Annotated in this window: 57 protein-coding genes and 1 riboswitch (2 of these 58 cut by a window edge); of the genes, 25 read left to right on the forward strand and 32 right to left on the reverse strand. The window is 71.9% G+C overall.

Annotated features, from left to right (window positions below; genetic code table 11):
* The 5 genes in view from resB to TR42_RS04150 are tightly spaced (at most 19 nt apart) and all read right to left on the reverse strand, a layout consistent with a single transcriptional unit that may run on beyond the window.
* Positions 1-756, reverse strand: partial view of a cytochrome c biogenesis protein ResB gene (gene resB, locus TR42_RS04130; RefSeq protein WP_042213306.1) — the 5' portion only. 855 nt of this gene lie to the left of the window's left edge; the window shows 756 of its 1,611 coding nt (coding positions 1-756); the start codon lies at positions 754-756; the stop codon falls past the left edge of the window.
* Positions 756-1,520 carry a cytochrome c biogenesis CcdA family protein gene (locus tag TR42_RS04135; RefSeq protein WP_042213308.1) on the reverse strand — a complete coding sequence of 255 codons (765 nt, stop codon included), beginning with the start codon at positions 1,518-1,520 and terminating at the stop codon, positions 756-758. Before TR42_RS04135 ends, resB begins: the two co-directional genes overlap by 1 nt.
* Positions 1,517-2,077, reverse strand: coding sequence for a TlpA family protein disulfide reductase (locus TR42_RS04140; protein WP_042213311.1), 561 nt, complete (start codon positions 2,075-2,077; stop codon positions 1,517-1,519). The genes TR42_RS04135 and TR42_RS04140 overlap by 4 nt, the downstream gene beginning before the upstream one ends.
* The gene (locus TR42_RS04145; RefSeq protein ID WP_042213312.1) at positions 2,074-2,691 is read right to left on the reverse strand and encodes a histidine phosphatase family protein; all 618 of its coding nucleotides are present in this window, start codon (positions 2,689-2,691) and stop codon (positions 2,074-2,076) included. Before TR42_RS04145 ends, TR42_RS04140 begins: the two co-directional genes overlap by 4 nt.
* 19 nt (positions 2,692-2,710) lie before the next feature.
* The gene (locus tag TR42_RS04150) at positions 2,711-2,947 is read right to left on the reverse strand and encodes a glutaredoxin family protein (protein ID WP_042213314.1); all 237 of its coding nucleotides are present in this window, start codon (positions 2,945-2,947) and stop codon (positions 2,711-2,713) included.
* 72 nt (positions 2,948-3,019) lie between these two features.
* On the opposite strand from TR42_RS04150, the gene TR42_RS04155 reads away from it, so the two are divergent.
* On the forward strand, positions 3,020-3,883 hold the full coding sequence (locus TR42_RS04155) for an HAD family hydrolase (RefSeq protein WP_042213316.1): 864 nt from the start codon (positions 3,020-3,022) through the stop codon (positions 3,881-3,883).
* Positions 3,884-3,967: 84 nt separating this feature from the next.
* Here TR42_RS04155 and TR42_RS14535 read toward each other — a convergent pair whose 3' ends face one another.
* Positions 3,968-4,066 (reverse strand): 30S ribosomal protein bS22, encoded by a 99-nt coding sequence (locus tag TR42_RS14535; RefSeq protein WP_074789180.1) that lies wholly within the window; start codon positions 4,064-4,066, stop codon positions 3,968-3,970.
* A gap of 86 nt (positions 4,067-4,152) precedes the next feature.
* Entirely contained in the window at positions 4,153-4,386 is a 234-nt protein-coding gene (locus tag TR42_RS04160) for a helix-turn-helix domain-containing protein (RefSeq protein WP_042213317.1), read from the reverse strand.
* 173 nt (positions 4,387-4,559) lie between these two features.
* Here TR42_RS04160 and TR42_RS04165 point away from each other — a divergent pair, with 173 nt between their 5' ends.
* Complete coding sequence (locus tag TR42_RS04165; protein WP_042213319.1) at positions 4,560-5,933, forward strand: TrkH family potassium uptake protein; 1,374 nt, start codon at positions 4,560-4,562, stop codon at positions 5,931-5,933.
* Complete coding sequence (locus TR42_RS04170; RefSeq protein ID WP_042213321.1) at positions 5,926-6,591, forward strand: potassium channel family protein; 666 nt, start codon at positions 5,926-5,928, stop codon at positions 6,589-6,591. Before TR42_RS04165 ends, TR42_RS04170 begins: the two co-directional genes overlap by 8 nt.
* A gap of 78 nt (positions 6,592-6,669) precedes the next feature.
* On the opposite strand, the gene TR42_RS04175 is transcribed toward TR42_RS04170, so the two are convergent.
* The 6 genes from TR42_RS04175 to TR42_RS14100 all read right to left on the reverse strand — a co-directional run bounded on the left by TR42_RS04175 (position 6,670) and on the right by TR42_RS14100 (position 12,619).
* Positions 6,670-8,202, reverse strand: coding sequence for an alkaline phosphatase (locus TR42_RS04175; RefSeq protein ID WP_042213324.1), 1,533 nt, complete (start codon positions 8,200-8,202; stop codon positions 6,670-6,672).
* Between the two features lie 132 nt (positions 8,203-8,334).
* On the reverse strand, positions 8,335-9,078 hold the full coding sequence (locus tag TR42_RS04180) for an anti-sigma factor (RefSeq protein WP_042213325.1): 744 nt from the start codon (positions 9,076-9,078) through the stop codon (positions 8,335-8,337).
* The gene (locus tag TR42_RS04185; RefSeq protein ID WP_236623340.1) at positions 9,065-9,661 is read right to left on the reverse strand and encodes an RNA polymerase sigma factor; all 597 of its coding nucleotides are present in this window, start codon (positions 9,659-9,661) and stop codon (positions 9,065-9,067) included. Before TR42_RS04185 ends, TR42_RS04180 begins: the two co-directional genes overlap by 14 nt.
* Positions 9,658-10,353 carry a class F sortase gene (locus TR42_RS04190; protein WP_042213326.1) on the reverse strand — a complete coding sequence of 232 codons (696 nt, stop codon included), beginning with the start codon at positions 10,351-10,353 and terminating at the stop codon, positions 9,658-9,660. Before TR42_RS04190 ends, TR42_RS04185 begins: the two co-directional genes overlap by 4 nt.
* A gap of 72 nt (positions 10,354-10,425) precedes the next feature.
* Positions 10,426-11,238, reverse strand: a complete 813-nt coding sequence (locus TR42_RS04195; RefSeq protein ID WP_042213328.1) for a DUF4397 domain-containing protein — start codon at positions 11,236-11,238, stop codon at positions 10,426-10,428.
* Positions 11,239-11,428: 190 nt separating this feature from the next.
* On the reverse strand, positions 11,429-12,619 hold the full coding sequence (locus tag TR42_RS14100) for an anti-sigma factor domain-containing protein (protein WP_052405570.1): 1,191 nt from the start codon (positions 12,617-12,619) through the stop codon (positions 11,429-11,431).
* 221 nt (positions 12,620-12,840) lie between these two features.
* Between TR42_RS14100 and TR42_RS04205 the strand changes: the two genes are divergently transcribed.
* Positions 12,841-13,824, forward strand: a complete 984-nt coding sequence (locus TR42_RS04205; protein WP_052405571.1) for a DUF4349 domain-containing protein — start codon at positions 12,841-12,843, stop codon at positions 13,822-13,824.
* 47 nt (positions 13,825-13,871) lie between these two features.
* On the opposite strand, the gene TR42_RS04210 is transcribed toward TR42_RS04205, so the two are convergent.
* Together TR42_RS04210 and TR42_RS04215 are read right to left on the reverse strand one after the other, a co-directional pair.
* Positions 13,872-16,295 (reverse strand): glycoside hydrolase family 94 protein, encoded by a 2,424-nt coding sequence (locus TR42_RS04210; RefSeq protein ID WP_042213330.1) that lies wholly within the window; start codon positions 16,293-16,295, stop codon positions 13,872-13,874.
* Between the two features lie 175 nt (positions 16,296-16,470).
* Entirely contained in the window at positions 16,471-16,671 is a 201-nt protein-coding gene (locus TR42_RS04215; RefSeq protein ID WP_042213331.1) for a hypothetical protein, read from the reverse strand.
* Positions 16,672-16,968: 297 nt separating this feature from the next.
* On the opposite strand from TR42_RS04215, the gene TR42_RS04220 reads away from it, so the two are divergent.
* The 9 genes from TR42_RS04220 to TR42_RS04260 all read left to right on the forward strand — a co-directional run bounded on the left by TR42_RS04220 (position 16,969) and on the right by TR42_RS04260 (position 26,024).
* Positions 16,969-17,496, forward strand: a complete 528-nt coding sequence (locus tag TR42_RS04220; RefSeq protein ID WP_042213333.1) for an NfeD C-terminal domain-containing protein — start codon at positions 16,969-16,971, stop codon at positions 17,494-17,496.
* 30 nt (positions 17,497-17,526) lie between these two features.
* Positions 17,527-19,122: an SPFH domain-containing protein gene (locus tag TR42_RS04225; protein WP_052405572.1), complete on the forward strand. Its 1,596-nt coding sequence runs from the start codon at positions 17,527-17,529 to the stop codon at positions 19,120-19,122.
* A gap of 123 nt (positions 19,123-19,245) precedes the next feature.
* Positions 19,246-19,818, forward strand: coding sequence for a dCTP deaminase (gene dcd / locus TR42_RS04230; RefSeq protein WP_042213335.1), 573 nt, complete (start codon positions 19,246-19,248; stop codon positions 19,816-19,818).
* 119 nt (positions 19,819-19,937) lie between these two features.
* Entirely contained in the window at positions 19,938-20,735 is a 798-nt protein-coding gene (locus TR42_RS04235) for a hypothetical protein (RefSeq protein ID WP_042213337.1), read from the forward strand.
* Between the two features lie 19 nt (positions 20,736-20,754).
* Positions 20,755-20,877: riboswitch (TPP riboswitch) on the forward strand.
* Between the two features lie 25 nt (positions 20,878-20,902).
* Positions 20,903-21,997 carry a thiamine ABC transporter substrate-binding protein gene (locus tag TR42_RS04240; RefSeq protein WP_236623341.1) on the forward strand — a complete coding sequence of 365 codons (1,095 nt, stop codon included), beginning with the start codon at positions 20,903-20,905 and terminating at the stop codon, positions 21,995-21,997.
* A 10-nt stretch (positions 21,998-22,007) separates the two neighbouring features.
* A complete protein-coding gene (locus TR42_RS04245; RefSeq protein WP_042213340.1) occupies positions 22,008-23,648 on the forward strand; it encodes an ABC transporter permease in 1,641 nt (546 codons plus the stop codon).
* Positions 23,645-24,295: an ABC transporter ATP-binding protein gene (locus TR42_RS04250; RefSeq protein WP_042213476.1), complete on the forward strand. Its 651-nt coding sequence runs from the start codon at positions 23,645-23,647 to the stop codon at positions 24,293-24,295. The genes TR42_RS04245 and TR42_RS04250 overlap by 4 nt, the downstream gene beginning before the upstream one ends.
* 92 nt (positions 24,296-24,387) lie before the next feature.
* On the forward strand, positions 24,388-25,101 hold the full coding sequence (locus TR42_RS04255) for an SDR family oxidoreductase (protein WP_042213342.1): 714 nt from the start codon (positions 24,388-24,390) through the stop codon (positions 25,099-25,101).
* Between the two features lie 104 nt (positions 25,102-25,205).
* Positions 25,206-26,024: an isocitrate lyase/PEP mutase family protein gene (locus TR42_RS04260; protein WP_042213478.1), complete on the forward strand. Its 819-nt coding sequence runs from the start codon at positions 25,206-25,208 to the stop codon at positions 26,022-26,024.
* A gap of 85 nt (positions 26,025-26,109) precedes the next feature.
* Here the strand turns inward: TR42_RS04260 and TR42_RS04265 are convergent, their stop codons facing one another.
* The 7 genes from TR42_RS04265 to TR42_RS04295 are packed head-to-tail and all read right to left on the reverse strand — an operon-like array spanning position 26,110 to position 33,143.
* Positions 26,110-27,303, reverse strand: coding sequence for an ABC transporter substrate-binding protein (locus TR42_RS04265; protein WP_042213343.1), 1,194 nt, complete (start codon positions 27,301-27,303; stop codon positions 26,110-26,112).
* A 59-nt stretch (positions 27,304-27,362) separates the two neighbouring features.
* Positions 27,363-28,130: an ABC transporter permease gene (locus TR42_RS04270; RefSeq protein ID WP_042213344.1), complete on the reverse strand. Its 768-nt coding sequence runs from the start codon at positions 28,128-28,130 to the stop codon at positions 27,363-27,365.
* Positions 28,127-28,936, reverse strand: coding sequence for an ABC transporter ATP-binding protein (locus TR42_RS04275; protein WP_042213346.1), 810 nt, complete (start codon positions 28,934-28,936; stop codon positions 28,127-28,129). Before TR42_RS04275 ends, TR42_RS04270 begins: the two co-directional genes overlap by 4 nt.
* Positions 28,933-29,808, reverse strand: coding sequence for an ABC transporter permease (locus tag TR42_RS04280; protein ID WP_042213348.1), 876 nt, complete (start codon positions 29,806-29,808; stop codon positions 28,933-28,935). The genes TR42_RS04275 and TR42_RS04280 overlap by 4 nt, the downstream gene beginning before the upstream one ends.
* An 8-nt stretch (positions 29,809-29,816) precedes the next feature.
* Positions 29,817-30,833, reverse strand: a complete 1,017-nt coding sequence (locus TR42_RS04285) for a TIGR03842 family LLM class F420-dependent oxidoreductase (RefSeq protein WP_042213350.1) — start codon at positions 30,831-30,833, stop codon at positions 29,817-29,819.
* Positions 30,834-30,844: 11 nt separating this feature from the next.
* Entirely contained in the window at positions 30,845-32,281 is a 1,437-nt protein-coding gene (gene hydA, locus TR42_RS04290) for a dihydropyrimidinase (protein ID WP_042213352.1), read from the reverse strand.
* A 13-nt stretch (positions 32,282-32,294) separates the two neighbouring features.
* Positions 32,295-33,143: a nitrilase-related carbon-nitrogen hydrolase gene (locus TR42_RS04295; protein WP_042213353.1), complete on the reverse strand. Its 849-nt coding sequence runs from the start codon at positions 33,141-33,143 to the stop codon at positions 32,295-32,297.
* Positions 33,144-33,270: 127 nt separating this feature from the next.
* Here TR42_RS04295 and TR42_RS04300 point away from each other — a divergent pair, with 127 nt between their 5' ends.
* The 5 genes from TR42_RS04300 (at position 33,271) to cofD (ending at position 38,570) form a co-directional block, all read left to right on the forward strand.
* Positions 33,271-34,668, forward strand: a complete 1,398-nt coding sequence (locus TR42_RS04300; RefSeq protein ID WP_052405573.1) for an aminotransferase class I/II-fold pyridoxal phosphate-dependent enzyme — start codon at positions 33,271-33,273, stop codon at positions 34,666-34,668.
* A gap of 101 nt (positions 34,669-34,769) precedes the next feature.
* Positions 34,770-35,756: a putative F420-0 ABC transporter substrate-binding protein gene (locus TR42_RS04305; protein ID WP_042213355.1), complete on the forward strand. Its 987-nt coding sequence runs from the start codon at positions 34,770-34,772 to the stop codon at positions 35,754-35,756.
* On the forward strand, positions 35,753-36,790 hold the full coding sequence (locus TR42_RS04310) for an iron chelate uptake ABC transporter family permease subunit (RefSeq protein ID WP_042213356.1): 1,038 nt from the start codon (positions 35,753-35,755) through the stop codon (positions 36,788-36,790). The genes TR42_RS04305 and TR42_RS04310 overlap by 4 nt, the downstream gene beginning before the upstream one ends.
* Positions 36,781-37,599: an ABC transporter ATP-binding protein gene (locus TR42_RS04315; RefSeq protein ID WP_042213359.1), complete on the forward strand. Its 819-nt coding sequence runs from the start codon at positions 36,781-36,783 to the stop codon at positions 37,597-37,599. Before TR42_RS04310 ends, TR42_RS04315 begins: the two co-directional genes overlap by 10 nt.
* Positions 37,596-38,570 carry a 2-phospho-L-lactate transferase gene (gene cofD, locus TR42_RS04320; RefSeq protein ID WP_236623342.1) on the forward strand — a complete coding sequence of 325 codons (975 nt, stop codon included), beginning with the start codon at positions 37,596-37,598 and terminating at the stop codon, positions 38,568-38,570. The genes TR42_RS04315 and cofD overlap by 4 nt, the downstream gene beginning before the upstream one ends.
* Here cofD and cofC read toward each other — a convergent pair.
* Genes cofC through TR42_RS04335 form a run of 3 tightly spaced genes read right to left on the reverse strand, consistent with a single transcriptional unit; the run spans position 38,557 to position 40,961 of the window.
* On the reverse strand, positions 38,557-39,186 hold the full coding sequence (gene cofC / locus TR42_RS04325) for a 2-phospho-L-lactate guanylyltransferase (protein WP_042213360.1): 630 nt from the start codon (positions 39,184-39,186) through the stop codon (positions 38,557-38,559). The two genes, cofD and cofC, sit on opposite strands and share 14 nt — an antisense overlap.
* Positions 39,183-39,977 carry a coenzyme F420-0:L-glutamate ligase gene (locus TR42_RS04330; protein ID WP_052405574.1) on the reverse strand — a complete coding sequence of 265 codons (795 nt, stop codon included), beginning with the start codon at positions 39,975-39,977 and terminating at the stop codon, positions 39,183-39,185. The genes cofC and TR42_RS04330 overlap by 4 nt, the downstream gene beginning before the upstream one ends.
* A gap of 15 nt (positions 39,978-39,992) precedes the next feature.
* Entirely contained in the window at positions 39,993-40,961 is a 969-nt protein-coding gene (locus TR42_RS04335; protein ID WP_042213483.1) for a TIGR03557 family F420-dependent LLM class oxidoreductase, read from the reverse strand.
* A 198-nt stretch (positions 40,962-41,159) separates the two neighbouring features.
* On the opposite strand from TR42_RS04335, the gene TR42_RS04340 reads away from it, so the two are divergent.
* Positions 41,160-41,870 (forward strand): GNAT family N-acetyltransferase, encoded by a 711-nt coding sequence (locus tag TR42_RS04340; protein WP_201770771.1) that lies wholly within the window; start codon positions 41,160-41,162, stop codon positions 41,868-41,870.
* 67 nt (positions 41,871-41,937) lie between these two features.
* Here TR42_RS04340 and TR42_RS04345 read toward each other — a convergent pair whose 3' ends face one another.
* Entirely contained in the window at positions 41,938-42,432 is a 495-nt protein-coding gene (locus TR42_RS04345; RefSeq protein WP_042213364.1) for a rhodanese-like domain-containing protein, read from the reverse strand.
* Positions 42,433-42,528: 96 nt separating this feature from the next.
* Here TR42_RS04345 and TR42_RS04350 point away from each other — a divergent pair, with 96 nt between their 5' ends.
* From TR42_RS04350 to TR42_RS04370, 5 genes are all read left to right on the forward strand, one after another.
* Positions 42,529-42,933, forward strand: a complete 405-nt coding sequence (locus TR42_RS04350; protein WP_042213365.1) for a nuclear transport factor 2 family protein — start codon at positions 42,529-42,531, stop codon at positions 42,931-42,933.
* A 207-nt stretch (positions 42,934-43,140) separates the two neighbouring features.
* Entirely contained in the window at positions 43,141-45,009 is a 1,869-nt protein-coding gene (gene dnaK / locus TR42_RS04355) for a molecular chaperone DnaK (RefSeq protein ID WP_042213367.1), read from the forward strand.
* A gap of 70 nt (positions 45,010-45,079) precedes the next feature.
* Positions 45,080-45,661, forward strand: a complete 582-nt coding sequence (locus tag TR42_RS04360) for a nucleotide exchange factor GrpE (protein ID WP_042213369.1) — start codon at positions 45,080-45,082, stop codon at positions 45,659-45,661.
* A 16-nt stretch (positions 45,662-45,677) separates the two neighbouring features.
* Positions 45,678-46,646, forward strand: coding sequence for a DnaJ C-terminal domain-containing protein (locus TR42_RS04365; protein ID WP_042213370.1), 969 nt, complete (start codon positions 45,678-45,680; stop codon positions 46,644-46,646).
* A 55-nt stretch (positions 46,647-46,701) separates the two neighbouring features.
* Positions 46,702-47,115: a heat shock protein transcriptional repressor HspR gene (locus tag TR42_RS04370; protein ID WP_042213372.1), complete on the forward strand. Its 414-nt coding sequence runs from the start codon at positions 46,702-46,704 to the stop codon at positions 47,113-47,115.
* 24 nt (positions 47,116-47,139) lie between these two features.
* On the opposite strand, the gene TR42_RS14105 is transcribed toward TR42_RS04370, so the two are convergent.
* Both TR42_RS14105 and TR42_RS04380 read right to left on the reverse strand, forming a co-directional pair.
* Entirely contained in the window at positions 47,140-47,745 is a 606-nt protein-coding gene (locus TR42_RS14105; protein ID WP_052405575.1) for a TetR/AcrR family transcriptional regulator, read from the reverse strand.
* A gap of 158 nt (positions 47,746-47,903) precedes the next feature.
* A complete protein-coding gene (locus tag TR42_RS04380; protein WP_143058900.1) occupies positions 47,904-48,665 on the reverse strand; it encodes a hypothetical protein in 762 nt (253 codons plus the stop codon).
* 172 nt (positions 48,666-48,837) lie between these two features.
* Here TR42_RS04380 and TR42_RS14110 point away from each other — a divergent pair, with 172 nt between their 5' ends.
* On the forward strand, positions 48,838-52,017 hold the full coding sequence (locus TR42_RS14110) for a sigma-70 family RNA polymerase sigma factor (RefSeq protein ID WP_052405576.1): 3,180 nt from the start codon (positions 48,838-48,840) through the stop codon (positions 52,015-52,017).
* Between the two features lie 31 nt (positions 52,018-52,048).
* On the opposite strand, the gene TR42_RS04395 is transcribed toward TR42_RS14110, so the two are convergent.
* From TR42_RS04395 to TR42_RS04410, 4 genes are all read right to left on the reverse strand, one after another.
* The gene (locus tag TR42_RS04395; RefSeq protein ID WP_042213374.1) at positions 52,049-52,657 is read right to left on the reverse strand and encodes a DJ-1/PfpI family protein; all 609 of its coding nucleotides are present in this window, start codon (positions 52,655-52,657) and stop codon (positions 52,049-52,051) included.
* Positions 52,658-52,722: 65 nt separating this feature from the next.
* Positions 52,723-53,919: a multidrug effflux MFS transporter gene (locus tag TR42_RS04400; protein WP_042213491.1), complete on the reverse strand. Its 1,197-nt coding sequence runs from the start codon at positions 53,917-53,919 to the stop codon at positions 52,723-52,725.
* A gap of 233 nt (positions 53,920-54,152) precedes the next feature.
* Complete coding sequence (locus TR42_RS04405; RefSeq protein ID WP_042213376.1) at positions 54,153-55,139, reverse strand: ribonucleotide-diphosphate reductase subunit beta; 987 nt, start codon at positions 55,137-55,139, stop codon at positions 54,153-54,155.
* A gap of 28 nt (positions 55,140-55,167) precedes the next feature.
* Positions 55,168-55,643, reverse strand: the end of a protein-coding gene (locus TR42_RS04410; protein WP_236623343.1) for a ribonucleoside-diphosphate reductase subunit alpha. The gene runs 2,458 nt beyond the window's last position; only the last 476 of its 2,934 coding nucleotides appear in the window; the start codon falls outside the window, past its right edge — the gene reads right to left on this strand; its stop codon occupies positions 55,168-55,170.

Raw genomic sequence — 55,643 nt, forward strand, 5'->3', positions numbered from 1 at the left:
CGTGAACGGGTCGAGGTCGGACGGGTCGAACAGCGCGCCGGAGGAGAAGGTGTCGTACGCGACGACAGCGTTGGTGAAGGACCTGCCCTCGACCACGATCGCCTGGCCGCGGTACGTGAAGAGCGTCCCGTAGGCGACGGCGACGAGCACCAGCACCAGCGAGGCGTGGAACACGAGGTTGCCGAGCTCGCGCACATGCCCGGTCTCCGCCGCGAGCGCGAGCGAGCCGTCCTCGCGCCGGTCGACCCGCACGCGGTAGCCGGTGAGCGCACCGAGGCGGCCCGCGCGGGGGCGCAGGGCGGCGCGGGCCGCCGCGAGCGCCTCGTCCGGGGTGGACGATGCGGTCTCGGGCCCGGCGCCGTCGTAGCGCGCGAGCGTGCGGGGCGTCGCGGCGATGGGGCGGCGCAGCTCGCGCCAGTGGTGGACCGCGCGGGGCGCGATGCAGCCGATGAGCGAGGCGAAGAGCAGCACGTAGATCGCGGTGAACCACGCGGAGCCGAAGACGTCGAGGAAGCCGGTCGCATCGAGGACCGGCCCCCAGAAGGGGTACTCCGCGAGAAAGGCGCGGGTCGCGGCGGCGTCCTGCGGCCACTGCGGCAGCACCGAGCCGGGGATCGAGGCGAGCGCGAGGAGCAGCAGGAGGATGAGCGCGACGCGCATCGACGTGACCTGGCGCCAGATCCATCGCAGCCATCCGCGCGCGCCCAGGCGGGGCGCGTCGGGGACGACGTAGTTGTCGAGCTTGACGCGCGCCATCAGACCGCCGTCCAGAAGCCGTCGATCCAGCCCTGGAGCTCGAGCGCGAGGCGGTCCCACAGCCCCGTCACCAGCATCACGCCGAGCACGATGAGCAGCGCGCCGCCGATCCGCATGAGCGCGACGCGGTGGCGTCGCAGCCAGCGGAGCACCCGGCCGGAGCGCTCGAACAGCGCGGCGAGCAGCACGAAGGGCAGGCCCAGGCCGACGCAGTACGCGACCGCGAGCGCGACGCCGCGGCCCTGGGTCGCCTCGGACAGGCTCAGCGCGTAGACCGCCCCGAGCGTGGGGCCGATGCATGGGGTCCAGCCGAGGCCGAACGCGACGCCGAGCACGGGCGCACCCGCGAGGCCCGCGGTCGGGCTGACGTGGAGCCGACGCTCGGTCTGGAGGAACGGCATCGCCCCCATGAACGCGAAGCCGAGAAGGATGATCACCACGCCGAGCAGGCGCGTGATGAGCGTGAGGTACGGCGCGAGGGTCGCGCCGAGCGAGGACGCGAGGAAGCCGAACGTGATGAAGACGGCGGAGAAGCCCGCGACGAACAGCAGCGCGCCGAGGATCAGCTTGGGCTTGGAGGCCTTGCCCGTCCCGCCCGTGCCGGCCATGCCGGAGACGTAGCCCAGGTAGCCGGGCACCAGCGGCACCACGCAGGGCGAGGCGAAGCTCACCAGTCCGGCGAGGACCGCCACCGGGATCGCGAGCAGCATCGAGCCCGACAGCGCGATGCCGGCGAAGGAGGCGTCCGCCGCGAGGGCGGTCACGCGGCGGCCCCTGCCGCCTCGTCCACGAGGGTGCGCAGCGTCGACGGGTCGACGGTGCCGATGACGCGCGCGTGCAGGCGTCCCTCGGTGTCGATCACGAGCGTGGTAGGCACGGCGTTCATGGCGACGATGCCCTGGAGGGCGGCGGTGGCCGCGCCGTCGGAGTCGTCGATGCTCGGGTACGCGATCCCGAAGGTGCGCTCGAAGGCCTCCGCGGTGGCGGCATCGTCCCTGCCGTTGACGCCGACGATCTGGACGTCGTCGCGCGCGTCGATCTCCGCGAGGTCGGGCGCCTCGGCGCGGCACGGCGGGCACGAGGCGTACCAGGTGTTGATGAGCACCACCTGTCCGCGGTATTCGGCGACGTCCACCGCGTCGCCCGCGAAGGACGTCCCCGCGAGCGCGACCTCGGCGCCCTCGTCGAAGACCGTGACCGTGCCGTCGCCCGAGACGTAGCCGGGCGACTCCACGGGGTCGCCGGGGGCGCACGCCGCGAGCGTGAGCACGAGGGCGAGGACCACCGCGATGAGGATCGCGAGGCGCGCGGCTGGCCTCACCTGGGCACCTCGATGTGGCCGGCCGGGGTGGCGTACCCGGCGAACGCGATCGCGTCGCCGTCGACGTCGAAGGCCGTGAGCGAGGCGAGCGCGCACTCGCGCGAGCGGGGATCGTGGACGTACGAGCGACCCTCGGCGGAGCAGCGCGCGACCCAGATGGGGAGCTGGTGGCTCACGATCACGGTGGTGGAGTCCGGGTTGGCCGCGGCCGCGTCGATGATCGCGGCGCGCATGCGCGCGGCCTGCTCGACGTACGGCTCCCCCCACGACGGCGTGCGCGGGTTGCGGATGCGCCAGAGGTTCCTCGGCTTGAGGAAGTCCATGGGCCGCGGGGTGCGCTCGCCGGCGAAGATGTTGTCGGCCTCGATGACGCGGTCCTCGGTCGCGATGTCGAGGGAGAAGGCCGCGGCGATGGGTGCTGCGGTCTGCTGCGCCCGCAGCAGCGGGGACGCCACGACCCGGCCGACGTGCTCGCCGGACGCGACCAGGTGGTCGGCGACCGCCTGCGCCATCGCCTGCCCCGTCTCGGACAGGCGGAACTCCGGGAGGCGGCCGTAGAGGATGCCGTCGGGGTTGTGGACATGGCCGTGGCGAAGGACGAGCACGCGGGACATGGGTCCTATTGTCACCCGTCTACGAGAGCGCTCGGTGCAGCCTGTCGGCGTCGATGCGCCAGAAGCCGACCGTCTCGCCGTCGACCTTCACCACCGGGATCTCGTCCCCGTAGCGTGCCTTGAGGTCCGCATCGGTGTCGATGTCGACCTCCTCCCACGCCTCCCCACGCTCGCCGCACACCGCCTCGACCACGGCGCGGGCGTCGTCGCACAGATGGCAGCCGGCGCGGCCGAGGAGCAGGACACGAGCGGGCATGCGACCAGGATACGGGCGTGATCTGCACCACCGGGCTCTGGTCGCCGCCCGGGGCGTCGGTACAGTTGACGCGTGACCCCCGCCGACGCACGACCCGCGACTCGCGTGGCGGCGTTCTTCGACGTCGACAACACGGTCATCCGGGGCGCGAGCTCCTTCCACATCGCCCGCGGGCTGTGGCAGCGCGACTACTTCCGCCTCCGCGACATCATCAAGCTCGGCTACGAGCAGGCCACCTACGTGCTGTTCGGCGAGTCCAAGGACCAGATGGACCGCGTGCGCGAGCACGGCCTGGGCATCATCAACGGGTGGTCCGTCGCGGAGATGACCGCGGTGGCCGAGGAGGTCTACGACGAGCTGCTCGCGAGCCGCGTCTACCCCGGCACCAAGGCGATCATCGACGAGCATCTCGAGCGCGGCCACGAGGTGTGGTTCGTCACGGCGTCCCCCGCGGAGATCGGGCGGCTCATCGCGCGTCGCGTGGGCGCGACGGGCGCGCTCGGCACCATCGGCGAGCACGTCGACGGCCACTACACGGGCCGGCTGGTCGGCGAGTTCCTCCACGGGCCGCACAAGGCCGACGCCGTGCGCGAGCTCGCCGCGGAGCGCGGGATCGCCCTCGAGGACAGCTACGCGTACGGCGACTCGGTCAACGACGCCTCGATGCTCGAGACCGTGGGCCACCCGTGCGCGATCAACCCCGACCCGCGCATGCGCCGCCTCGCCACGCAGCGCGGCTGGACGATGCGCGAGTTCCGCAAGCGCCGCAAGAGCGGGCGCCGCGGCATCGTGAAGTCCTCGGTCACCGGTGCGGCGTGGATCACCATCCAGGTGACGCGCGGGGTCAAGGGCGCGTGCCGCGGCATCGTCGGGCTGCCCCGCCGGGCCTCCTCGGCCGCGGGCCGCACCCACAGCGACGAGGCCCGCGAGCTCTAGCCTGCTCGCCGCGCATCGCCGCGCGGGGCATGCGAAACGCCCGCCCCGCCGGGTGGCGGGACGGGCGTCCGGAAGCGCTTGCGCTTACTTCTTGTTGCGACGCTGGTGGCGCGTCTTCCGAAGCAGCTTGCGGTGCTTCTTCTTCGACATGCGCTTGCGACGCTTCTTGATGATGGAACCCACGGGACCTACCTCATTCGTTGACGAACGTGCGGAGCGTGCTCACGCACGCCGGCGTCCAGGCCGCGCTGGACGCGACAGACGATCCCCTAGCCTACCGTGCCCGTGGCCCTGCCGTCATCTTCGGTCGGGTACCCTCCCGCGAGCGCGGCCTGCTCCATGAACTGCTCGACCGCCTGCTCCGGCACGCGGAACGAGCGCCCGAAGCGCACGGCGGGGAGCTCCCCGTTGTGGATCCAGCGGTAAACCGTCATGCGCGAGACCCGGACCATATCCGCGACCTCGGCGACGGTGAGGAAGGTGGTACGCGGTGTCTCGGCCATGTCGTCTCGTCCCTCTCGAAGCGTCTGGCGCGTCTATCGGCCGGATGCACTCTCAACTGTAGGGGCTGATGTGACAGTTGTGAAGTGTGGGAGACGCGCCGATGATGGGGGTGGGGCTAGGCTCACGCGCGGGGCCGCAAGCAGGGCGGACGCGCCCCGAGGTGAGGAGACCGATGGCAGGCCTGCGGGAGGCGCGCGAGGCGTTCGGCGAGTGGGTCGACCGTGTCGCGCTCGAGTCGCCGGCCCGGCTCACCCTCGGCGCCTTCGCCCTCACCATCCTGCTGTTCACCGGGCTGCTGTCCCTTCCCTTCGCGACCACGACCGGGCATCGTGCCCCGTTCATCGACGCGCTCTTCACCTCGACCTCCGCGGTCTGCGTCACCGGCCTCGTGACGGTCGACACCGGCACGTTCTGGTCCCCGTGGGGCCTCGCGATCATCGGCCTCGCGATCAAGGTGGGCGGGCTCGGGATCATGACCCTGGCGTCGCTCGCCGGCCTCGCGGTCTCGCGCCGCCTGGGCCTCACGCAGCGCATCCTCGCGGCAGGCGAGTCGCGCGCGTCCGGGCTGGGCGACCTCGCGTCGCTGCTCCGCACGGTCATCATCGTCTCGACGAGCGTCGAGCTGCTCATCGCGGCCTTCCTCATCCCCCGCTTCCTCACCCTCGACTACGGCCTCGCGAAGTCCTTCGGGTACTCGCTGTTCTACGGCGTCTCGGCGTTCAACAACGCGGGCTTCACCCCCGACCCGGTGGGGCTGTACCCGTACGCCGGAGACGCGTGGATCCTCGTCCCCATCGGCCTGGGCGTGTTCATCGGCGGGCTCGGCTACCCGGTGTACCTCAACCTCATCCGGCAGTGGCGCAACCCGCGACGCTGGTCGCTCCACACCAAGCTCACGCTCGTCACGGTCACGGTGCTCGCCTTCATCTCCGCGGCCTTCCTCGCGGTCTTCGAGTGGACCAACCCGGACACGCTCGGCGATCACAGCTCGGGCAAGACGATCGGCAACATCTTCTTCCAGTCGATCAACCAGCGCTCCGGCGGCTTCGCGTCGTTCGACATCGGCCTCGCGCGCGAGCAGACCTGGCTGCTCGAGGACGTCCTCATGTTCGTCGGCGGCGGCTCGGGGTCGACCGCGGGCGGCATCCGCGTCACCACGCTCGCGGTGCTGGTGCTCGCCGCGTGGGCCGAGGCGCGCGGCCGCCGCGACATCGAGGCCTTCGGCAAGCGCATCGGCACCGAGGTGCTGCGCGTCGCGGTGTCCATCACGCTCATGGGCCTCTTCGTCGTCATCGTCACCACCGGCATCTTCATGTGGCAGACCGACATCGCCCTCGACCGGGCGCTGTACGAGGTGGTCTCGGCCTACGCCACCTGCGGCCTCTCGACCGGCATCACCGGCTCGCTCGACTCCGATGCGAAGATGACCTTGATCATCACCATGTACCTGGGACGCGTGGGCTCGCTCACGCTCGCCTCGGCGCTCATGCTCAACCGGCAGCGCCGGGTGATCCGCTACCCGTCAGAAAGGCCGATCATTGGCTAGCAACGACTCGACAGCCGCGGGCGTCCTCGTCTTCGGCCTGGGCCGCTTCGGCTCCGCGATCGCGGACACGCTCGACAACATGGACGTCGAGGTGCTCGGCGTGGAGCGCGACCCGGGCGTGGTCGAGCGCTGGTCCAAGCGCATCCCCTGCGTCGAGGCCGACGGCACCGACCCGCGTGCCCTCGAGCAGATCGGCGCGGCGGACTTCGCCGCGGCGGTGGTCGGCGTCGGCACCTCGCTCGAGGCGTCGGTGCTCATCACCGGCAACCTGGTCGACATCGGCGTGCCCGAGATCTGGGCGAAGGCGACGTCGACCGAGCACAAGCGCATCCTCGAGCGCATCGGCGCCCACCACGTGGTCCTGCCCGAGGCCGAGGCGGGCGCGCGCATCGCGCACTCCGTCGGCGGCAACATGCTCGACTACATCGAGGTCGAGGACGGCTTCACCATCGTCAAGATGAGCGCCCCCAAGGAGACCCACCACTTCACGCTCGACAAGCTCGACCTCCAGGGCACGTACGGCGTGCACGTCATCGGCGTGAAGCGCGCGGGCGAGGAGTTCGAGTACGCGACCCCGGACACCCTGGTCGGGCCCGAGGACCTGCTGGTGGTCGCCGGCGAGGGCGAGCTCCTCGAGAGGTTCGCGCAGCGCCCGTAGGGACGGTGCACAGCGGGTCCGGAGCCGTGAAGGCTCCGGACCCGCCGCTTCTCGCGTCAGCGTGGGTTCACCGCGCGGTCAGTGCCGTCCGCGGCTGCCGGACCACGACTTCGACTTCGACCGGACGTTCGTCTTCACCGAGTCGAGACCGAGGGACTCGATGATCGACACACCGATGTAGTTCTGCTCCTGGACGCCGTTGAACAGCTGAGCCTTCGCGCCGACCGAGTAGATCGCCACGTCCTCGCCCGAGTGCGTCTCGGCTCCCTGACCCGTGTTGACGAGCACCTGCTGGTGGTAGTCGGGGTCCGAGGTGTCGCTCTCGCTCGGGTCGAGACGGACCACCTCACCGTCGACGATGCCGTACGCGACCTCGCCTCCGTTCGCGTACGTGAGCGTGGTGTACGGGACGCCATCGCTGTCCTCGCCGCCCACGCCCAGGATGTCGTTGCCGCGCTCCGGGTAGCCGGCGATGGTGAACACGTGGCTGTGGTCGGCCGTGACGACGATCATCGTCTCGGACAGGTCGACCATCTCGACGGCCTTGGCGACCGCGTTCGAGAGCTCGATGGTCTCGGTCAACGCGCGGTACGCGTTGCCCTCGTGGTGCGCGTGGTCGATGCGACCCGACTCGACCATGAGCGCGAAACCGTCCTTGTCGTCCTGGAGCTGCTCGAGCGCGACCTCGGTCATCTCCGTCAGCGACGGCTCGTCCGCCCCCTCCTCGACGCGGTCGTGCTCGTAGGACATGTGGCTGCTGGCGAAGAGGCCCAGGAGGTGGTCGGTCGCGCCGAGATCGACACCGTCGAGGGCCGAGGCGGTGTCGACGTAGGCCCAGCCGTCGCCGCGGTCCGCCCACTCGGCGGTGAGATCGCGCCCGTCCTCACGGTTGCCGCCCTCGTCCTGCGTGAGGAAGTGGCGACGCCCGCCGCCGAGCGCGACCTCGAAGCCGTCGCCGTACCGCTCGAACGACAGCAGCTGCGACGCGATGTCGCCGTACTCGTAGTCCTCGCAGCCCTCCGGGAGGTCGCCGTCGTCCTCCCAGTCGCGATCCGCCGAGATGGCGTAGGTGCCGCCGGGCGTGGCATGGGTCAGGCGCGCGGTGGAGACGACGCCCGTCGCCTTCCCGGCGGACTCGGCCAGCATCATCCAGCTGGTGAGCTCGGTGCCCGCGACCGAGTCGCAGTCGCCTCGGACCACGCCCTCGTCGACACCGAGGACGCCGATGTCAGTCTTCACGCCGGTCATCATCGCGGTCATGGTGCCCGCGGAGTCGGGGACCTGCGAGTCGACGTTGTAGACCTTCGACAGCGCGACGTTGGGGAACTCCTCGAAGCTGAGGGCGTTCTCCTCGCCGGTCGCGCCCTCGAGCTGGCCCTCGAGGATGCGAGCGGCGGTGACGGTCGAGATGCCCATGCCGTCGCCGACGAAGAGGATGACGTTCTTGGGCTTGGCGTTCGACGCCTTCGTCGAGGCGACTGCGGCGTACGACGCATCGGCGCCCTGGTACCAGGGGTTGGAGGTCTGGGATGAGGCGAGCACGGTGCCCGCGGTGGCGACTCCGGCGCCGGTGGTGAGGGCGGTGACAGCAATGACTGCAGCAGTGCGCATCGCACGGCTCCTTCCGGGGTGGGGACCTTCCCCACGCGCGACGTTAGGAGCGCCAGGTGACGACCAGGAGCCGGTGCAGCGAACAGAAGATGTCCGTTTTGCTACGGTTCGACCAACGCGTGCCGGGGAGTCTCAGCCGAGCACGCCGCGCGTGACCGAGTCGCCCGAATGGGTGGGGTCGCCGTCGGACGGCTCGACGGAGACGTCGACGATCGGGAAGTCCGCCACGTCGTAGCCGGCCGGGATCTCGAACTCCTGGTGGTCACCGGTGAGGAAGCCGAGGGACACCATGCCGACGACGTCGGTGTCGATCAACCACACCTCGAGGTTGGCGTCGCCCGCCGCCGGGACCGGGGTGTCGAGCACGAGCACCTCGGTACCGTCGTCGCGGCGCTCCACACGCGCGGAGCCTGCCGGAGCATCCGTCGCGAGGTCCGCGAGCGGGGCCTGGGCGACCAGGGTCCCGCCGCCATCGTCCCCGCCGGACACCACCAGACCGACCGCGACCCCGCCGATGATCGCGCCCGCCGCGGCCGCCGCGATCCCGACGACCCACGGGCTGCGGCGCTCGCGGCGCCGTGCGAGCTCGTCCTCGGGCTCCACGGCCGGGCCCTCGTCGACCCCGTCACCCTCGTCGACTTTGACGGCCGAGGACCGCGGGTCAGCCGCGATCTCCGCCTCGATCGCCGTCCACACGCGGGCGGGCGGGGCCACCAGCTCGACGCCGGCCGCCCCCTGCACGCGTCCTGCGACGGCGCGGAGATCCTCGACCTCCGTCGCACACCGCTCGCACCCCGCCGCATGCGCGGCAGCGGCCGCGTCGATCGGGTCGCCGAGCGCGAGCGCGGCGAGCTCCTCCTCGTCACAGTGACGCATCGGCGGCCTCCAATCCGTGTCGCAGCGCCAGCAGGGACCGGCGCAGGTGGCTCTTGACGGTGCCGAGCGGCATGCTGAGCCGGTCGGCGATCTGCTCATGAGTGTGGCCCTCGAAGAATGCGAGCGCCACGATCGTGGACCTCGGCGGGCCGAGGCTCTCGACCTCGCCGCGCACCATGATCCGCTCCGCCTCGGTCGCCAGCGGATCGGGATCGCGCGCGACAGGCTGGTCCGCGACCGCCTCGAGGCGTCGACGCTCCCTGGCCCGGGCGTCGAGCGCATCGGCGATCCGGCGCCTGGCGATCCCGACCACCCAGCCGCGCGCGGACCCGCGCTCGGGACGGTAGCCGTCGCGACCGCGCCACGCGGCCACGAACGTCTGCTGCGTGACGTCCTCCGCCTCGGCGGCGTCCCCCAGAGACCGCAGCGCGAGCGTGTGCACCAGCGGCGCCGCGGACGCGTACAGCCTCTCGAGGGAACCCTCCGCACCGGCGGCGAAGTCGCGGTCGAGCTCGCGGTCCTCGGGGCGGTCGGCCCGCACCGCAGTCTCCGCCGCCATCGCCGTCCCCACCGCGATCCTCACGCATCCTCCGGATACGCCCAGACCAGCACGTTGTCCTCGTAATGTCGCACATCGGCATCCCACCGTCCACCACAGGTGACCAGGACCAGCGCTCCCTCGGGCGCGCCGAACACCCGGTCCAGGTCCACCTCCCGCTTGGAGGTCTGCTCGACCCGGTCCACGACGTAGACCGCCGAACCGCCATCCTCGAGGCCGACAACCACACGGTCGCCGGCGCGGGCCTCGCGCAGCGCCGCGAACGGACCGGTACCGATCTCGCTGTCGTCGACATGAGCCGCCAGCACCACGTTGAGGTCGCCACGCGGCCCGCCCGCGGGGTTGCCGCCGAGCCGGAACCAGCCCGCGACGGCCGCGCTGTCGGGCAGCTCCATGCCGCCCTCCGCATCGAGCCCGACCGGCGCGACGCGCATGTCGACCCCGAGGCGCGCGAGCCGCACCCCCGAGGGGTCGGGAGGCGTCGCGAGCGTGTCGATCGAGGCGGAAGCGACGGGCACGTCTGGCACGACCCGGGGCACCGACATGGCGCGCGGCTCCGCAGCCGCGCCGCCCGCGGCGGCCACCTCGCGCTGCACCGATGCGCCCGAGGGAGCGGACGCGGGATCGTTCGCGGTCGGCGCCTCGGTCACGGGCGCGCACGAGGCGACAGCCATGACCGCGAGAGCGGCCACGGCGGCGGCGAGAGGGCGGTTCATCGGGGCCTCCTCAGGGACGGACGATGGGCGGGAGCGGGGCGCCGCGTGACGGTCGGCGCCCCGCTCCACGGTTCAGCGACGGATCAGCACCGCGCGGACGCCGAGGCCGGCCGCGACGGCCATCGCCGCGCCGACCACGATCACGCCCGCAGGGACGGAGGACCCCTCGGCGGCGAGACCCTGGGTGCCCGCGCTCACCGCGTTGGGCATGCCGGTGTGGGTCGCGACGGACTGGACCGCGACGTCCAGGGTGGAGTCCTCGGCGGAGCCCCACGCGTACACGATCGTGTTCATGCCCTCCTCGACGGGGACGTCCGTGGGCCCGAGGACCGGGTCGGTCTCACCCGAGACCGACACCGCTGCCTCGTAGGTCGCGGCCGGCAGGTCGGCCATGGCCTCGTCCGGGTTCGCGAGGCTCTCGAACGCGACCTCGCCGTCCGCCCACACGTCGACGGCCGGTGCCGCTGCGGTGTGGCGGACGGTCAGCCGCCCCTCGCCGGAGGCGGTCTCCGAGATGTCGTTGGTGAAGAGGGTCGCGGTCGCCTCGCCGCCCTCGTCGAGGTGAGCCACCGCGGTGTAGCTCATGTCCGCCTCCAGCGGCAGGTCGACGGGTCCGAGCACGGGATCGGAGTCGTCCTCCGCGTCGGAGGCCGTGATCGCGACGGCGTACGTGCCGGGGTCGAGCGACAGCGGGCCCGCGAGGTCGCCGGGACCGAAGTCGTCGAGCGTCAGCTCCCCGTCGACATAGACGTCGACGGTGAGATCGGGGATGCCGTGCAGCACGGAGAGCTCGGCCATCCCCTCGTCGACGGCGAGGGCGGGTCCGGCGGCTCCGGCCGCGAGCAGGGTGCCGGCGGCGGCGCCGGCGAGGATCGAGGTACGCATGTCCTTCTCCTTCCACTGAGGCCGTCGCCGGGGTGCGACGCGCCTTCACCCCGTACTTCCGACGAGGCATCGCGGATGGATGCAGGGCGGCGCGGATTATGCCCAGAGCGAACAGGAGCGCCCGCGACGAGGCGCTCGGGTGCGGCGACACGGACGCGAGCCCTGCGCCGTCAACGGGAGGGCTGCGGGATCAGCCGAAGGTGCCGCGCGCGATGACGTCGCCGGTCTGGGCGGCATCGCCGTCCCACGGCTCGCGGCTGACCTCGAGGGTCGCGCCCCTCGCGCTCGCGATCTCGGGCGGCAGCGCGACCGAGTAGCGCGCCGTGGAGATCTGCCCCAGCGACACCGGCTCGCCGTCCCCGGTACGGAGCCACAGCTCGAGATAGGCGTCGGGGTACTCGGCATAGACGCCCTCGACCACCACGACCTCGGTGCCGTCCGCGTCGACGTGGATCGAGGCCTGGCCCACGTCGCCGGCGCCCGATCGCGGGTCCTCCAGCACCGCGGACGCGATCGCGGCGCCCTCGCCGTCGGCGGCCAGCTGCGCGACGAGCACCGCGAGCGCGACGAACACGCTCGCCGCGACGACGGCCACCCCCATGAGCATCGTCCGGCGACGCTGCGCCGCCGTCGCCTGCGCGCGCGCCTCCGTACGCCAGTCCGACTCGGGAGCGGGCGCCCCGGCGTCGACCGCGTCGACGGCCTCGCGCACCTCCTCCCACAGGCTCTCGCGGGGCGCCACCGTCGGCGCCTGCGTTCCGGTGCGCGCGATGGTGCCTACGAGGTTGTTGAGCGAGCGCCAGGCGTCGCGGCACTCGCGGCATTCGGCGATATGCGCGCGGCCGCCGTCGGCCACGCGGATGCCGAGGGCGCGCGCGGCGAGGCCGTCGAGCGAGGCGTGCCCCTCGGGAGGGGCCTGCCCCGGCCAGATGGCGACCAGCGCGTCCCTCAACCGCTCCTCGAGGTCCTCCTCCGACATCCCGAGATCGCGTGCGAGCTCGAACCTCGGGACGCCGTCGACGATCGCACGCTCGAGCGCCGCCCGCTCCGCGGCGTCGACGCGGTCGAGCGCGGCCGCCACGAGGATCCGGTCGGCCTCGGCGAGCACCTCGGACGCGTCCGTGACGCCGTCGGCCCCGAGCGGCATCTCGTCGAGGGTCGTGAGCCGGGCCCGCACCCTGCGCTCGAGGTCGCCCGTGATCCGGTCCGCCGCATCGTGCAGCAGGTCGCGGCTCTCGAGCGAGCCGCCGGCGGCCGCGGAGGCGAAGACGCGGCGCACGATGTCCTCGGCCTCCTCGACCGAGCCGAGCGAGCGCAACGCGAGAGCGTGGACGAGCGCGCCGGACTCCCGGTACGCGTCCTCGACCTCGGGCTCACACATGCCGCTCCCCTCGTACCTCGGCAGTTTGCCACGCCTCACCCGGGACCCGACACCCCCTGCCGGAACATGCGCGCGGATGCCGGGGCGGGCATGCAGGCGGGCCGTCGGGCGGCACGGCGGCGCGGGCCCGGCGCGGGCGAACATCACGCCTGGTCACAGCATGGTCACGGGTCGATCACCAACACTTCCGCACCGCCGGGCGTCTCTCTAGCATGAGCGCCATGAGCACACGCGTCGACGCGAACAGTCGCCCTCTCCGCCGAGGCGCGGTCGTCGCCTCGATCCTCGCCCTCGCCTGGGCGCTGGCCGGCTGCAGCTCGAGCGCCGAGGACTCCGGCGGCGAGGCGGACTCGATGGGGTACGCCGGCCGCGAGGAGGCTGCGGTGGCGGGCGACGCGATGGCGGACGAGGCGGCGGAGACCGAGGACCTCGGCGGCGACGGCGCGGCGGACTCCGACCGCGCGATCATCGTCACCGGCTCCATGTACATGACGGTCGAGGACCCGATCGCCGCCGCGGACCGTGCCGCGAGCCTCGTCGAGGGCGCCGGCGGGCGCGTCGACGCCCGCAGCGAGACCGCCGCGACCGAGTACGACGGCGGAGCGGCGTGGCTCACGCTGCGGATCCCCGCGAACGGGCTCGACTCGATGGTCGACCGCCTGCGCGGGCTCGGCACGGTGGACGAGTTCTCGACGGACTCCGCGGACGTCACCCAGCAGGTGACAGACCTCGAGGCGCAGATCTCCACCCTTCGGGCCTCGACCGCGCGGATCGAGGGCCTGCTGGCGGAGGCGTCGAGCATCCGGGACATCATCACGCTCGAGGACGAGCTCGACAGCCGCCAGTCGCAGCTCGAGAGCCTCGAGGCGCGACAGCGCGGGCTCGACGACCAGGTGTCGATGTCGACCATCGATCTGTCGCTCACCACCGAGCCGGTCGTGATCGTCGACGACTCGCCGCACACCTTCGGGACCGGGCTCGCCTCCGGCTGGAACGGGCTCGTGGCCTTCCTCGGGGGCGCGCTGGTCATCGCCGGCGTGCTGCTGCCCTGGCTCGTCACGGCGGGCATCGTCGCGACCGTGGTGCTCCTCGCGGTCCGCGCGTCGAAGGACCGCAAGCGGCGGGCGGCAGCTGCCACGACCGCGGAGCAGGCTCCCCCGGAGGAGGCGGTGCCGGCGGGCGGCCCGTCCGGCCGCGACGACTGAGCGCCCCGGCCGCGATCCTCGGGACCGCGGCCGGACGCCGTGCCGCGTCAGACGGTCGCGGTGACCTCCACGACCGAGCCCGGCGCCGCGTAGGGAACGAGCGACCCCTCAACGGCCTCCCCGTTCACCGTGAGCGTCGCGCCCTTGCCACCCGAGTTGGTGACGGTGATGACGTAGGTCGCGCCGCGGATCACGCGGCGCACGGTGTACTCGGAGACCTCGGCGCCGATGCACGGGTCGACCACCAGGCCGTCGTAGTCCGCGCGGACGCCCAGCAGGTACTGCGAGACGGTGACGAAGTTCCACGACGCGGTGCCGGTGAGCCACGAGTTCTTGGCCTCGCCGTGGCGGACGGCGTCCTTGCCCGCGATCATCTGGGCGTACACGTACGGCTCGAGGCGGTGCACCTCGGAGATCTCCTCGCGGTACGCGGGGGTGATGCGCTTGTAGTGGTCCCACGCCTGCTCGGAGCGGCCCACCACGGTCTCCGCGATGATGACCCACGGGTTGTTGTGGCAGAAGATGCCCGCGTTCTCCTTGTAGCCCGGCGGGTAGGACGTCACCTCGCCCAGCTCGACGTGGTACTCCGTGTAGGCCGGGTTGAGGAGCACGATGCCGTGGTCGGTGCCCAGGCGCTCCTCCACCGCGTCGAGCGCCTTCTCCGCGAGGCCCTCCTCGACGCCGATGCCGCCCATGATGCAGAAGCCCTGCGGCTCGATCCAGATCTGACCCTCGGGGTTCTCGGCGGAGCCGACCTTGTTGCCGAAGTAGTCGTAGGCGCGCAGGAACCACTCGCCGTCCCAGCCGTGCTCGATGACGGCGGCCTTCATCTCCTCGATGGCGGCCTCCGCACGCTCGGCCTCCGCATCGTCCCCACGCCGGCGCGCGAGCGCCGCATAGTCGGGCCCGATGGCGGCGAACATGCCGGCGATGAAGATCGACTCCGCGACGCCGCCGGTGCGGTTGCCGGTGGTCTGGAAGGACTCGCCGGGCTCGGTGGAGAAGCAGTTGAGGTTGAGGCAGTCGTTCCAGTCGGCGCGGCCGATGAGCGGCAGGCCGTGGGGGCCCCGGTTGTTGAGCGGGTGGTCGAACGAGCGCTTGAGGTGCTCCATGAGGGAGGCGGCCTTCGAGTCGTCGTTGTCGAACGGCACCATCTCGTCGAGGATCGCGAAGTCGCCGGTCTCCTTGACGTAGGCCGCGACGCCGAGGATCAGCCACAGCGGGTCGTCGTTGAACCCCGAGCCCAGGGTGTGGTTCCCGCGCTTGGTGAGCGGCTGGTACTGGTGGTACGCGCTGCCGTCCTCGAACTGGGTCGACGCGATGTCGATGATGCGCTCACGGGCGCGCTCGGGGACCAGGTGCACGAAGCCGAGGAGGTCCTGCGACGAGTCGCGGAAGCCCATGCCACGGCCCATGCCGGTCTCGAAGAACGAGGCCGAGCGCGACATGTTGTAGGTCACCATGCACTGGTACTGGTTCCAGATGTTGACCATGCGGTCGAGCTTCTCGTGGCCCGACTCAACGGTGTAGGAGCCCAGCAGGCCGTCCCAGTAGGCGTTGAGCTTCTCGAACTCGGCGAGGGTCTGCTCGTCGGTGGCGAACTTCGCGAGCAGCTCGCGCGCGCCGTCCTTGCGGATGACGCCGGGCGCCTCCCACTTGTCGTCGCGCGGGTTCTCGAGGTAGCCGAGCACGAACGTGAAGGCCTTGGACTCACCGGGCTCGAGGGTGACCTCGAGCTGGTGCGAGGCGATGGGGTACCAGCCGGACGCGATCGAGTCGCCGGCCTTGCCCGCGTGCGGGACGGCGGCCTCGTCGAAGCCGTTGCCGAAGCCGAGGAACGTGTCGCGGTCGGTGTCGAAGCCCGCGATCTCGGCGTTCACGCCATAGACCGCGTAGTGGTCGCGACGCTCGCGGTACTCGGTCTTGTGATAGATCGCGCCGTCGACCACCTCGACCTCGCCGATGGAGAGGTTGCGCTGGTAGTTGGTCTGGTCGTCCTCGGCGTTCCAGAGGTTGAACTCGAGGAAGCTGAAGAGCGAGAAGCTCTTGGGTGCGTCGGAGGTGTTGGTCAGCTCGACGCGGTGGATCTCGGCGTTGACGTCGACCGGGACGAAGAGCAGGACGCTCGCCTCGAGGCCGTTCCGCGAACCGGTGATGCGCGTGTAGCCCATGCCGTGGCGGGTCTCGAACGAGTCGAGCTCCGTCTTGTAGGGACGGAAGCCGGGGCTCCACACGTCGCCGCCGTCGTTGATGGAGAAGTAGCGGCCGCCGTCGTCGACGGGCACGTTGTTGTAGCGGTAGCGCGTGAGGCGGCGCAGCTTCGCGTCGCGGTAGAAGCTGTATCCGCCGCCGGTGTGGGACACGAGCCCGAAGAAGTCCTGTGCACCGAGGTAGTTGATCCACGGGTACGGAGTGTGAGGCGTCGTGATGACGTACTCGCGCGCTTCGTCGTCGAAGTGGCCGAACTGCATGGGTGGTGCCTTCCGTCTGGCTGCGTTGCCGTGAGAGCGCTCTCTCGGGCGTGTTGCCCCCACTGTAATCGAAACGATTCGTGCGATGCGACCCCTGAAAGTCCCGGGTGGACGACGCCCGGGCCGGGCTTCTTGTCCGACTTGCCCGACGCTGCGGCGATTGGTCGCCGTCAGGTCACTCGCCGCCGTCACGACGGCGGAGCCACGGAAGCCACGTCCGCGGCGGAGGCGCCTCGCCGATGAGCATCGCCGAGACGAAGCACAGCGGCAGCTTGACCCAGAGCGGCATCCACCCGGGGTCGGACAAGACGGCCACGATGATGACGACCAGACCGACCGCTCCCCCGGCGAGACGCAGCGCATCCTTCCGCGACATCGTGCCCCCTTTCGAACGCGCCACCGCGGCATCCACCGCCCTCGGCGGGGCCCGCTCACGAACTGCGCCATGTCTACCAGCGCCACCCTCGCGCGGTCGACAACCTCGCCGTGCTCACGGGCGCCGAGAAGGGCGCGTCATCCCTGGTGCGCGCCGCCCCCGACCGCTAGATTCTGGCCATGCCCTGCCCGTCGACGCCGCGCCCGAGGTGCGGCCGCGCGGACGGCCCAGCGCATCGTCCCCACGCCATCGAGGGCGCGAACGCGCCCGCCACCCATGAGAGAGGCGAGTGACGCGATGTTCGAGACCGTGACCGTCGGATACCTGCTGCTGGGGCTCGGAGGCCTCGCGCTGATCTTCGCGATCATCTCCGCGGTGGTCGGCGACATCTTCGACATCGCGCTCGACGTCCTCCCGGACGGAGCCCTGAGCTCGACCACCACCGCGGCGACAGTCGCGGGCTTCGGTTTCGCCGGCGCCGCCGCGAGCTTCGGCATGGACGACCCGAGCCTGGGCACGGTCATCGCGATCGGCCTCGCGGGGGCGGTCGCCGGCTGGCTCCTGGCCTTCGGCGCGCACCGCGTGTTCATGAGCCAGCAGCAGGAGGACGGCGCGACGGACCTGAACGCGATGGTCGGGCGCATCGTCACGGTGACCGAGGCGCCGGTGGCGCCGGGCGGGCTGGGTACCGTCCTCGTCCCGTTCCTGGGCCAGAACCGCCGCATGAGCTTCCGCTCCGACGAGCCGCTGAAGGCGGGCGACGACGTGGTCGTCGACGCCGTGCTCGCGAGCAACCAGATCAAGGTCTCCCGGCACTCCGCCTAGAGGCTTCGCACACAACTGAGGGGGCAGTACATGTTCGGACTCACCGGAGCCGCGATCAGCCTGGTGGCGATCGCGGCGAGCGTGGTCGCCGCGATCGTGGTGGTGTGGGCCATCGCGTCGCGCTACAAGGTCTCGGACCCGGACGAGGCGTTCGTAGTCTCGGGCTCGAAGTCGAAGACCCAGGTGCCCATCCGCAAGGCCGACGGCACGGTCGCCTACGAGACGCGCCCCGTGCCGTCGAAGGTGGTCCTGGGCGGCGGCGGCGTGTTCGTGGTGCCGTTCACGCAGCGCTACAACAAGGTGTCGCTCGAGACGCGCCAGATCGCCTGGCGCGTCCAGGACTCGCCCTCGAACCAGAACATCCTGGTCAACCTCGAGGGCGTCGCGAACGTGAAGATCGGCGGCGACGAGGCCTCGGTCCGCGCCGCGATCGAGCGCTTCAACGTCAACCCGCTCAACATCGAGGCCTTCGTCCAGCAGAACATCGAGGGCGACATGCGCGCCATCGTCGGCACGATGTCCGTCGAGGACATCAACTCCGACCGCGAGACCCTCAAGGACCGCGTCATGCGCGTCACCGGCGAGGCCTGCTCCGAGTGGGGCCTGGTGCTCGAGGGGCTCAACATCCAGTCGGTCACCACGCCGTCCGGCTACATCCAGGACCTGGGCCGCAGCCAGGCCGCCATCGCGCGCCGCGACGCCGAGATCGCGGAGGCCGAGGCCCGCCGCGAGTCCGAGCAGAAGCGCGCCGAGGCGGAGCAGCAGATCGCCGAGGCGAACCGGACGCTCGCGCTGCGCATGGCGGAGATCCAGCAGGACACCGACACCGCCGAGGCGAACGCCAAGGCCGCCGGCCCGATCGCCGAGGCGCAGCGCAACGTCGAGATCTACGAGCAGGAGCGCCTGGCCGAGGCCAAGCGCGCCGAGGTCACCGAGATGCGTCTCGAGTCCGAGGTTCGCAAGCCCGCCGACGCCGGCGCGTACGCGATGAAGATCGAGGCGGAGGCTGCACGCGAGGCCGCGATCTCCAAGGCCAAGGGTGCCGCCGAGGCGACCCGCCAGGCCGGTGAGTCCGAGGCCGCCGCGAACCAGGCGCGCGGTCTGTCCGACGCCGCGGTGTTCGAGGCGCGAGGCAAGGCCGAGGCTGCGGCCGACGAGGCGCGGGGTTCCGCCGCGGCCCGCGTGGTCGAGGCCCAGGGTCTGGCGGAGGCCTCCTCCGTCAAGGCGAAGGGTGAGGCCGAGGCCACCGCGATCGCCGCGAAGGGCAAGGCCGAGGCCGAGGGCATCGAGGCGAAGAAGGCGGCCTACGAGGACATGCCGCAGGTGGGTGTGCTCGAGATCGCGCTCGACGGCATGCCCGCGATCGTGGGCGAGATGGGACGCGCGATGGCGTCGATCGACTCGCTCACCGTCGTGTCGACCGAGGGCGCCTCGGCGGTCACCCGCCAGGCGGCCAACCTCTTCACCGAGACGGAGGAGGTCATGACCTCCGTCACCGGCTTCGGCATCAGCGACCTCATCAAGGGCGCCGTGGGCGGCGCGGCCGCCGGCCGGGCCGCGGTCGAGGCGCACGATACGTCGCGCGGCGCGGTGGACCCCGACCTCCCGGGCGTCACGCACGCCTGACGCAGGTCCGCAACGTCAACTGGGCGGCTGGCGGGTGAGATTCCGAGAGATTCCACCCGCCGGTCGCCCAGTTGCGTGCCACCCCGGTGCGAGCCACGGTGAACGGGCACTAGGTTGGGCCTCATGCTGCTCTCGGACCGCGACATCCGCGCTGAGATCGCCTCGGGCAGGGTCGCCCTCGACCCGTGGGACCCGGAGATGATCCAGCCCTCCTCCATCGACGTGCGCCTCGACCGCTTCTTCCGCGTGTTCGACAACCACAAGTACGCCGCGATCGACCCCGCGGCGGAGCAGCCCGAGCTCACGCGGCTGGTGGACATCGCGGACGGACCGTTCGTGCTGCACCCGGGCGAGTTCGTGCTCGGCTCGACCTACGAGTCCGTGACGCTGCCCGACGACATCGCCGCGCGCCTCGAGGGCAAGTCGAGCCTCGGCCGTCTGGGCCTGCTCACCCACTCGACCGCCGGCTTCATCGACCCGGGCTTCGAGGGCAACGTCACGCTCGAGCTGTCCAACACCGCGACCCTGCCCATCAACCTGTGGCCCGGCATGAAGATCGGCCAGCTGTGCTTCTTCCGGCTGTCCTCCCCCGCGGAGCACCCCTACGGCTCCGAGAAGTACGGCTCGCGCTACCGCGGCCAGCGCGGCCCGACCGCCTCGCTCAGCTGGAAGAGCTTCCACCGCATCGACGTCTGACGCTCTACCAGGTCACGATGCGGTCACGAAACACCTGATAGTCGCCGCGTTCCGCGTCATCCGCCCGCGCCTGAAGCCTCTCATCGCATGAGCGCGCCCCACGCGCTCACGGGGGGATCATGAGCAGCGAGCAGTGGCCGGAGGCACCGTCGGCGGGGTGGCACCCGGATCCCAACGCCGTGCCAAGGTTCGCGGAGCCTGACGCTCCGCGGCGCCGGCGCGCATGGCCGTGGGTCCTCGCCGGCGGCGGCGCGCTCGTGGGCGTCGGCGCGGCGGTCGCGACCGTCCTCGGCGCAGCAGGCGATCCCGACGCGACCCCGAGGGCCGACGGCCCGTCCGCCCTCGCACCGGCCGACACACGGGAGCCCGAGGCGGGCGACCCCGAAGCCGTCGCGCCGTCGAGCGCGACCCCGGTCGCGGCCGTCGATGCGGGTCCGGACGTCGCCGACCGGACCACCGTGACCTCCCCCACCGGCAGGGTCGTGTTCGAGGTCGATCCGGCATGGGAGACGGTCACCACCGGCGAGGAGCAACCGCCCGTGGAGACCGCCGACGGCGCCGTCACCGAGTCCGCAGGGTTCTGGCTCGCGGACGAGCACGGCACCGGCACCGGCGTCGCGATCACCGTCGTCGCCGAGCACGGCGCGGACCGCGGGACCTCCGCGGAGGAGGAGGCGCTCGGGCTCGCGACGTGGCTCACCGAGGCGACGCCCACCCACGAGACCTTCACGACCGCCGCCGGGTACGAGGCGGCAGTGGCCGTCGCGGAGGCCGGGGTCGAGGCACCGTACGAGACCTGCTACGCCGTGATCGACGGCGGCGGCTCGCGCGTGATCGTCAACGGGATCACGGGCGCGCTCACGCGCGGCTGCGCGGACCGCATCCTCCCGATCGCCGACAGCGTTCGGATCGGCTGAATCCTCGCGCTATCCTGGCCGGACACGACAGGGGAGCGCTTCCCGGGGATACCCGGGGCCAGGGCGCTGAGAGTGCGGAACGCCGCAGACCCTCGAACCTGATCCGGCTCGCACCGGCGTAGGGAGTCGAGTCTCGTCCCCTCCTATTCCGGGAGGAATCCATGCGCATGACGCGCACCGCGGCCGTCACGGCCGCCGCCATGTCCACCGTCCTGCTCGCCGCGTGCTCGAGCGCGAGCGAGCCCGAGGCCTCCGCGACCGAGGAGCCGACGGCCGCCGCCGCATCGTCCCCCGAGGCGACCGCCGCCGCCGAGGTGGGCGGCACCGTCCGCCTGGTCACGCATGACAGCTTCGCGGTGCCGGACGAGGTGCTGGCCGCCTTCGAGGCCGAGTCCGGCATCGACGTCGAGCTGGTCCAGCCGGGCGACGCGGGCACGCTCGTCAACCAGCTGGTGCTGACCAAGGACGCGCCGCTGGGCGACGCGGTCTACGGCATCGACAACACGTTCGCGTCGCGCGCGGTCGAGGGCGGCGTGCTCGCGCCGTACGCCTCGGCCGGGACCGCGGCGGGCGATGCGGCGGCGTACGCCGTCGACGGCGCCGAGGACCTCCTCACCGCGGTCGACTACTCGGACGTGTGCCTCAACTACGACCTCGCGGTGTTCCCCGACGCCGCGCCCGCGCTCGACGACCTCTCGGACCCGGCGTTCTCGGGTCAGCTCTCCGTCACCAACCCGGCGACCTCCTCCCCCGGTCTCGCCTTCATGCTCGCCACCATCGCCAAGTACGGCGAGGACGGCTGGCTCGACTGGTGGACCGCGATGCGCGAGAACGAGGTGCGGGTCACCGCGTCCTGGTCGGACACCTACTTCACCGACTTCTCGGCGCCCAACTACGGCGGCGACCGACCCATCGTGCTGAGCTACGCCTCGTCGCCGCCGTACGAGGTGATCGACGGCGAGCCCACCACCGCCGCGATGCTCGACACGTGCTTCCGCCAGGTCGAGTACGCGGGCGTCCTCGAGGGTGCCGAGAACCCGGCGGGCGCGCAAGCCGTGGTCGACTGGCTGCTGTCCGACGAGTTCCAGGCGACCCTGCCCGAGAACATGTACGTCTACCCCGTGTCGACCTCGGTCGAGGTGCCCGCCGAGTGGGCGGAGTTCGCGCCGCTCGCCGAGGACCCCTTCACGCTCGACCCCACCGAGATCGACGCGCACCGCGACGAGTGGATCGACGCCTGGACCGCCACGGTCCTCGACTGACGGCCCCCTCATGAAGCCCTGGCCCGCGAGCGCCCGCCTCTGGTGGGCGCTCGCGGCGCTGCCCGTGGGCTTCCTCGGGCTGTTCTTCCTGTGGCCCGCGGGCACCGTCGTGGTGCGCGGGCTGCTCGGTGAGGACGGCTGGGGCGGCGGCGACCTCGCGGGCGCGTTCGAGGTGCTCACCCGCTCGCGGACGCTCGACGCGATCACGACCACGGTCGGCCTCGCGGCGCTCGGCACCCTCGGGTCGCTGCTGCTGGGCCTGCCGGCCGCGTGGGCGCTGTCGCGGTTCTCGTGGCGAGGAGCCCGGACGATGCGCGCGCTGGTGACCGTGCCGTTCGTGCTGCCGACCATCGTGGTCGCCGCCGCGTTCCAGGCCCTGCTGGGACGCTCGGGGCTGCTCGGGGGGCTCGGCCTGGATCAGAGCGCGGGCGCCATCGTCCTGGCGCTCGTGTTCTTCAACATCTCCGTGGTGGTGCGCATCGTCGGCGGCGCGTGGGAGTCGCTGTCGCCCCGCCTGGCCGATGCGGCACGCACGCTCGGCGCCTCGCGCGCCCGGGCCTTCCTCCGGGTGACGATGCCCGCGCTGAGGCCCGCGATCTCCTCCGCCGCGGCGGTGGTGATGCTGTTCTGCTCGACGTCCTTCGCGCTGGTGCTGGTGCTCGGCGGGTCCCGGATCCGGACCGTCGAGACCGAGATCTACCTCCAGGTCAACCAGTTCCTCGATCTGCGCGCGGCCGCGGTGCTGGCGCTGGTGCAGGTGGTGTTCGTCGGGATCGCGCTGTGGGTGAGCGCGCGGGCGAGGGCCCCGCGTCCGCCGGCCGCGGTGGAGCCCGCACGGCCGCCGCGCCGCCTCGAGCGGCTCGGCATCGCGGCGGCCCTGAGCCCGACGCTGCTGCTGCTCACGCTGCCCGGGATCGCGCTGGTCGAGCGGTCGCTGCGCACGTCCGACGGCTACGGCCTCGACCACTACGCGGCGCTGTTCGGCGAGCCGCCCGCGCGGTCGACCCTGAGCGCCCCCGTGTGGCAGGCGGCCGTGACGTCGCTGCTCACCGCGCTCGTGGCGACCGCGATGGCCGGAGCGGTCGGCATCGTCACGGCGATGCTGGTCTCCCGCCGGGCGCGACGCGCCTCGGCGCTCGAGGCCCTGGTGATGCTGCCGCTCGGGGTGTCGGCAGTGGTGGTGGGCCTCGGCGTGCTGCTCACGCTCAACCGCTCGGTGCTCGGGGTGGACCTGCGCGGCTCGTGGTGGCTGGTGCCCATCGCGCAGGCGGTAGTCGCGCTTCCGCTCATGGTGCGCGCGCTGGTCCCGGCCGCGCGGGCGATCGATCCGCGGCTGCGCGCCGCCGCCGCGACCCTGGGCGCCTCGCCGTGGCGGGTGCTGTGGCGGGTCGACGCGCCGCTGCTGCGCTCCGCGACGGCCGCCTCGATCGCCTTCGCCTTCGCGATCTCCATGGGCGAGTTCGGCGCGACGGCCTTCGTCGCGCGGCCCGACCGACCGACGCTCCCGACCGCGATCTCCCGGCTCCTGGGGCGCCCCGGCATCGAGAATGTGGGCATGGCCTTCGCCGCATCCGTCCTCCTCGCCGCCCTCACGGCCTCCGTCATGCTCGCCTCCGAGCGGCTCCGCACCACCGTCGGGGCCGAGCTGTGAGCGGGCTCTCCGTCGCGGACCTCCGCGTCACGTATGCCGGCCGGCCGCCGGTGGAGGCCGTCCGAGGGGTCTCGCTGTCGATCGCTCAGGGGGAGACGGTCGCGCTGCTGGGCCCCTCGGGCTGCGGCAAGTCCTCGCTGCTGTCCGCCGTGGTGGGCATCGTCGAGCCGTCCGCCGGCGCCGTCGCGTGGGACGGCGAGGACCTCACCCGCGTCCCGGTGCACAAGCGCGGCTTCGGGCTCGTCTTCCAGGACGGGCAGCTGTTCCCGCATCTCACCGTCGGCGCGAACATCGCCTTCGGCCTCGAGATGGCCGGGATGGCGCGCGCGGCCCGGGCCGCGCGGGTCGAGGAGCTGCTCTCGCTCGTAGGCCTCGCTGGCCTCAGCGGGCGCGGGGTGACCGAGCTGAGCGGCGGTCAGCGGCAGCGCGTGGCCCTCGCGCGCTCGCTGGCGCCGGGGCCGCGGCTGCTCGCGCTCGACGAGCCGCTGTCCTCGCTCGACGCCGACCTCCGGGGTCGGCTGGCCGTCGAGGTGCGCGACATCCTGCGCTCCTCGGGCACCACGGGGCTGCTGGTGACGCACGACCCGGCCGAGGCGGAGGTCATGGCGGACCGGGTGCTGCGGATGGACGAGGGCCTGCTCGTCTGACGCCCCCGCGCCCCGCGAAAGGGTAGATGGTGGTCGCTTCTGAGCGATCGACGCCTCCCACTGGTAGATCACGGTCGTCTACGCTGGCAGACATGCCCCTGTCCGGCACGCGGGTCCTCGTCGTCGGCGGCGCGCGGAACATCGGCCGCGCGATCGCCGAGCACGCCGCCCGCGCGGGCGCGACCCCGATCATCGCGTCGCGGAGCCTCGAGCGAGCCGGGGCGGCGGCCGCCGAGGTCCCGGGCGCGGAGGCCGTGGAGATCGACGTCACCGACGAGGCGAGCATCGTCGCGGGCCTCGACGGCGCAGGCGAGATCGACCATGTCGTGGTGCTCTCCGTCGCCCACCACAACGTTCCGGTCGAGGAGCTCGACCACGACCTCACGATGGCCGCATTCGAGGCCCGCATCGTGGGCCCGCTCATGCTGGCCAAGCACGCGGCCTCGCGCCTTCGGCCCGGCGGTTCGCTCGTGCTCTTCTCCGGGGTCGCGGGCTGGATTCCGTTCCCCGGCAGCGTGAACATGGGCGTCACCAGCGGCGCGGCCGCATTCATGGCGACGCATCTCGCGAAGGAGCTCGCACCCGTGCGCGTCAACGCGATCGCGCCCGGCGTCATCGACTCGGGGGTCTGGGAGGATCACCTGGACGCGGACGCGAAGCGCGACTTCCTCGACTCCTGCGCGGCGGGCACGCTGGTGGGCCGCGTCGGCACGAACGAGGACATCGCGGAGGCGGTGCTGTGGCTGCTCGGCGCGACCTTCGTCACCGGGGAGACGATCCACGTCGACGGCGGCGCCCGCCACTGAGGGCGTCTGCGAGACCGCGTAACCGGACCGGGGCCTCTCGCGACGGACGGCCCTGTCCGATCCCCGCGCGCGTCGACCCCGCAGCCTCTGCTGAGATGGGCCGCATGACCGTGAACACCGCCGACCTGTTCCGCGCCCTGCACCGCGCCGACGCGCCCCTCGCCCTGCCCAACGCCTGGGACGCCGCGAGCGCCGCGTTGATGGAGGAGGCGGGAGCGCCCGCCATCGCGACGACGAGCGCGGGCATCGCCTGGTCCCTCGGGCTCCCCGACGGCGACACCCTCTCCCGCGAGGAAGCCGTCGCCGCGCTCGGGCGCATCGTCGCCGCGGTCGCGGTGCCCGTCACCGCGGACATCGAGGGCGGGTACGGCGAGACACCGGCCGAGGTCGCGGACACCGCCACGGCGGTGATCGACACCGGCGCCGTCGGGATCAACATCGAGGACGGCCAGCGCTCCCCTGAGGATCTCGCGGCCCGCATCGGCGCCGCGAGGCGCGCGGCCGACCGCGCAGGTGTGGCGCTGTTCATCAACGCCCGCACCGACGTGTACCTGCGAGGGCTGGCGCCCGAGGCGGACTGCACGGCCGAGACGATCGCGCGAGCACGCGTCTACCTCGATGCCGGCGCGGACGGCGTCTTCGTCCCTGGCCCCACGGAGCCCGAGGCGATCCGCGCGCTCGCCGCCGGGATCGATGCGCCGCTCAACGTCATGGCGGGGCCGGGAGCCCCGAGCGTCGCGGAGCTGGGCGCGCTGGGAGCCGCCCGGGTGAGCCTGGGCGTCGGGATCGCCGAGGCGGCCTACGCGGTCGCGCGCAGGGCGGCCGGGGAGCTCCTCGCGACCGGCACCTACGGGTCGCTCACCGGCGGCGTCGACTACGCCGCCATGAACACGCTCCTGGCCGTGCGCGCCAGCGGGACATGAGTGCCGGATCCGGCTCGGATCCTGCACCCATGTCCCGCCAGCGCGCGGCGGTACCCACCGCCTCGGTGGGTACCGCGGCTGCGGCTTACTCGCCGCCGGGGTTGAGCGTCACCTCGATGGGCTCGAAGCCCTCACCCATGGTGTCGACACCCTCGTCGGCCAGCTCCGCGAGCGCGGCGTCCACGTACTCGTTCGAGTACGCGGTCTCCGGCGGGTCGGCCGTGATGATGGTCGCACCCTCGGGGTTGACCGTCTCGAGGGCGAGGCCCACGGTCTGCTCCCACTGGTCCTCGTTGATGTGGCCCACGCCCGAGGTCGACGGGAAGATCAGCTTGTTGACCTCGTTGGCCATCCACAGCTGGTGCGAGGTGCCCAGGGTCGAGCCGGCCGCGGTGACGATATCGGCCGCCGCCTGCGGGTCGTCCTTGGCGAACACGCAGCCCTTGATGGTGCCCTTGATGAACGCCGTGGTGGTCTCCGCGTAGGCCTCGTCGGACGCGAGACGCTCGGAGTCCGCCCAGATGGCGTCCTGGAGCATCGCAGTGCCCTCGTCGTTCCAGTCGATGACCACCAGGTCGTCGGCCGTGTAGAGCTCGCCGGTCTCCGGGTTCTCGGTCTCGAGGACCTGCGCGTACTCGTTGTACGTCATGGCCTGCGCCGCGTCGATGTCGCCCGCGATGAAGGCGTTCATGTCGAAGGCCTGCTGGACGGTCGAGCCGCCGTCGAGGTCCCCGAGCGTGACGCCGCTGGCCTGCATGCCTGCGATGAGCTCCCACTCGTTGCCGTAGCCCCACGAGCCGACGGACTTGCCCGCGAGGTCCGCCGCCGACTCGATGCCCGAGTCAGCGAACGCGACCTGCATGGTGCCCGAGCGCTCGAAGATCTGCGCCACGTTGGTGACGGCCGCGCCCTGCTCGATCGCACCGAGCACCTTGGGCACCCAGGAGATCGCGAAGTCCGCGCCGCCCGACGTCAGCACGTCGATCGGGACGATGTCGACCGCACCGGGCAGGATCTCGACCTCGAGGCCCTCCTCCTCGTAGAAGCCCTGGTCGGCGGCCGCGTAGTAGCACGCGAACTGCGCCTGCGTGAGCCACTGCAGCTGAACCGAGACCGGCGTGAGCTCCGCAGGAGCCTCCGTGGCGGTGTCCGAGCCCGAGTCCGAGCCGGACGCCGCCGGCTCAGCGCTGTCCGAGGAGCAGCCGGCGAGCGTCAGCGCGCCGAGCGCCGCCCCCGTCAGCACGGTCGCGCCGCGACCGCGTCGTGCGATGAATCCCATCTGAGTTCCCTTCCCCATGCTTTCCTTCACCAGGTGATCGACCGCCCCGCGGCGGACGCTTATGACCCTCCACGACGGCGCGCGGACCAGGCCTCGATGCCTGCCGTCACGCCGTAGAACAGCGCGCCGAGCAGCACCGCACCGAGGACGTACGCCCACGCCCCGGTGTAGTTGCTGCCCGCCGCGGAGGAGGTGATCGCGATGCCGAGCCCCTTCGTCGGACCTCCGAAGTACTCGGCGATGAGCGCGGAGATGACGGCGAGGGACGAGCCGATCTTGAGACCGTTGAGGACGTACGGGACGGCTCCCGGGATGAGCAGGACGCGGTTGGCCTGCTCGGCGGTCGCCGCGTACGCCCTCATGAGGTCGCGGTGCACGGGCTCCACCTGACGGAGCCCGTTGAGGGTGTTGAGGTACATGGGGACGAAGACGGCGACGGCGGCCACGAGCTGGCGGCCCGTCTCGGCGGCCGCGCCGAACATCGCGTAGAACACCGGCGCGAGCGCGACGATGGGGACCACCGCGAGCGCCGCGACCAGCGGCACCAGCATGCGGTCGAGGAAGCGCAGCGCGTTGGCGAACAGCGCGAGCGCCATCCCGGCGACGGCCCCGAGCGCGAGGCCGATGAGCGCGTTCAGCCCCGTCGCGAGGCTCGCGTCGAGGATCGAGGAGAAGGAGGTGGTGAACGCCTCGGCGATGCCCGCCGGCGACGGCACCAGGAACGGCTTGATCTCGAAGGCGACCACCCACGCCTGCCACAGCGCGAGCACCACCACCGCGAGCGCGACGGGCGCGAGCACGGTGCGGGCGGTGGCGGCGGTCCTCATCGGTTCTCGACCCCCCGCGGGCCGGCGCCGGCCTCGGCGCCGTGGAGCATCGTGCGCACCGCGGTGACGCCCTCGTAGAAGGCCGCGTCCTCGCGGAGGTCCTCGTCGCGCGCGGCGAAGGAGAGGTCGACGATGCCGGTGATCCGGCCGGGGCGCGGGGACATCACGACGACGCGGTCGGAGAGGAACACGGCCTCAGGGATCGAGTGCGTGACGAAGACGACGGCGGCGCCGGTCTCCTCGCACAGGGCCACCAGCTCGTTCTGCATGTGCTCGCGCGTCATCTCGTCGAGCGCACCGAAGGGCTCGTCCATGAGCAGCAGCCGCGGCCTCTCGGCCATCGCCCGCGCGATCGCGACGCGCTGCTTCATGCCGCCGGAGAGCTGGTCGGGGTGGTGGTCCGCGAAGTCCTCGAGGCCGATGAGCGCGAGCAGCTCGTCCGAGCGCTCCTTGCGCCCCCGCGCGTCGACGCCGTGGATCTCGAGCGGCAGCTCGATGTTCGCGCGGACGGTGCGCCACGGCAGGAGGCCTGCCTGCTGGAACGCGATGCCGTAGTCCTGGTCCTTGCGCGCCTGCTCCGGGCTCTTGCCGAACACCTCGATCTCGCCTCCGGAGACGCCGTCGAGGTCCGCGATGAGGCGCATGAGGGTGCTCTTGCCGCAGCCCGACGGGCCGATGAGCGAGACGAACTCGCCGGGGGCGACGTCGAGGCTCACGTCTGACAGCGCGTGGACCTCGCCTCCCTTGCGGGTGCGGAAGACCTTGTCGACGGCCTTCACGCTGACGGCGACGGGGGTGCCGGTCATGCCGGGGCCTCTCCTCTCCTGAAGCGACCGAGGCCGAGACCGATGAGCGACACCAGGCCCGCGGACACGAGCCCGATGAGCATGGCGCCGAAGATCGGGGCCCAGGTCTTGGCGGGGTCGCCGCTCGCGGTGGCGGCGAACTCGATGATCATGCGGCCGACGCCGCCGCCCAGGCCGATGCTGACCTCGGCGACGATGGTGCCGACCACGGCGTTCGCAGCGGCGAGCCGCAGCGCGGGCAGCAGGTACGGCACGGCGGACGGCAGCCGCAGGCGGACGATGCCGGTCCACCAGCCCGCGGCGTAGGCGCGGAAGAGGTCCACGTCGGCGGCGTGCGGCGACTTGAGCCCGCGCAGCGCGCTCACGGCGACCGGGAAGAACGCGAGGTAGGACGCGATGACCGCGACCGACATCCAGTTCTCCCACTCGAAGGATCCGATGTGGATCGCGGTGCCCCAGCGCTTCACCAGCGGGGCGATCGCGATGAGCGGCACCGTCTGGCTCAGCACCACCCACGGCAGCACCGCGCTCTCGGCGGTGAGCCAGCGCTGCATCAGCAGCGCGAGGACCATGCCCGAGACCACGCCGATGAGCCAGCCGAGCGCCGCGATCCCGAGCGAGAACGCCGCGGCCTGCAGCACGGCCCACCACAGCACGTCGGCGCCCGCGGCCCGGGTCACCGGGTCGAAGAGGCGCGCGACCATGTCCCAGATGTGGGGCATCGCGATGTCGGTGGTGCGGGGCAGCACGGTGAGCTCGCCGATGACGATGCCGTCGGCGGGTGCGAGCGCCTTGTAGCCCTCCCACAGCGCCATCGCGGCGAGCACGCCGGCGAGCCCCCAGAGGACTCCCCTGATCCTGTCGCCGCGCATCGTCCCCCTCAGACCTTCGCCGTGATGGGGTCGGTGAGCGCGGGGATGACGGCCTCGCCGTAGACGCGGAGGGTCTCCTCCTTGTTGTCGTGCTGGAGGTAGCCCGCGAACTGCGTCATGCCCGCCTCGCGGAGCTGCTCGAGCTTCGCGATGTGGTCCTCGGCGGTGCCGAGCACGCAGAAGCGGTCGACGATCTCGTCGGGCACGAACTCGGTGTGCGAGTTCCCCGCGCGCCCGTGCTCGTTGTAGTCGTAGCCCTCGCGGCCCTTGATGTAGTCGGACAGCGCGGTCGGGATCGCGCCCGAGTCGCCGTAGCGGCCCACGATGTCCGCGACGTGGTTGCCGACCATCCCGCCGAACCAGCGGCACTGCTCGCGCATGTGCTCCCAGTCGTCGCCGATGTACATGGGCGCCGAGACGCAGAAGGTGAGGCTCTCGGGGTCGCGGCCGACGTTCTCCGCGGCCTTCTTCACCTCGGCGATCATCCAGCGCGCGATGTCGACGTCCGCGAGCTGGAGGATGAAGCCGTCGCCCACCTCGCCCGCGGCCTTGAGCGCGAGCGGCCCGTAGGCGGCGACCCACACCTCGAGCGACGAGGTCCGCGCCCACGGGAACTGCAGCATCGCGCCCTTGTACTCGACGGGCCGGCAGTTCGCGAGCTCGCGGATCACGTGCACGGACTCGCGCATCTCGCGCACCGTGACGGGCTTGCCGTTGGTGACGCGCACCGCGGAGTCGCCGCGGCCCATGCCGCACACCGTGCGGTTGCCGTACATCTCGTTGAGCGTCGCGAACACCGATGCGGTCACGGTCCAGTCGCGCGTCGCCGGGTTGGTGACGAAGGGACCGACCTTGATGCGGTCGGTCTGCGCGAGGATCGCGCTGTAGATGACGTACGGCTCCTGCCACAGCAGGTGCGAGTCGAAGGTCCACGCGTAGCCGAACCCGTGCTCCTCGGCCAGCTTGGCGAGCGCGATGGTGCGCTGAGCGGGCGGGTTGGTCTGAAGAACGACCCCGAAGTCCATGTCGAGCCTCCTCAGATCAGGTACTGCGACAGGCCGCGCTTGAGGAACTGCCCATGGCCCTTGACGCCGTGGAACGTGTCGTCCTCCACGAGCACGCGGCCGCGGGAGATGACCGTGTCGACCTTGCCGTCGATCTCGTAGCCCTCCCAGGCGGAGTGGTCCATGTTCATGTGGTGCTTCCCGTCGATGCCGATCGACGTGTGGCCGTTCGGGTCGTAGACGACGATGTCGGCGTCTGCTCCGGGCTGGATCACGCCCTTCTTGCCGTACATGCCGAACATGCGCGCGGGCGTGGTCGAGGTGAGCTCGACCCAGCGCTCGAGGGTGATCTGGCCGGTCACGACGCCCTGGTACATGAGGTCCATGCGGTGCTCGACGGAGCCGATGCCGTTGGGGATCTTGCGGAAGTCGCCCAGGCCGAGCTCCTTCTGGTCCTTCATGCAGAAGGGGCAGTGGTCCGTGGAGACCATCTGGAGGTCATTGGTGCGCAGCGCCTGCCACATGTGGTCCTGGTGCCCCTCGGCGCGCGAGCGCACCGGGGTCGAGCACACGTACTTGGCACCCTCGAACTCGCCCCACTCCTCGCTGGTCGCGCCGAGCTGCTCCTCGAGCGACATGTAGAGGTACTGCGGGCAGGTCTCGCCGAAGACGTTCTTGCCGTTGTCACGCGCCGTCGCGAGCTGCGCGACGGCCTGCTTGGCGGAGACGTGCACCACGTAGAGCGGGGCGCCGGTGATGTCGGAGAGCATGATCGCGCGGTGCGTCGCCTCCTCCTCGGCCTGCCAGACGCGGGCGACACCGTGGTAGTACGGCGAGGTCTTGCCCTGCTTCACCAGCTGCTCGGCGATCACGTCGATGACGGGGCCGTTCTCCGCGTGCATCATCGTGAGCAGGCCGTTGTCCGCCGCGACCTGCATGGCCTTGAGGATCTGCGCGTCGTCGGCGTAGAAGACGCCGGGGTACGCCATGAACATCTTGTAGCTGGTGATGCCCTCGTCGATGAGCCACGGCAGCGCGGCCAGCGAGTCGTCGTCCACGCCGCCGACGATCTGGTGGAAGCCGTAGTCGACGTGGCAGTTGCCGGCGGCGAGCTCGTGCCAGGCCGCGAGGCCGTCCTGCACCTTGGCGCCGTAGGTCTGTACGGCGAAGTCGACGATCGACGTGGTGCCGCCCCAGGCGGCCGCCGCGGTGCCGGTCTCGAACGTGTCGGAGGCCGCCGTGCCGCCGAAGGGCAGCTGCATGTGCGTGTGGGCGTCGATGCCGCCGGGGATGACGTACTTGCCGGTGGCGTCGATGACGCGGTCGACCGTGCTCGGCAGGTCGTGGCCCAGCGAGGTCGAGCCGGGCTGGAGCACCGCGACGATGGTCTCGCCGTCGACGAGCACGTCCGCGAGCACCCGCCCCGTGGCCGAGACGACGGTGCCGCCCTTGATCAGCGTGGTGGTCATGATGCTGCCTCCCTTACGGCGCCGTGATCTCGTCGTACGTGTCGGGGCGACGGTCGCGGTAGAACTGCCAGTCGTCGCGCATCTCCTGGACCAGGCCCAGGTCGAGGTCGCGGATGAGGATCTCCTCGACCTCTCCCGAGCCGAGCTCGCCCACGTAGTTGCCGCGCGGGTCGACGATCTGCGAGGTGCCGTAGAAGTTCACGGCCTCGTCGCCGTACTCGTTGTCCTCGAGCCCCACGCGGTTGGGGGCGAGCACGAAGTAACCGTTGGCGACGGCGGCGGCGGGCTGCTCGATCTCCCACAGGCGGTTGCTCAGCCCCGGCTTGGTCGCGTTGGGGTTGAAGGCGAGGTGGGCGCCGTTGAGGCCCAGCTCGCGCCACGCCTCGGGGAAGTGGCGGTCGTAGCAGATGATGACGCCGACCTTGCCGACCGCGGTGTCGAACACCGGGTAGCCCATGTTGCCGGGACGGAAGTAGAACTTCTCCCAGAACTTCTCGACGTGCGGGATGTGGTTCTTGCGGTACTTGCCCACGATGGTGCCGTCCGCATCCACGACCACGGCGGTGTTGTAGTAGACGCCGGTCTGCTCCTCCTCGTAGATGGGGAGGACCATCACCATGGACAGCTCCTTCGCGAGCGCGGCGAAGCGCTGGACGATGGGCCCGTCGGCCGGCTCGGCGAAGCGGTAGTACTTCTTGTCCTGGGTGATGCCGAAGTAGGGGCCGTAGAACAGCTCCTGGAAGCAGATGACCTGCGCGCCCTGCGCCGCCGCGGTCCTCGCGAACTGCTCGTGCTTGTCGAGCATCGACTCCTTGTCGCCCGTCCACGTGGTCTGCGTGATGGCCGCTCTGATCACCGTCATGTCGTCTCCTCGAGGTCTTCCCCGTCCGATGCAGTGACTGTTACTGTCGCGATTGAACATTTCCCTTGGGTTACCTGCAGTAACAGGTGCATTAACGCTCGGGAGAAGTCGGGACAAAGGAGGGCGAGTGGAGCTGATCGAGCGTCTGGCGGGCCAGATCGAGGAGCCGAGCCCGCAGGGGATCGCCTCCGCACTGTCCATGCTCATCCGCACGGGAGAGGTCGCCCCGCGCACGCGCCTGCCCACCGTGAGGGACGTCGCGAAGCGGCTCGAGGTGAGCCCCGGGACCGTGAGCGCGGCCTGGCACGGGCTCGTCGATGCGGGCCTCATCGAGGCCCGCGGACGCGCGGGCTCGTACGTGCTCGAGCCGCCGACGCCGTGGCTCACGCCCCGCTCGGGCCACCTGGCCGAGGTCGCCGCCGCCACCCCGCCGGGCGTCGAGCGGCTCGAGCTCGCGCTGGGCATCCCCGATCCGCTGCTGCTGCCCGACATCACCGCGGCCCTCGAGCGCGTCGCGCCGGCCCGCGCCGCCGTCGCGTCGTACCTCCAGCCGCCGCTGCTGCCCGAGCTCGAGGCGCCGCTGCGGGCACTGTGGCCCGCGCCGGTGCAGGCGCTCACCGTGATCGACGGGGTCATGGACGGCATCGAGCGTGCCCTCCGCTCGGTCGCGCGCTTCGGCGACCGCATCATCGTCGAGACCCCGACGTTCCCGATGCTGCTCGACCTGCTCGACCACCTCCATCTCATGGCCGTGCCCGCGCGCATGGACGCGCACGGCATGGTGCCCGCGAGCCTCGAGGCCGCGCTCGCCTCGCGGCCCGCCGCCGTGATCCTGCAGCCGCGCGCGCAGAACCCCACCGGCGTCTCCATGACCGCCGCGCGGGCCGACGAGCTCGCGGCGGTGCTCGGACGCCACCGCTACGGCCGCGACGCCGTCATCATCGAGGACGACCACACCGGGCTGGTCTCCGCGGCGCAGCCCGTGAGCCTCGGCGCGTGGCTCCCGCAGCGCACCCTGCGCGTCGCGGGCTTCTCCAAGTCGCACGGCCCCGACCTGCGCATCGCCGCCCTGGGCGGGCCCGCGAGCGCGATCGAACGCATCGTCGGCTACCGCGTCCTGGGACCCGGCTGGACCTCCCGGCTGCTCCAGGCGATCCTCCACGACCTGCTCACCAGCCGCGCGTCCGTGCACGCCGTCGACCGCGCCCGCCACGCGTACTTCATCCGCCAGCGCGAGCTCGCGGCGTGCCTCACCGGCGCCGGCGTCGACGTCCCGCTCGCGGACGGGCTCAACGCGTGGGTGCCCGTCGCGGACGAGCATGCCGCTCGCATCACGCTCGCCGCGCACGGGATCAACGTGAGCCGCGGCAGCACGTTCGTGGTGCCCGCCGCGGTCGACGCCGACACCCGCGGACCGCATACCGGTGACCACATCCGGGTGAGCGTGGGCGGGCTGCGCGAGTCCATCCCGACGGTCGCGGCCGCGATCGCCGCCGCGGCATCCGGGCGCGAAACATCGGGGTAACCGCCGGTGACTAGCCTGCATCCACGCCCCGGGGCGCCGTCCCCGACGGCCGCCGGCGCGCCGGACCGCACGTCTCGCCGGCCCCTGCCTCCGGAGGTTCCATGACCGCGCTCGCCGCCAAGGCCGCCGTCCTCGCGAGCGTGCTCGGGCTCGCCGCGTGCGCGCAGTCCGACACGCTCCCGCTCCCGACCCCGGCGCCTACCGTCTCCACGGTCGCGGTCGACAACTGCGGGTTCCTGGTCGAGACCGCCGGCACACCCGAGCGCATCGTCACCGTGAAGTCGACCACTACCGAGCTGCTCATCGAGCTCGGGCTGACCGACCGCATCGTCGGCGCGGCCTTCCTCGACGGCCCCCTCGAGCCGCCGTACACGCCGCTCGACTCCGATGTCCCGGCGCTCTCCGACTTCCTGCCCGGCCAGGAGGCGACGCTCGCCCTCGAGCCCGACGCCGTGGTCGCGGGCTGGGAGTCCAACTTCGCGGCGGACGGGGTCGGGGAGCGCGAGGACCTGGTCGCGCGCGGGATCCTCACCTACGTCGCGCCGTCGGCCTGCAAGGAGCCCGGCTACCAGCCCGATCCGATGACCTTCGACCTGCTGTGGCAGCAGATCGAGGAGGCGGGAGAGGTGTTCGGCGCGACCGAGGCCGCCGCGGAGCTGGTCGCGCGTCTGCAGGAGGACCTCGCGGACGTCGAGGCCGACGAGCGCGGGCTCACCGCGCTCTGGTACAGCTCCGGCACGGACTCGCCGTACGTAGGAGCGGGCATCGGCGCGCCGCAGATGATGATGGACGCCGCGGGCCTCGCCAACGTGTTCGCCGACGTGCACGACACGTGGAGCGCCGTGACCTGGGAGGCCGTGGTCGAGGCGGACCCGGACGTGATCGTGCTGGTCGACGCCTCGTGGAACACCGCCGAGGACAAGATCACGATGCTCGAGGACAACCCCGCCACCGCCGCGCTCAGCGCGGTTCGCGACGGCGCCTACCTCGTCGTGCCCTTCGCCGGCGGCGAGGCCGGGGTGCGCAACGTCGAGACCGTCGCGTCGCTCGTCGCGCAGCTCGAGACGGCGGTGCCGGAACCGTCATGACCGCCGGCCCGGACCGACGCGCCCGCGTCCTCACCGCCGTGCTCGCGGGGGTGCTGGTCGCGTCGCTCGCGGTCGCGGTCACCATCGGCGTGGCCGGGCTCAGCGTCGGGGAGGTCTGGCGGATCCTCGGGAGCCACCTCACGGGGAGCGCGACGGCCGGCACCGAGGACGCGATCGTGTGGTCGATCCGCGCGCCGCGGGTCCTCACGGCGGCGCTGGTGGGCGCGGGGCTCGCCGCGTCCGGTGTGGTGATGCAGGGGCTCACCCGCAACCCGCTCGCGGACCCGTACCTGCTGGGGCTGTCCTCGGGCGCGTCGCTCGGGGCGGTCGGCGTGCTGCTGCTCGGGATCGGGTCCGCTCTCGCGCTGTCCTTCGCGCTGCCGCTCGCGGCCTTCCTGGGGGCGCTCCTCGCGCTCGGCGCGGCGCTCGGGATCGCGCGCCTCGCGGGGAGCCTCAGCCCGACCATCGTGGTGCTCGCCGGCATCGCGGTGTCCCAGCTGCTCGCGGCCTGCACGTCCCTGGTCATCGTCGTCACCGCGAAGGGCGACGCGTACCGGCAGGTGCTGTCGTGGCTGCTCGGCTCGCTCGCGGGGTCGACATGGACCACGGTCGCGATCGCCGCGATCGCCCTCGCGCTCGTGTACCCGTTGCTGCGTCTCCACGCGGCCCCGCTCGACGCCCTCGCGCTGGGCGACGCCGCCGCGGAGGCGCTCGGGATCTCGACGCGCGGGATCCGGCTCACGCTCTTCGTCGCGGTGGCGCTCCTCACGGGAGCGATGGTGTCGACCAGCGGCGCGATCGGCTTCGTGGGACTCATCATCCCGCACCTGGTCCGCGGGCTCGTGGGTGGCCTGCACCGGCACGTGCTGCCCGCCGCCGCGATCGGCGGCGCGCTGTTCCTGCTGTGGGCTGACACGCTCGCCCGCACCGTGCTCGACCCGCGCGAGATCCCGGTCGGCATCGTCACCGCGCTGGTCGGCGTGCCGGTCTTCGTGGTGGTGCTGCGCCATGCGAGGGGGACCGCATGGAGGTGAGGGTCGAGGCGCTGAGCGTGGCGCGCGGGCACCGCGAGGTGCTCTCCGACGTCTCGTTCGCGGCGGCGCCCGGGGAGATCGTGGGCCTGCTGGGCCCCAACGGCGCGGGCAAGACCACGCTGCTCGGCGCGATCGCGGGGATGCTCGCGCCCGCCTCGGGCCGCGTGCTGCTCGACGGCGACGATGCGCACCGGCTGCCGCGGCGCGAGGCCGCCCGCCGGGTCGCCCTCATGGAGCAGCAGCCCGACCGGGACATCCCGCTGCGCGCCGCGGACATCGTCGCGCTGGGCCTGCTGCCGCACCGCGGCCGCTTCGACCGGGGCGGCTCCCCGCGCGACGCCGCGCTCGCCCGCGAGGCCCTCGCGACGGTGGGCGCGGAGGAGCTGGCCGAGCGTCCATGGACCGAGCTCTCCGGCGGCGAGCGGCAGCGCGTCTCGCTCGCTCGTGCGCTCGCGCAGCGTCCGCGCCTGCTGCTGCTCGACGAGCCCACCAACCACCTCGACGTGCGCGCCCAGCTCGACACGCTGCGCTTCGTCGCGGACCTCGGGATCACCGCGATCGCGGCGCTGCACGACCTCGACCACGCCGCGCGGCTGTGCACCCGCATCGTCCTGCTCGACCGCGGCCGCGTGGCCGCGCAAGGCGCGCCCGCCGAGGTGCTCACCCCCGAGGTGATCGCCTCCGTCTACGGCGTGCGCGCGACCGTGCTCACCCACCCCGAGGACGGCCGCCCCGTGATCGCGCTCGACAGCGCGATCGACACACCCGGCGCGATCGACACCACCGTCCCGCCGAAGGAGGCACCATGACCGTCCCGCTGCGCATCGTCGCCCTGTCCGGGGGCGTGGGAGGCGCGCGCTTCCTGCGCGGGCTGCTCGCGTGGGGCGAGGCCTCCGGCACGGCGCTCGAGGTCACCGTGATCGCGAACACCGGCGACGACATGCGTCTCCACGGCCTCCAGATCTGCCCCGACATGGACACGGTGATGTACACGCTCGGCGGCGCGATCCACGAGGACCAGGGCTGGGGACGCGCCGACGAGCGCTTCACCGTCGCCGAGGAGCTACGCCCCTACGGCGTCGGCTGGGAGTGGTTCACGCTCGGCGACCGCGACATCGCGACGCACCTCGCGCGGACCTCGCTGCTCGCGTCCGGGCTGCCGCTGTCCGCGGCGACCGCGCGGCTGTGCGCGCGCTGGGACCTCCCCGTGGCGCTGCTGCCCATGAGCGACCAGCCCGTCGAGACCCACGTCGAGCTCGCCTCGGGCGAGACGGTGCACTTCGAGGAGTGGTGGGTGCGCACGCGCGCCGCCGAGCCCGCCCGGCGCTTCGTGCAGGTCGGCGTGGACGATGCGACCCCGGCGCCCGGCGTCCTCGAGGCGATCGGGGCGGCCGACGCGATCCTGCTGCCGCCCTCGAACCCCGTGGTGTCCGTCGGGACCATCCTGGGCGTGCCGGGCATCGCCGACGCGCTCCGTGCGACCCCTGCCCGCCTCGTGGGCGTCTCGCCGATCATCGGCGGCGCGGCCGTGCGCGGGATGGCGGAGACATGCCTCGCGACGCTCGGGGTCCCCGCGACGGCCGCCGGGGTCGCGCTCGACTACCGCGCGCGCTTCGGGCTGCTCGACGGCTGGCTCGTCGACGATGCCGACGCCGCCGCGGTGCCGGAGGTCCAGGCGGCGGGCATCGACGCGCTCGCCCGGCCGCTGTGGATGTCCGATCTCGGCGCGACCGCGGCGATCGCGGGCGCCGCCGTGGAGCTGGCGCTCACACGGAGCTGACGGCGGACATGACTCCCAGCGCGGCGGCGGTGTGCGGGCCCACGCCCAGGGTCAGCGCCCGCTCGACGTCGGCCTCCGTGTCGACGTCGGCGCGCACACGGATCGAGGCGTCGAGGTCCGCGCAGCCCGCGCGCAGGTGGCGCTTGAGCGACGACGGGCCGAAGCTCGCCGGGAGGCGTCCCACCGACGCGGTGAGGACGGTGCTGCCCTCGCCCTCGGCGTCGCCCACCACGCCGCGCGAGTGGAGCGCGGCCTCCTCGAGCACCTCGCCGAGGTCCTCGGGACGCAGCGACGGCAGGTCGCCGAGCACCACCGCGACCGGACCGGTCACCAGCGCCGCAGCGTGCGCGACCGCACGGTTGAGTCCCGTCCCGGCGGGCTGACGGATCACCTGCACCTCCGAGGCGGAGCGTCCGAGGTGCTCGGGGCCGAGGTCGGAGACGCCCGGCACCACGAGCACGCGGTCGACCCCCGGCGCGGCGACCACCGACGCGAGGGTGTCCGCGCCGAACGCGATCGCGAGCGCCGCGCGGGGCGCGCCGCGCACGGTGTCGGGCAGGCGCGACTTCGCGCGGGCTCCGCCCTTGACGGGCACGATGACGGTCCAGCCGGTCATCGCCTGGTCTCCCGCGCATCGTCCGCGAGCAGGTCGGCCATGCGCATGCCCGCGGCGTGGCCCTCCTCGAAGGCCTCGTCCGAGCCGAGCCGGAACATGTCGCTCTCCGCGCAGCGCACCAGCGAGGCCACGCCGGGACCGGGCTCGTCGAGCAGGACGTCGAGCCCGCGGACCACGGCGACGGGCGTGCCGCCGACCTTGCTCTTCACCAGGTCGGCTGCGGACGCGATCTCATCGACCAGCGCCGTGACCGACACGGTGAGCTCCCGGCCATGCGCGTCGACGTCCCCGCGGTGGTCGTCGACCGCCTTGACGTACGCGGCGCCGATCGCGAGGTCCGTCTGCGCGCTGCGCCACGGGCGCCCGAAGGTGTCCGTCACCACCACGCCGAGCCGCACCCCGGTCCGCTCGCGGAGCCCGCGCGCGAGCGCCGCGGCCGAGGCGTCGGGGTCGACGGGGAGGAGCAGCACGTGCCCCTCGGGGACGTTCGAGGCGTCGACCCCGGCCGCCGCCATGACGAACCCGTGCCGCGTCTCGACGATGCGCGTGACCCCGCCGTCGGCGCGCGGGCGGCTCGCGACCACCCGTCGCGCCTCCTCGGTGATCGCCTGCTCGCGGTTCTCCGCCGCGACCAGCCGTCCCTCGGCCTTGGAGACGATCTTGCTGGCGACCACGAGGACGTCGCCGTCGACCAGGACGTCGCCGGAGCGCTCGAGCGCCTCGGAGATCAGCGCGACCAGGTCGTCGCCCGGGCCCACCTCGCCGATCCCGTCGACGGCCCACACGCTCATCCCGCGCATCGTCCGCTACCTCGCCAGCGCCGGGAGGACGTCGCGCGAGAAGACGTCGATCCACTCGCGCTGGTTGCGTCCCACGTTGTGGAGGTAGATGCGGTCGAAGCCGAGGTCGACGAAGCGCTGGATGTAGGCCCGGTGCACGTCGGGGTCCTCGCTGATGACCATGCGGCCCTCGAAGTCCTCGGCGCGGACCAGCTTCGCCATCTGCGCGAGCTCGTGGGGCGAGCGGATGTCGCCCTTGGGGAACTTCATGCCGCCGTTGGGCCACTCGGTGAGGGCGTTCTCGAGGGCCTCCTCGTACGTGGGCGCCCAGGACATGTGGAGCTGCAGCACCTTCGGGGCCTTCTCGGGGTCGCGGCCGGACTCCCGCATGCCGGCGTCGAAGCGCGCGAACAGCCCCTCGATCTTCTCGAGCGGGGCGCCCACGGTGATGAGGCCGTCGGCGACGGCGCCCGCCTTCTTCGCGGTGATGGGGCCGGCCGTCGCGATGAGGATCTCGGGCGGCACCTCGGGCATGGTCCAAAGCCGTGTCGACTCGAGCTTGTAGTAGCGCCCGCTGTGCTTGACGTCCTTCTTGTCGCCGGCCGCGAAGAGCTTGCGGATGATCTCGATGGCCTCGAACATGCGGTCGATGCGCTCGGGTACCTCGGGCCAGTACTGCCCGACGATGTGCTCGTTGAGCGCCTCCCCGCTGCCCAGGCCCAGCCAGTGGCGGCCCGGGTACATCGCGGCGAGCGTCGCGGACGCCTGCGCGACCATCGCGGGGTGCCAGCGGAAGGTCGGCGCGGTCACGCCGGGGCCCATGTCGCCCGTGGTGCGCTCGCCGAGGGCGGTGAGCACGTTCCACACGAAGGCCGACTGGCCCTGCTGGGGCACCCACGGCTGGAAGTGGTCGGCGGCCATGACGCCGCTGAAACCCTTCGACTCCGCGTACGCGCTGAGCTCGACCGCCTCCATGGGCGCGAACTGCTCGAGCATCGCCGCGTAGCCCACCGTCAAGTCGCCCACTGCTTCCTCCTCGCTCCGGGTGCGCAGATGTTATTCACATGAACATTTCGCAGGCGTAACGCGCGCACCGTCCCGCTCCCCGGGTCCGTCCCTGTCCACGGAGCACGATCGGTGCGAAGCCCGCGGACGGGGTATGCCGCACGATCCTCCGGATCTACTCTGACCCATGTGAACGAGGTCTTCGAGCTGGATCATCCCGTCTGGTACGCGCTGAACGGCCCGCAGCGGCGGCTCGCGGTGACGCAGGGCCGCGCCGCGCGGCTGCCGACCACCATCGGCCCGTTCGCCGCGGTCCCGCCCGACGCGACAGCCCAGGACTGGGCGGATCTCGCCGAGATCGCGGGCACGGACACGCTCGTGCTGTTCGGCGCACCCCGCGAGGTGCCGCCGGAGTGGGCCGAGGTTGAAACTTTCGCGGTCGCGCAGATGGCGGCCCCGGAGGACTTCGGACGGCTCCACGACGGGATCGAGCGGCTCGCGGCGGACGATGCGCAGGCCATGCTCGACATCGTGACCGAGACCGAGCCCGGACCCTTCGCGACCGAGACGTACCGCACCGGCGCGTACTACGGGATCCGGGAGGGCGAGCGGCTGGTCGCGCTCGCCGGGGAGCGCCTGGTCACGCCGTCCTGGACGGAGATCAGCGCGGTCTGCACGCGCGACAGCCACCGGGGCCGCGGGCTCGCGACGCGGCTCATGGAGGTGGTCGCGCACGGCATCCGCGAGGCCGGGAGGCAGCCGTTCCTCCACACCGGCGCCGGGAACGCCGCCGCGATCCGCCTCTACGAGCACCTGGGCTTCACGCACCGCACCCGCGACAACGTGGTGCAGCTGGTTCAGGCGCCCGGAGTGGAGGCCACGCCGCTGTCGCTTCACTGACGCGCGCCCCGCGATTGCCAATGACAAGAGTGACAGGTGTGGCAGGGGCGAACCGCACCCCGGCGGGTCAGCAGTCGCAGACGATGCGGTTGCCGGCCACGGGCAGCGGCGACGTGAGCGGATCCACGGGGTAGGTCCCGTCCTCGACGGACTCGTTCCCGGCATCGTCCCGCACGACCTTGTCCACCGGGAAGCCCTCGCGCGCCCAGTACTCGAAGCCGCCGATCATCTCCTTCACCTCGTAGCCGAGCTCGGAGATGATGAGCCCCGCGCGGGTCGCGCCGTTGCAGCCGGGGCCCCAGCAGTAAACGATGAAGCGGGTGCCGGGCGCGAACTCCGCGGGGATGCGGGCGGGCATGTCGGGCTTGGGCAGGTGGATCGCGCCGCGCGCGTGACCCTGATCCCAGGCCTCACGGTTGCGGGTGTCGATGAGGACCACGCCCGGCTCGCCTGCCTCGAGCGCGGCGTGCGCGTCCGAGACGTCGGTCTCGAAGGCCAGGCGGCCCGCGAAGTGCGCGCGGGCGGCGGCGAGGTGGGCGGCGAGCTCCGGGGTGGTCTCCATGAGGCGAGACTAGGGACGAGGCGCGGTGCCAGTCGAGAGCACCGCGGCACCGCGCTGCGCGGGCGTGCTGTCGGTGCCGCTGCCTAGTCTCGATCCATGGACTCCTCACCCACGGCCCGCGCGATCGTCGCGCGCTTCTGGGAGCTGATGCGCAGCAACGACTTCGCCTCCGTCGGCGAGGTGCTGAGCCCCGACTTCGTCTGCATATGGCCGCAGTCGCGCGAGCTGATCCGCGGATCCCGCGCCTTCGGACAGGTGAATACGGAGTATCCCGCGCATGGCCCATGGACCTTCACCGTCCAGTCCGTCGTCGCGGACGAGTCGCACGTCGCGACCGACACCCTCGTGAGCGACGGCACGGTCACGGCGCGCGCCCTCAGCCGCTTCACAGTCCGCGACGGGCTCATCACCGAGCTGCGGGAGTACTGGCCCGAGGACTACGACGCCCCGAGCGCCCGCGCGCACCTCGTGGAGCCGTGGCCCGGAGATCAAGGACGATGACCGGGCGGCGGCCGCGCGACCCACGCGTCCCACCTGCCACATCCTCCATGGGGAATCGGCGAGTCTGAGAAGTTGAGCAGAGTTCGCTCAACTTTGCCCGCGCCGACTTGACACCCCCAGGCCGCCGACATAAGTTGAGTCTCAGTCGCTCAAGTCCCGAGCGAGAGAGATCACGCGGCGAACGCCGCGACTGGAGGAAGAACAGACATGGCACGTGCAGTAGGCATCGACCTCGGCACCACCAACTCCGTGGTGTCGGTCCTCGAGGGTGGCGAGCCCACCGTCATCGCGAACGCCGAGGGCGCTCGCACCACCCCGTCGGTGGTCGCGTTCTCGAAGACCGGCGAGGTCCTCGTCGGCGAGATCGCGAAGCGCCAGGCCGTCACCAACGTCGACCGCACCATCGCGTCGGTCAAGCGTCACATGGGCACGGACTGGACCACGGAGATCGACGACAAGAAGTACACGCCGCAGGAGATCTCGGCCCGCATCCTGGGCAAGCTCAAGCGCGACGCCGAGGAGTACCTGGGCGAGAAGGTGACCGACGCCGTCATCACCGTCCCCGCCTACTTCAACGACCACGAGCGCCAGGCCACCAAGGAGGCCGGCGAGATCTCGGGCCTCAACGTCCTGCGCATCGTCAACGAGCCCACCGCCGCGGCCCTCGCGTACGGCCTCGACAAGGGCAAGGAGGACGAGCACATCCTCGTCTTCGACCTCGGTGGCGGCACGTTCGACGTGTCCCTCCTCGAGGTGGGCAAGGACGAGGACGACTTCTCGACCATCCAGGTGAAGGCCACCGCGGGCGACAACCGCCTCGGCGGCGACGACTGGGACCAGCGCATCGTCGACCACCTGGTCAAGGAGGTCAAGAACACCGAGGGCGTGGACCTCGCCAAGGACAAGTCCGCGCTCCAGCGCCTCCGCGAGGCCGCCGAGCAGGCGAAGAAGGAGCTGAGCTCCGCGCAGCAGACCCAGATCTCGCTGCAGTACCTCTCGATCGGCGAGAACGGCCCCGTGCACCTCGACACGCGCCTCACCCGCGCGCAGTTCCAGCAGATGACGCAGGACCTGCTCGAGCGCACCAAGGCGCCGTTCCACCAGGTCATCAAGGACGCCGGCATCAAGCTGAGCGAGATCGACCACGTGCTGCTGGTCGGCGGCTCGACCCGCATGCCCGCGGTGTCCGAGGTCGTCAAGGAGCTCACCGGCGGCAAGGAGCCCAACAAGGGCGTCAACCCGGACGAGGTCGTCGCCGTGGGCGCGACGCTCCAGGCGGGCGTCATCAAGGGCGAGCGCAAGGATGTCCTGCTCATCGACGTCACGCCGCTGAGCCTCGGCATCGAGACCAAGGGCGGCGTCATGACCACCCTGATCGAGCGCAACACCGCGATCCCGACCAAGTCCTCCGAGGTCTTCTCGACCGCCGAGGACAACCAGCCCTCCGTGCTGATCCAGGTCTACCAGGGCGAGCGCCAGTTCGCCCGTGACAACAAGATGCTCGGCACCTTCGAGCTGGGCGGCATCGCGCCGGCCCCGCGCGGCGTGCCGCAGATCGAGGTCACCTTCGACATCGACGCGAACGGCATCGTCCACGTCCACGCGAAGGACCGCGGCACCGGCAAGGAGCAGTCCATCACCGTGTCCGGCGGCTCGGCCCTCTCCAAGGAGGACATCGACCGCATGGTCAAGGACGCCGAGGAGCACGCGGAGGAGGACAAGAAGCGCCGCGAGGCCGCGGAGATCCGCAACAACGCCGAGACCTTCGCGTACTCGACCGAGAAGATCCTGTCCGAGAACGAGGACAAGGTCCCCGCCGAGGTCGCCGACGAGGTCAAGACCGCGATCGCCGACGTCAAGACGGCGCTCGAGGGCGAGGACACCGACGAGGTCAAGGCGAAGCACGACGTGCTCGTCGAGAAGGCGCAGAAGATCGGCGAGGCCGTCTACGCGGCCCAGCAGGCCGAGGGCGTCAACGTCGACGAGGACTCCGCGGCGCAGACCGCCGGCGGGGCCCCGCAGGACGACGACATCGTCGACGCGGAGATCGTCGACGACGAGGACGAGCAGAAGTAACGGCACGACGGCGGGTGTGCGGCGCGGGAACTCCGCACCGCCGCCCGCCGTCTCCCCTGTGGAGGCAGACATGACCGAGAACCCCAACGGCACCCCCGAGCCCCAGGACGATGCGGAGGCTCAGGCCGAGCGCATCGTGAACGAGGCCGCCGCCACCTTCCTCGACGAGGACAAGGACGGCGTCGACGACCTCGCCGCCGACGAGGCCGGTGCGGACGACGCGCTCAACGCGGCCTACACGAAGGCCGCCGAGCACCTCGCGGACCTGCAGCGCCTCCAGGCGGAGTACCAGAACTACCGCAAGCGCGTCGACCGCGACCGCGAGCTCATCGGCGTCAACGCCACCGCGAAGGCGGTCGAGGCGCTCATCCCGACGCTCGACGACATCGCCGCGGCGCGCGAGCACGGCGACCTCGAGGACGGCCCGTTCGCCGCGATCGCAGCGAAGCTCGAGGGCGCCCTCGGCGGCCTCGGGTGGACGTCCTACGGCGCCGCCGGCGACGTCTTCGACCCGCAGCTGCACGAGGCGCTCATGTCGCAGCCCAGCTCCGAGGTCTCCGAGCCCACCGTTCAGCACGTCGCCCAGCCGGGCCACCGCATGGGCGAGAAGGTCCTCCGCCCGGCGCGCGTCATCGTCGCGCAGCCCGAGTAGGACGGAGGGAGGCGCCATGGCCAGCCAGGACTGGTTCAACAAGGACTTCTACGCGACGCTCGGCGTCTCCAAGGACGCGAGCGGCGAGGACATCAAGAAGGCGTACCGCAAGCTCGCGCGCGACCTTCACCCCGACCGCAACCCGGGTGACGCCGCCGCGGAGCAGCGCTTCAAGGACGTGGGCGAGGCCTACGCCGTGCTCTCCTCGGGCGAGGACCGCAAGCAGTACGACGCGATCCGCGCCATGGGCGGCGGCGCGCGCTTCCAGGCCGGCGGACCCGGCGGCGGCGCGGGCGGCTTCGAGGACATCCTCGGCGGGATGTTCGGCGGCGGCGCGGGCGGCGGCACCCGATTCCAGACGTCGGGCGGCGGGGGCGGCGGCTTCGAGGACATCCTCAACGGGATGTTCGGGGGCGGCGGCTTCCAGCGGGGCCCGCAGAAGGGCGGCGATCTGGCCGCCGCCGTCGAGGTGTCCTTCCGCCAGGCCGCGGAGGGCGCCACCGTCGCGCTGTCGACCACCAACGGTCGGGTCTCCACCCGTCTCCCGGTCGGCGTGCGCGACGGCCAGCGGATCAAGGTCGCGGGCAAGGGCCGCCCCGGCACCAACGGCGGCGCTCCCGGCGACCTCCTGCTCACCGTGCACGTGCAGAAGCACCCGGTGTTCACCGCGGACGGGCTCAACCTCAAGGTCCGCGTCCCGGTGCGCTTCGACGAGGCCGCGCTGGGCGCGCACGTCGAGGTGCCCACGCTCACGGGCGACCGCGTCAAGGTCAAGGTGCCCGGCGGCACCCAGTCCGGCACCACGCTGCGCGTCAAGGGCAGGGGCCTGAGCTCGCGCAAGGGCACGGGCGACCTGCTCGTCACCATCGAGGTCCAGGTGCCCCAGAAGCTTTCCCGCGATGCGAAGAAGGCGCTCGAGGCGCTCGTCGACGCCCTCCCCCAGGAGGACCCGCGCGCGACGCTCTACAAGGACTCCTCGCGGTAGGGGTCCCACCAGGGACGATGCACGCCCGCTAGCGTGGGCCGGAAGGAGGTGGACCATGGAGCAGCCCGATGTGGACGAGCCCGTGTTCCTCATCTCCGCCGCCGCGGAGCTCGCGGGCATGCACGCGCAGACCCTGCGCCAGTACGACCGGCTCGGCCTCGTGGTGCCTCGCCGCCGGCCCGGCGGCGGGCGCCGCTACTCGCTGCGCGACGTCGCCACGCTCCGCGAAGTCCAACGCATGAGCCAGGAGGAGGGCATCAACCTCGCCGGCATCAAGCGCATCCTGCACCTCGCTCACGAGGTGCAGCGCCTGGAGCGCGAGGTCGAGCGCCTGCGCCCGCGGGCCGACACCGGCTCGCGCGTGTTCACCACGGGCCCCACGGGCAACGTGGTCATCGTCGAGCGCGGGCGCCGCGGTCGACGCGACGAGGGCCGCGCGGTCGTCGTCTGGACCGCGCAGGCCGACTGAGCGACGCTCGCGCGTCGCGTCTGATCAGGCGGCGACGGCCGCGGCGGCGATCTGCGAATCGATCAGCGCGCCGAGATCCAGCGACGGACCCGCGGCGATCTCCGAGGTCGCGTGGGTGCGGCGCAGCTGCTCGATGCACACGTGGCCGTGGACGCAGGACCACATCGCCATCGCGGTCTGGTGCCACGCGGCCGGGTCGGAGTCCGCGCTGTCGAGGACCGAGGCCACGCGCGCGCGGTGCGCGTAGAACGTCTCCCACAGGCGCTCGACGGTGCTGTCCGACGGCTCGTAGCCGGCGATCGAGGGGGCGAACATCGTCTGGAACTGCGTGGGCGACGCGAGGCCCCAGTCGCGGTACGCCTCGGCGACCGCCACCAGACCGTCGCGGCCCGCCTCGGCACGCTCCCAGGCACGCGCGAGCTGACGCCCGAGGTCGTCGAGTCCGCTGTCGACGATCGCGTCGATGAGGCCCGACTTGCCCGAGAAGTGGGTGTAGACGCCCATGGTCGAGCAGCCGGCGGCCTTCGCGACGGCACGCACGGTGAGCGCGCCCGCGCCCTTCTCGGACACGATGCTGAGAGCGCTCTCAAGGAGGCGCGTGCGGAGGTCCGAGACAGGGTTATCGATCATGCGTAAATGATAGGTGAACCGCGTACATTCCGGGACCCCCCTCGGGTTCCGGAATGTACGCGGGCCGGTGGGATGTGGGACTTCCCACATCGCCTCATCGGCCCCCCCCACATGGGGCCGGTACCGCCCTCAGCTCGGTACCGGCCCCATGCCGCCCCTCAGCGTTGCAGGGAGTCCAACAGGTCCACGGCGTAGTCGTGGACGTCCGGGAGCGACTCGATCCACACGCGCGGGGGCTGCCTCATGAGGTTGCCCACGCGCATCTGAGTCGCGCGCCGGGAGATTCGATCGCGGAGATCGGCGACGCCGCGGCCCATCTCAGGACCGCGCTCGACGAGCACCGCGTAGAGCCCGTCGCCCAGGCGTGCCATCGGGTGGCCCTTGCCGTAGGCGTCACGGAGCGACTGCCCGATCGCGGCGTTGCGCGCCATGCGCTGCCACGGGTCGGTGTTGGCGGCCGCGACGTCCACGAGCACCAGCGCGTGGCCCTCGCTCACGGCGCCGCCTGCACGCTCCGCCGTGCCGTAGAGCTCGGCGAGACGCGCGACCAGGTACTCGTGGGTCCCCAGGCCCGACTCCGGGTCGTTCATCGCGGGGCCCACGCGCTGCGCGGCATCGCCCTCGGTCCAGCCCTCGCACAGCGAGCGGATGGAACGGATGGGCGCCGCCTCGTAGCCCGCGGAGCGGAACAGCACGGCCATGTCGTCGATCGCCTCGGTGATGCCGACGCCGGACTCGGCGCGGGCAAACCCCAGGCGGTACGCGGCGGGCGCGGTGTCGAGCCTGCCCTCGAGCGCCTCGGCGAGCGCCTCGGCGGCAGGGGTGAACCAGTCGCCGGGCCGGCGCCACACCGTGCCCAGGCTCGCGGCCTCCCAGCGGCGCAGCAGCGCGAACTCCGGCGCCGCGTCTGGGATGTTCACCTCGCTCGTCATGACATGTGAGAGGGGGTTGACCCACGGCTATGACGCGATTTCTTGAGAAACTTTCCGGACATACGTGAGAAGTGGGTGTGACATACCCCTCACCTGCCTTGTCCCCCGGGGAACGTAACGGAAGAATGCGGGTACTCAACCGGCTTGGGGAGCGCAGGGCATGTCCCACGAGGCACTGTCGCTCTGGACCGAGACATCCAGCGATCCAGAGCTGATCGCCGGGGTTCGCGCAGGCGACCCGGCGGCCTTCGGCGTGCTCTACGAGCGCCACTCCGACGCGGCCCGCAAGGTCGCCGTGCAGTACACCAACAGCGCGGCCGACGCCGATGACGTGGTCTCCGAGGCTTTCTCCCGGATCCTGCGTGCGCTGCAGCAGGGCGACGGCCCCGACCTCGCCTTCCGCGCGTACCTCTTCACCATCGTGCGCCGCACCGGCCTCGACATCATCGAGAAGTCCAACCGCGCGCGCCCCCGCGACGACATGTCGCCCTTCGAGTCCGCGATCGGCTACCAGGCCGGCTCGGACGAGCCCACGCTCGAGACGTTCGAGCAGTCGATGGTGGCCGATGCCTTCCGCTCGCTCCCCGAGCGCTGGCGCGCCGTGCTCTGGTACACCGAGGTCGAGAAGAAGAGCCCCCGCGAGATCGCGCCCCTGCTGGGCCTGTCCGCGAACGGCGTCGCCGCGCTCGCCTACCGTGCACGCGAGGCGCTGCGTCAGGCCTACCTCCAGCAGCACCTCGGCGCGGCCGACACCGTCGACTGCCTCGAGGCGAACGCGCAGCTCGGGTCGTACGTGCGCGGCGGTCTCAGCAAGCGCGAGCACTCGCGCGTCGACGAGCACGTGCAGCGCTGCGAGAAGTGCTCCGCGCTGGTCGCGGAGCTCGAGGACGTCAACCGCGGCCTGCGCGCGGTCATCGGCCCGCTGTTCCTGGGCCTGCTCGGCGCGAAGGCGCTCGAGGGCGGCCTTCCCGTGGGCGGGGCCCTCGGCGAGGGCGCGCTGGCCGCCTCGTCCGGCTCGGGCTCCGCTGCCGGGGCCGCGGGCACCGCGGCGGGCGGCGGCGCCGCCGGAGGCACCTCAGGAGTCGCCGCCGCGACCGGCGTCGCCGCGATCGCGAACGGCATCGCTGCGGTCGCGCTGCCCGCAGCCGCGACGCTCGGCGTCGTCTCGCTGGTCATGACGGGCGCGAGCGTGCTGGGGATCATCGGCGAGGCCGACTCGGGCAGCCCGGTCGCCGAACCCGCGCCCACGGTCGAGAGCACCACCGGGGACGATGCGGCGTCCGGCGGTGACGCCTCGCCCGGTGCGGAGCCGAGCGCCGACCCCAGCGTCGGTGCGGAGGACCAGACGCCCGAGGCCGACGAGCCCGGCACGGGAGACGACCCGCTCGTGGTCGACCCGCCGCTCGTCGCGGATGCTGCGGTCGCAGGTACGGATGTCGTCGCCGGATCGACCGGCACGGGCACCGACGAGAGCGGCACGGCCACGGGTGCCGACGATGCGTCGGGCGGCTCGGGGACGGACGGCTCGACCGGGACCGGATCCACCGGCACCGGCTCGACGGGCACCGGTTCGACCGGGACGGGCGGTTCGACGGGCACGGGCGGCGGCACGACCGACCCCGGCGACTCGACCGATCCGGGCGACACGACGGACCCGGGCGACACGACCGATCCGGGTGACACCACGGACCCCGGTGACACGACCGATCCGGGCGACACGACCGATCCGGGTGACACCACGGACCCCGGTGACACGACCGATCCGGGCGACACCACGGACCCCGGTGACACGACGGACCCGGGCGACACCACGGACCCCGGTGACACGACGGACCCGGGCGACACCACGGACCCCGGTGACACGACCGACCCGGGTGACGCGACCGATCCCGGCGACGTCACGCCGGCGACCGCCCTGCGGCTCGCGACCCAGGCCCTCGAGTACCTCACGGTGTCACGCGTCTCGCCCGCGATCTCGATGTCGCTCGCGAACAACGGCCCTGACGCGGCAGACGACGTCACCGCGCGCATCGTCCTCCCCGACGGCCTCACCTTCGCGCCCGCGTCCGGCGGCGCCGGCGGCACCGGGCTGATGGCGTTCAGCGTCCTGGACGACTACCTCGTGTTCGCCGCGACCTCGACGGTCACGGCGGGCGACTGGGTGTGCGAGCTCTCCGACGACCGCACCGCGGCCGACTGCGAGCTCGACAGCCTCGGCACCGGTGCGGACACCACGCTGGCGCTCGACCTCGCGACGCCCGCGGCGGACCTCGACCTCGGCTCCGACGCGTGGACCGAGTTCAGCGCGGCCTCCGGCGAGGACTCGGTGAGCTACCGGGTCCGCACGGGCCTGTCCGCGACCGTCACCGCTCTCGACGCGGTGCACGCGACCTCCGGCCACGTGCGTGCAGGAGTGTTCGGGGCGACGCTGCTCGGCTGCGACCTCGAGGATCGCGACTGCGCGAAGATCATGGCCTTCAACGGGTCGAACGCCGAGGACAAGTACGACAACAACGCGCAGGCGATGCGTCCGCTCAACCTCGCCGACGGAGAGCACAGCTCCGCCGAGACGCTCGTCGAGCCGGACGACGCCGAGGGCGCGACCATCGTCTCCGCGACGCTCACGTGGTCCGCGAGCCGCAGCGCCTTCGACTCCTGGACCGGCGACACCGGCGCGGCCCGCCTCCGTGGGCCCGACGGCACGTACGTGCCGGTGACCGCTGACGTGGTCGACACAGGTTGGGCCGGCTCCGACCTCTCGTACGTCGCGACCGCGGACATCACGGCGCTGGTGGCCGAGTCCGGGTTCGGCGCGTACGCGCTCGCCGACGTCGCGCTGCCGAGCACCTTCCGCGCGCTGCTGCCCAACTACTACGGCGGCTACGCGATCACGGTCGTGTACGAGCGTCCCGACTACGCGCGGGCGACCGTCGTCACGCTCGACGGTACCGAGTGGGTCTACGGGTCCACCACGGAGATCCCCTTCGCGACCGCCGGCGACGCCGGCGTGGACGTCGCGATGGTGGCCTTCGAGGGCGACCGCGGCAAGCACGACAACCGCGTCTCGATCGACGGGCGCACCCTCACGCCGTGGGGCTGGAACGGCAAGAACCTCGTGGGCGGCAACCCGGGCAACGCGGCGGACTCGACCGCGGTCGGCTCGGCCTTCGCCAACTCGCTCGGCGTCGACGCCAAGCCGTTCAAGCCGACCTCGGTCGACGCCGGCATCCACCGCCTTCGGGTGTACAGCGGCTACGAGGACCGGTTCCTGCTGAGCCGCCTCGTCGTCACCCTCACGCCCGAGGTCGGCTCCCAGACCGAGGCCGCTCCGGCCTCCTGAGCCACGGCGCGACGCCGCGGGCTCGCGCCCGTCAACGCGCGGGGTCGGGGCTCCAGTCCATGTCGAGCTGACGGGCCGTCCGCAGCGCGAGGTCCTCCGAGGACAGCCGAGCGACCAGATGCAGCGCGAGGTGCATGCCTGAGGTCAGGCCGCCGCTGGTGAGGATGCTTCCCGCGTCGACCCAGCGCACGCCACCCACGACCTCCTGCACCTCGCCGCACGCCGCGAGGTCGGATAGGTCCTCCCAATGCGTCGTCGACGGCCTCTCACCCAGCAGTCCGGCGCGCGCGAGCAGGAACGCGCCGGTGCACACCGACGCGGTCATGGACGAGGCGGCGGCGAGACGCTCGACGGTCTGCATGAGCAGCGTGTCGCCCAGCGCGCACGCGACGTCGATGGTCCCCGGCACGAGCAGCAGATCGCACTCCGCGATCTCATCCGAGTCGGCCAGACGGGTGAGCGTCATGCCGCCGTACGCGGCCACGTCTCCCCCGCCCGGGGTCGCGAGCACCACCTCGAACTCGGGCTCGAGCCCGTCGCGCTCGAGCAGGCGCGACGCGGTGAGCAGCACCTCGTAGGGGCCGCCGGCATCGATGAGGTCGAAGCCGTCGAACAGCAGCATGACCGCGCGCGTCGTCATGTCCTCACGGTAGCGACCGCGAGCCCGAAGGCATGGACGGCGCGGCGATCATTCCTCCGCGCGGATCAGACGACGACGGTGGTCTGGATCCGCGGACGCACCACGAACCAGAAGATGCCGTTGGCGGCGATGAGGCAGCCGACCATGACGATGCCCATGGTCATCACGGACACGCCCAGCGCGCCGACGAGCGGCGAGATGATGCCGGCGACGCCGAAGTTGAGCGCGCCGAGCATCGAGGCCGCGGTGCCGGCCTCGGCGCCGTGGTCCGCGAGCGCCGTGATCTGGACCGCGGGGCCGATGATGCCGATCGAGCCCACCACGAAGAACAGCGGCAGGAGCACGCCGACGAGGCCCATGTCCATGAGGTCGGCGCCCACGATGAGCAGCGCTCCGGTGAGCATGATGCCCAGGCCGACGGTCGCGACCGCGCGCGGCGCGAACACCCGCATGAGGCGCGCGGAGGCCTGGTTCGCGATGACGAGGCCGACCGAGTTGGTGGCGAAGACGATGCCGTACTCCTGCGCGCTCAGCCCGAAGACGTCCTGGAGCACGAACGAGGAGGCGGAGAGGTACGAGAACAGCGCGGCGAAGGTGAACGCGCCGACCAGCGAGATGCCCACGAACGCGGCGTCCCCGAGCAGGTGGGCGTAGCGGGCGCGGGTCGCGCTGAGCGAGGCGCGACCGCGGCGCTCGGCCGGCATCGTCTCCTTGATGACGCCGCCGACCACCAGCACCACGGCGACGCCGTACAGCGCGAGCGCGACGAACAGCCCGCGCCAGTCGAGGAAGGTGAGCATCTGCGAGCCGATCACCGGCGCGGCGACGGGCGCGAGCCCGACCACGAGCGCCATGCGCGCGAGCATGCGGATGAGCGCCTGGCCGGCGAACAGGTCGCGCACCATCGCCATGGCGACCACACCGCCGCCGGCGGCGCCGATGCCCTGGAGCACGCGTCCGGCCATGACCCACTCCACGGTGGGGGCGAGCACCACGAAGGCCGAGGCCGCGATGTGGAGGACGGTCGCGAGGATGAGCGGCTTCTTGCGCCCGAACGAGTCGCTGAGCGGACCCACGACCAGCTGGCCGAGCGCGAAGCCGATGGTGGTCGCGGTGAGCGTGAGCTGGATCGCGGCGTCCGAGGCGGCGAGGTCCGCCGCGACCTCGGGGAACGCGGGCAGGTAGAGGTCGATGGTGAAGGGGCCGAGCGCGACGAGCGCGCCGAGCACGACGACGTAGAGCAGCTTCTGGCGTCGCGGCATGGCAAGGCCGGGGCTGGCGACGATGCGCGGGGCTGACTGGACGGCGGCGCTCACGGGCGTTCCTTCATTCTGCGAGGGCGCGCTGATGCGCGCGGAGATGTGTGAGGGGGCGGCGGTCGGGGGGCGCCGTCACGCCGAGACGCCCGGTGATGAGCGGATCGCTCATCGCCGGGCGTCTCGTACGTCTACTGCAATGCTAACCGCAGTTCGACAGGTGTCTACCTCAAATGCGGCTAGTTTGTGGTCGCCTGCGCGTTGACCTCGTAGGAGGTGTTGGTCGCCTCGAAGAAGTTGACCAGCTGCAGGGTGTCGTTGGCGGTGGCCATCCACTTGGCGGGGTTGGACACGTTGTAGTGCGCGTCGAAGCCGAGCTCCTCGAGGCGCCGGTCGGCGAGGTACTTGACGTACTGGTTCACGTAGTCGGCGTTGAGGCCCAGGATCCCGGTGGGGAGCAGGTCGCGGTTGTACTGCTCCTCCATCGCGACCGCGCCGAGGATCATCTGGCGGATCTCCTCCGCGAACTCCTCGTCCTGGAGGTCCTCGTTCTCCTCGAGGACCGTGAGGATGAGGTTGATGCCGAACTGCAGGTGCAGCGACTCGTCGCGGATGATCCAGTCCATGAGCGAGCCGAAGTTCCGCAGCAGGTTCCGCTGGCGGAAGGACAGCGCGACCATGAAGCCCGAGTAGAACCAGATGCCCTCGAGGATGATGTTGTACGCGACGAGGTTGCGGATGAAGTCCTTCTTGCCCTCGGTCGTGGTGATGTCGAGGGTCTCCTCGGTCATCCGCTTGATGAAGCGGACCTCGAACTCCTCCTTGGCTGCCATCGAGGGCACCGAGACGTGGGAGCCGTACGCGGCGTCGCGGTCGATCGGGAACGTCTCGAGGACGTACTCGAAGGACATGCAGTGGTTGGCCTCCTCCCACATCTGCTTCGCGAGGTAGAGGTGACCCTCGGGGGCGTTGATGTAGGGGTAGACGCCGAACGCGAGCGCCTTGTTCACCAGCAGCTCGTTGGGGTTGAAGTACGACATCAGGTACGTGATGGCGTGCTTCTCCTCGTCGGTCATCCGCTTGAAGTCCGCGAGGTCCTCCCCCAGCTGGATCTCGTTGGGGAACCACGTGTTCGCGACGGCCTGGTTGTAGAGGTCCATCGCCCACGGGTACGTGATCGGCTTGAGGAGCAGCCCGTCCTGGACACCGCTACCGAGAATTCCCATCAGTCGTCTCCTGTCTGAACGTCCGTGATCACTGGCACGACTCGCACTGCAGCCGCTCCATCGGGTCGACCGGGCACGCGACGCCGTCGACCACCTCGGTGCCGTCCGCGCCGGTGCTCTCGACCACGTCGAGCAGCTGCACGCCCTTGGGCAGCGTGGTGGGCGGCACCTCGGGCCGCTCCTGCGGAGCGGGGGCGAGCGCGGTCTCGGCCGGCTCCGGCCTGGCCACGGCGCCGAAGCCGCGCCGGGCGGGCGTGGGCTCGGCGGCGGGTTCGGGCGCCGCAGGTGCCGGAACAGCGGGTGCCGGAACAGCGGGTGCGACAGCCTGAGGCGCGGCGTCGGGCACGGCCTGAGCGGGAGTCGGCGTCGGGACCGCAGCAGTCTCGGTCGCCTCCGTCGGCGCGCTTGCCGCCGCCATCGGCGCCGCCACCTGAGCCGGCGCATCGGCCGGGGTCGCCGCGGACGCCTTGGCGGCGCCGAAGCCCTTCCGCGCCGCTCCGAAGC

Origin of the sequence: Demequina mangrovi, assembly GCF_000759715.1 — a bacterium.
In the GTDB taxonomy this organism is placed as follows: Bacteria; Actinomycetota; Actinomycetes; order Actinomycetales; family Demequinaceae; genus Demequina; species Demequina mangrovi.

Coding starts and splice junctions, on each gene's coding strand:
- TR42_RS14110 (WP_052405576.1), top strand. CDS start 48,838: ATGTCCCACGAGGCACTGTCGCTCTGGACCGAGACATCCAGCGATCCA.
- cofC (WP_042213360.1), bottom strand. CDS start 39,186: ATGACCGGCTGGACCGTCATCGTGCCCGTCAAGGGCGGAGCCCGCGCG.
- TR42_RS04145 (WP_042213312.1), bottom strand. CDS start 2,691: ATGTCCCGCGTGCTCGTCCTTCGCCACGGCCATGTCCACAACCCCGAC.
- TR42_RS04205 (WP_052405571.1), top strand. CDS start 12,841: ATGAGCACACGCGTCGACGCGAACAGTCGCCCTCTCCGCCGAGGCGCG.
- TR42_RS04270 (WP_042213344.1), bottom strand. CDS start 28,130: ATGAGGACCGCCGCCACCGCCCGCACCGTGCTCGCGCCCGTCGCGCTC.
- TR42_RS04400 (WP_042213491.1), bottom strand. CDS start 53,919: ATGCCGCGACGCCAGAAGCTGCTCTACGTCGTCGTGCTCGGCGCGCTC.
- TR42_RS04365 (WP_042213370.1), top strand. CDS start 45,678: ATGGCCAGCCAGGACTGGTTCAACAAGGACTTCTACGCGACGCTCGGC.
- TR42_RS04310 (WP_042213356.1), top strand. CDS start 35,753: ATGACCGCCGGCCCGGACCGACGCGCCCGCGTCCTCACCGCCGTGCTC.
- TR42_RS04190 (WP_042213326.1), bottom strand. CDS start 10,353: ATGAACCGCCCTCTCGCCGCCGCCGTGGCCGCTCTCGCGGTCATGGCT.
- TR42_RS04225 (WP_052405572.1), top strand. CDS start 17,527: ATGTTCGGACTCACCGGAGCCGCGATCAGCCTGGTGGCGATCGCGGCG.
- cofD (WP_236623342.1), top strand. CDS start 37,596: ATGACCGTCCCGCTGCGCATCGTCGCCCTGTCCGGGGGCGTGGGAGGC.
- TR42_RS04245 (WP_042213340.1), top strand. CDS start 22,008: ATGAAGCCCTGGCCCGCGAGCGCCCGCCTCTGGTGGGCGCTCGCGGCG.
- TR42_RS04215 (WP_042213331.1), bottom strand. CDS start 16,671: ATGTCGCGGAAGGATGCGCTGCGTCTCGCCGGGGGAGCGGTCGGTCTG.
- TR42_RS04285 (WP_042213350.1), bottom strand. CDS start 30,833: ATGGACTTCGGGGTCGTTCTTCAGACCAACCCGCCCGCTCAGCGCACC.
- TR42_RS04360 (WP_042213369.1), top strand. CDS start 45,080: ATGACCGAGAACCCCAACGGCACCCCCGAGCCCCAGGACGATGCGGAG.
- TR42_RS04335 (WP_042213483.1), bottom strand. CDS start 40,961: ATGCTCGAGCAGTTCGCGCCCATGGAGGCGGTCGAGCTCAGCGCGTAC.
- TR42_RS04260 (WP_042213478.1), top strand. CDS start 25,206: ATGACCGTGAACACCGCCGACCTGTTCCGCGCCCTGCACCGCGCCGAC.
- TR42_RS14105 (WP_052405575.1), bottom strand. CDS start 47,745: ATGATCGATAACCCTGTCTCGGACCTCCGCACGCGCCTCCTTGAGAGC.
- TR42_RS04330 (WP_052405574.1), bottom strand. CDS start 39,977: ATGAGCGTGTGGGCCGTCGACGGGATCGGCGAGGTGGGCCCGGGCGAC.
- TR42_RS04370 (WP_042213372.1), top strand. CDS start 46,702: ATGGAGCAGCCCGATGTGGACGAGCCCGTGTTCCTCATCTCCGCCGCC.
- TR42_RS04160 (WP_042213317.1), bottom strand. CDS start 4,386: ATGGCCGAGACACCGCGTACCACCTTCCTCACCGTCGCCGAGGTCGCG.
- TR42_RS04195 (WP_042213328.1), bottom strand. CDS start 11,238: ATGCGTACCTCGATCCTCGCCGGCGCCGCCGCCGGCACCCTGCTCGCG.
- TR42_RS04210 (WP_042213330.1), bottom strand. CDS start 16,295: ATGCAGTTCGGCCACTTCGACGACGAAGCGCGCGAGTACGTCATCACG.
- TR42_RS04315 (WP_042213359.1), top strand. CDS start 36,781: ATGGAGGTGAGGGTCGAGGCGCTGAGCGTGGCGCGCGGGCACCGCGAG.
- TR42_RS04235 (WP_042213337.1), top strand. CDS start 19,938: ATGAGCAGCGAGCAGTGGCCGGAGGCACCGTCGGCGGGGTGGCACCCG.
- TR42_RS04305 (WP_042213355.1), top strand. CDS start 34,770: ATGACCGCGCTCGCCGCCAAGGCCGCCGTCCTCGCGAGCGTGCTCGGG.
- TR42_RS04165 (WP_042213319.1), top strand. CDS start 4,560: ATGGCAGGCCTGCGGGAGGCGCGCGAGGCGTTCGGCGAGTGGGTCGAC.
- TR42_RS04180 (WP_042213325.1), bottom strand. CDS start 9,078: ATGCGTCACTGTGACGAGGAGGAGCTCGCCGCGCTCGCGCTCGGCGAC.
- TR42_RS04175 (WP_042213324.1), bottom strand. CDS start 8,202: ATGCGCACTGCTGCAGTCATTGCTGTCACCGCCCTCACCACCGGCGCC.
- TR42_RS04255 (WP_042213342.1), top strand. CDS start 24,388: ATGCCCCTGTCCGGCACGCGGGTCCTCGTCGTCGGCGGCGCGCGGAAC.
- hydA (WP_042213352.1), bottom strand. CDS start 32,281: ATGACCACCACGCTGATCAAGGGCGGCACCGTCGTCTCGGCCACGGGG.
- TR42_RS04395 (WP_042213374.1), bottom strand. CDS start 52,657: ATGACGACGCGCGCGGTCATGCTGCTGTTCGACGGCTTCGACCTCATC.
- TR42_RS04345 (WP_042213364.1), bottom strand. CDS start 42,432: ATGGAGACCACCCCGGAGCTCGCCGCCCACCTCGCCGCCGCCCGCGCG.
- TR42_RS14100 (WP_052405570.1), bottom strand. CDS start 12,619: ATGTGTGAGCCCGAGGTCGAGGACGCGTACCGGGAGTCCGGCGCGCTC.
- TR42_RS04280 (WP_042213348.1), bottom strand. CDS start 29,808: ATGCGCGGCGACAGGATCAGGGGAGTCCTCTGGGGGCTCGCCGGCGTG.
- TR42_RS04220 (WP_042213333.1), top strand. CDS start 16,969: ATGTTCGAGACCGTGACCGTCGGATACCTGCTGCTGGGGCTCGGAGGC.
- TR42_RS04240 (WP_236623341.1), top strand. CDS start 20,903: ATGACGCGCACCGCGGCCGTCACGGCCGCCGCCATGTCCACCGTCCTG.
- TR42_RS04350 (WP_042213365.1), top strand. CDS start 42,529: ATGGACTCCTCACCCACGGCCCGCGCGATCGTCGCGCGCTTCTGGGAG.
- TR42_RS04265 (WP_042213343.1), bottom strand. CDS start 27,303: ATGGGATTCATCGCACGACGCGGTCGCGGCGCGACCGTGCTGACGGGG.
- TR42_RS04150 (WP_042213314.1), bottom strand. CDS start 2,947: ATGCCCGCTCGTGTCCTGCTCCTCGGCCGCGCCGGCTGCCATCTGTGC.
- TR42_RS04295 (WP_042213353.1), bottom strand. CDS start 33,143: ATGACGGTGATCAGAGCGGCCATCACGCAGACCACGTGGACGGGCGAC.
- TR42_RS04275 (WP_042213346.1), bottom strand. CDS start 28,936: ATGACCGGCACCCCCGTCGCCGTCAGCGTGAAGGCCGTCGACAAGGTC.
- TR42_RS04405 (WP_042213376.1), bottom strand. CDS start 55,139: ATGGGAATTCTCGGTAGCGGTGTCCAGGACGGGCTGCTCCTCAAGCCG.
- dcd (WP_042213335.1), top strand. CDS start 19,246: ATGCTGCTCTCGGACCGCGACATCCGCGCTGAGATCGCCTCGGGCAGG.
- dnaK (WP_042213367.1), top strand. CDS start 43,141: ATGGCACGTGCAGTAGGCATCGACCTCGGCACCACCAACTCCGTGGTG.